Origin of the sequence: Rhizobium sp. G187, from assembly GCF_051549525.1 — a bacterium.
GTDB lineage: Bacteria > Pseudomonadota > Alphaproteobacteria > Rhizobiales > Rhizobiaceae > Allorhizobium.
Genome location: NZ_JBPUGM010000001.1, coordinates 228,239 through 285,909, shown reverse-complemented (window position 1 = coordinate 285,909; position 57,671 = coordinate 228,239). Strand labels below are relative to the sequence as shown.

General features: G+C 60.0%; 47 protein-coding genes and 1 other RNA gene (2 of these 48 running past the window's edge). 10 read left to right on the top strand and 38 right to left on the bottom strand.

What is annotated here, in order from left to right; translation table 11 throughout:
* The 28 genes from ligA to ACSV9I_RS01170 all read right to left on the bottom strand — a co-directional run.
* Nucleotides 1–1,897, bottom strand: partial view of an NAD-dependent DNA ligase LigA gene (gene ligA / locus ACSV9I_RS01305; RefSeq protein ID WP_438326649.1) — the 5' portion only. The gene continues 260 nt to the left of window position 1, outside the view; 1,897 of the gene's 2,157 nt are visible here — the first part of the coding sequence; the start codon lies at nucleotides 1,895–1,897; the stop codon falls past the left edge of the window.
* Nucleotides 1,898–1,963: 66 nt separating this feature from the next.
* Nucleotides 1,964–2,776, bottom strand: coding sequence for an endonuclease/exonuclease/phosphatase family protein (locus ACSV9I_RS01300; RefSeq protein WP_438326648.1), 813 nt, complete (start codon nucleotides 2,774–2,776; stop codon nucleotides 1,964–1,966).
* 72 nt (nucleotides 2,777–2,848) lie between these two features.
* Complete coding sequence (locus ACSV9I_RS01295; protein WP_438326647.1) at nucleotides 2,849–4,297, bottom strand: phospholipase D-like domain-containing protein; 1,449 nt, start codon at nucleotides 4,295–4,297, stop codon at nucleotides 2,849–2,851.
* A gap of 57 nt (nucleotides 4,298–4,354) precedes the next feature.
* Nucleotides 4,355–6,028 (bottom strand): DNA repair protein RecN, encoded by a 1,674-nt coding sequence (gene recN / locus ACSV9I_RS01290; protein WP_438326646.1) that lies wholly within the window; start codon nucleotides 6,026–6,028, stop codon nucleotides 4,355–4,357.
* A gap of 27 nt (nucleotides 6,029–6,055) precedes the next feature.
* Nucleotides 6,056–6,922, bottom strand: coding sequence for an outer membrane protein assembly factor BamD (locus ACSV9I_RS01285; RefSeq protein ID WP_438326645.1), 867 nt, complete (start codon nucleotides 6,920–6,922; stop codon nucleotides 6,056–6,058).
* Between the two features lie 212 nt (nucleotides 6,923–7,134).
* A complete protein-coding gene (lpxC, locus tag ACSV9I_RS01280; RefSeq protein ID WP_438326644.1) occupies nucleotides 7,135–8,091 on the bottom strand; it encodes a UDP-3-O-acyl-N-acetylglucosamine deacetylase in 957 nt (318 codons plus the stop codon).
* Nucleotides 8,092–8,355: 264 nt separating this feature from the next.
* Nucleotides 8,356–10,110, bottom strand: coding sequence for a cell division protein FtsZ (ftsZ, locus tag ACSV9I_RS01275; RefSeq protein ID WP_438326643.1), 1,755 nt, complete (start codon nucleotides 10,108–10,110; stop codon nucleotides 8,356–8,358).
* Nucleotides 10,111–10,205: 95 nt separating this feature from the next.
* Complete coding sequence (ftsA, locus tag ACSV9I_RS01270) at nucleotides 10,206–11,537, bottom strand: cell division protein FtsA (protein WP_054159496.1); 1,332 nt, start codon at nucleotides 11,535–11,537, stop codon at nucleotides 10,206–10,208.
* Nucleotides 11,534–12,436, bottom strand: a complete 903-nt coding sequence (locus tag ACSV9I_RS01265) for a cell division protein FtsQ/DivIB (protein WP_438327652.1) — start codon at nucleotides 12,434–12,436, stop codon at nucleotides 11,534–11,536. The genes ftsA and ACSV9I_RS01265 overlap by 4 nt, the downstream gene beginning before the upstream one ends.
* 14 nt (nucleotides 12,437–12,450) lie before the next feature.
* Entirely contained in the window at nucleotides 12,451–13,377 is a 927-nt protein-coding gene (locus ACSV9I_RS01260) for a D-alanine--D-alanine ligase (RefSeq protein ID WP_438326642.1), read from the bottom strand.
* A gap of 211 nt (nucleotides 13,378–13,588) precedes the next feature.
* Entirely contained in the window at nucleotides 13,589–14,344 is a 756-nt protein-coding gene (locus tag ACSV9I_RS01255) for a GGDEF domain-containing protein (protein WP_438326641.1), read from the bottom strand.
* 161 nt (nucleotides 14,345–14,505) lie between these two features.
* A complete protein-coding gene (gene murB, locus ACSV9I_RS01250; RefSeq protein ID WP_438326640.1) occupies nucleotides 14,506–15,480 on the bottom strand; it encodes a UDP-N-acetylmuramate dehydrogenase in 975 nt (324 codons plus the stop codon).
* Nucleotides 15,481–16,893: a UDP-N-acetylmuramate--L-alanine ligase gene (gene murC, locus ACSV9I_RS01245; protein WP_438326639.1), complete on the bottom strand. Its 1,413-nt coding sequence runs from the start codon at nucleotides 16,891–16,893 to the stop codon at nucleotides 15,481–15,483.
* Nucleotides 16,890–18,011: an undecaprenyldiphospho-muramoylpentapeptide beta-N-acetylglucosaminyltransferase gene (gene murG, locus ACSV9I_RS01240; RefSeq protein WP_438326638.1), complete on the bottom strand. Its 1,122-nt coding sequence runs from the start codon at nucleotides 18,009–18,011 to the stop codon at nucleotides 16,890–16,892. Before murG ends, murC begins: the two co-directional genes overlap by 4 nt.
* 4 nt (nucleotides 18,012–18,015) lie before the next feature.
* Nucleotides 18,016–19,170, bottom strand: coding sequence for a putative lipid II flippase FtsW (ftsW, locus tag ACSV9I_RS01235; RefSeq protein WP_054159503.1), 1,155 nt, complete (start codon nucleotides 19,168–19,170; stop codon nucleotides 18,016–18,018).
* A 1-nt stretch (nucleotide 19,171) separates the two neighbouring features.
* A complete protein-coding gene (murD, locus tag ACSV9I_RS01230; RefSeq protein ID WP_438326637.1) occupies nucleotides 19,172–20,581 on the bottom strand; it encodes a UDP-N-acetylmuramoyl-L-alanine--D-glutamate ligase in 1,410 nt (469 codons plus the stop codon).
* A gap of 7 nt (nucleotides 20,582–20,588) precedes the next feature.
* Nucleotides 20,589–21,689, bottom strand: coding sequence for a phospho-N-acetylmuramoyl-pentapeptide-transferase (mraY, locus tag ACSV9I_RS01225; protein WP_054159505.1), 1,101 nt, complete (start codon nucleotides 21,687–21,689; stop codon nucleotides 20,589–20,591).
* A gap of 24 nt (nucleotides 21,690–21,713) precedes the next feature.
* Nucleotides 21,714–23,147, bottom strand: coding sequence for a UDP-N-acetylmuramoylalanyl-D-glutamyl-2,6-diaminopimelate--D-alanyl-D-alanine ligase (locus tag ACSV9I_RS01220; protein ID WP_438326636.1), 1,434 nt, complete (start codon nucleotides 23,145–23,147; stop codon nucleotides 21,714–21,716).
* On the bottom strand, nucleotides 23,144–24,598 hold the full coding sequence (locus ACSV9I_RS01215; protein ID WP_438326635.1) for a UDP-N-acetylmuramoyl-L-alanyl-D-glutamate--2,6-diaminopimelate ligase: 1,455 nt from the start codon (nucleotides 24,596–24,598) through the stop codon (nucleotides 23,144–23,146). The genes ACSV9I_RS01220 and ACSV9I_RS01215 overlap by 4 nt, the downstream gene beginning before the upstream one ends.
* 56 nt (nucleotides 24,599–24,654) lie before the next feature.
* Entirely contained in the window at nucleotides 24,655–26,400 is a 1,746-nt protein-coding gene (locus ACSV9I_RS01210; RefSeq protein WP_438326634.1) for a peptidoglycan D,D-transpeptidase FtsI family protein, read from the bottom strand.
* Nucleotides 26,400–26,876 (bottom strand): cell division protein FtsL, encoded by a 477-nt coding sequence (ftsL, locus tag ACSV9I_RS01205; RefSeq protein ID WP_054159509.1) that lies wholly within the window; start codon nucleotides 26,874–26,876, stop codon nucleotides 26,400–26,402. Before ftsL ends, ACSV9I_RS01210 begins: the two co-directional genes overlap by 1 nt.
* 1 nt (nucleotide 26,877) lies before the next feature.
* Complete coding sequence (gene rsmH, locus ACSV9I_RS01200; protein ID WP_438326633.1) at nucleotides 26,878–27,903, bottom strand: 16S rRNA (cytosine(1402)-N(4))-methyltransferase RsmH; 1,026 nt, start codon at nucleotides 27,901–27,903, stop codon at nucleotides 26,878–26,880.
* 17 nt (nucleotides 27,904–27,920) lie between these two features.
* Nucleotides 27,921–28,361, bottom strand: a complete 441-nt coding sequence (gene mraZ / locus ACSV9I_RS01195; RefSeq protein WP_245281493.1) for a division/cell wall cluster transcriptional repressor MraZ — start codon at nucleotides 28,359–28,361, stop codon at nucleotides 27,921–27,923.
* Between the two features lie 405 nt (nucleotides 28,362–28,766).
* Nucleotides 28,767–29,165, bottom strand: an RNA gene (rnpB, locus tag ACSV9I_RS01190) — RNase P RNA component class A.
* Between the two features lie 75 nt (nucleotides 29,166–29,240).
* Nucleotides 29,241–30,431 carry an NAD(P)/FAD-dependent oxidoreductase gene (locus tag ACSV9I_RS01185; protein ID WP_438326632.1) on the bottom strand — a complete coding sequence of 397 codons (1,191 nt, stop codon included), beginning with the start codon at nucleotides 30,429–30,431 and terminating at the stop codon, nucleotides 29,241–29,243.
* Between the two features lie 83 nt (nucleotides 30,432–30,514).
* Nucleotides 30,515–30,979, bottom strand: a complete 465-nt coding sequence (locus ACSV9I_RS01180) for a lytic transglycosylase domain-containing protein (protein WP_438327650.1) — start codon at nucleotides 30,977–30,979, stop codon at nucleotides 30,515–30,517.
* Nucleotides 30,980–31,272: 293 nt separating this feature from the next.
* Nucleotides 31,273–32,034, bottom strand: a complete 762-nt coding sequence (locus ACSV9I_RS01175; protein ID WP_438326631.1) for an N-acetylmuramoyl-L-alanine amidase — start codon at nucleotides 32,032–32,034, stop codon at nucleotides 31,273–31,275.
* Nucleotides 32,031–32,768, bottom strand: coding sequence for a J domain-containing protein (locus ACSV9I_RS01170; protein ID WP_054159515.1), 738 nt, complete (start codon nucleotides 32,766–32,768; stop codon nucleotides 32,031–32,033). Before ACSV9I_RS01170 ends, ACSV9I_RS01175 begins: the two co-directional genes overlap by 4 nt.
* 351 nt (nucleotides 32,769–33,119) lie before the next feature.
* Between ACSV9I_RS01170 and ACSV9I_RS01165 the strand changes: the two genes are divergently transcribed.
* From ACSV9I_RS01165 to ACSV9I_RS01155, 3 genes are all read left to right on the top strand, one after another.
* Entirely contained in the window at nucleotides 33,120–34,334 is a 1,215-nt protein-coding gene (locus ACSV9I_RS01165) for a pyrophosphate--fructose-6-phosphate 1-phosphotransferase (protein ID WP_438326630.1), read from the top strand.
* Nucleotides 34,335–34,380: 46 nt separating this feature from the next.
* Nucleotides 34,381–35,016 (top strand): LysE family translocator, encoded by a 636-nt coding sequence (locus ACSV9I_RS01160; protein WP_438326629.1) that lies wholly within the window; start codon nucleotides 34,381–34,383, stop codon nucleotides 35,014–35,016.
* Between the two features lie 133 nt (nucleotides 35,017–35,149).
* Nucleotides 35,150–36,067, top strand: coding sequence for a lytic transglycosylase domain-containing protein (locus ACSV9I_RS01155; RefSeq protein WP_438326628.1), 918 nt, complete (start codon nucleotides 35,150–35,152; stop codon nucleotides 36,065–36,067).
* 23 nt (nucleotides 36,068–36,090) lie between these two features.
* On the opposite strand, the gene ACSV9I_RS01150 is transcribed toward ACSV9I_RS01155, so the two are convergent.
* On the bottom strand, nucleotides 36,091–37,452 hold the full coding sequence (locus tag ACSV9I_RS01150; RefSeq protein WP_438326627.1) for a serine hydrolase domain-containing protein: 1,362 nt from the start codon (nucleotides 37,450–37,452) through the stop codon (nucleotides 36,091–36,093).
* Between the two features lie 212 nt (nucleotides 37,453–37,664).
* On the opposite strand from ACSV9I_RS01150, the gene ACSV9I_RS01145 reads away from it, so the two are divergent.
* The 4 genes from ACSV9I_RS01145 (at nucleotide 37,665) to ACSV9I_RS01130 (ending at nucleotide 41,790) form a co-directional block, all read left to right on the top strand.
* The gene (locus ACSV9I_RS01145; RefSeq protein WP_438326626.1) at nucleotides 37,665–38,915 is read left to right on the top strand and encodes a DUF3419 family protein; all 1,251 of its coding nucleotides are present in this window, start codon (nucleotides 37,665–37,667) and stop codon (nucleotides 38,913–38,915) included.
* Nucleotides 38,916–38,923: 8 nt separating this feature from the next.
* Complete coding sequence (locus ACSV9I_RS01140; protein ID WP_438326625.1) at nucleotides 38,924–39,577, top strand: class I SAM-dependent methyltransferase; 654 nt, start codon at nucleotides 38,924–38,926, stop codon at nucleotides 39,575–39,577.
* 131 nt (nucleotides 39,578–39,708) lie between these two features.
* Nucleotides 39,709–40,488 carry a glycoside hydrolase family 25 protein gene (locus ACSV9I_RS01135; RefSeq protein ID WP_438326624.1) on the top strand — a complete coding sequence of 260 codons (780 nt, stop codon included), beginning with the start codon at nucleotides 39,709–39,711 and terminating at the stop codon, nucleotides 40,486–40,488.
* A gap of 114 nt (nucleotides 40,489–40,602) precedes the next feature.
* Entirely contained in the window at nucleotides 40,603–41,790 is a 1,188-nt protein-coding gene (locus ACSV9I_RS01130; RefSeq protein WP_438326623.1) for a lytic murein transglycosylase, read from the top strand.
* Between the two features lie 437 nt (nucleotides 41,791–42,227).
* Here ACSV9I_RS01130 and metF read toward each other — a convergent pair whose 3' ends face one another.
* The 5 genes from metF to ACSV9I_RS01105 form a co-directional block, all read right to left on the bottom strand.
* Nucleotides 42,228–43,133 (bottom strand): methylenetetrahydrofolate reductase [NAD(P)H], encoded by a 906-nt coding sequence (gene metF / locus ACSV9I_RS01125; protein WP_438327648.1) that lies wholly within the window; start codon nucleotides 43,131–43,133, stop codon nucleotides 42,228–42,230.
* Nucleotides 43,133–44,140, bottom strand: a complete 1,008-nt coding sequence (locus tag ACSV9I_RS01120) for an ArsR/SmtB family transcription factor (protein ID WP_054159525.1) — start codon at nucleotides 44,138–44,140, stop codon at nucleotides 43,133–43,135. The genes metF and ACSV9I_RS01120 overlap by 1 nt, the downstream gene beginning before the upstream one ends.
* A gap of 144 nt (nucleotides 44,141–44,284) precedes the next feature.
* A complete protein-coding gene (locus ACSV9I_RS01115; protein WP_438326622.1) occupies nucleotides 44,285–46,636 on the bottom strand; it encodes a methyl-accepting chemotaxis protein in 2,352 nt (783 codons plus the stop codon).
* Nucleotides 46,637–47,035: 399 nt separating this feature from the next.
* Nucleotides 47,036–48,685 (bottom strand): energy-dependent translational throttle protein EttA, encoded by a 1,650-nt coding sequence (gene ettA / locus ACSV9I_RS01110; RefSeq protein ID WP_438326621.1) that lies wholly within the window; start codon nucleotides 48,683–48,685, stop codon nucleotides 47,036–47,038.
* Between the two features lie 112 nt (nucleotides 48,686–48,797).
* Entirely contained in the window at nucleotides 48,798–50,597 is a 1,800-nt protein-coding gene (locus tag ACSV9I_RS01105; RefSeq protein ID WP_438326620.1) for a hypothetical protein, read from the bottom strand.
* 180 nt (nucleotides 50,598–50,777) lie between these two features.
* Here ACSV9I_RS01105 and ACSV9I_RS01100 point away from each other — a divergent pair, with 180 nt between their 5' ends.
* The 3 genes from ACSV9I_RS01100 (at nucleotide 50,778) to ACSV9I_RS01090 (ending at nucleotide 54,721) form a co-directional block, all read left to right on the top strand.
* Nucleotides 50,778–51,716, top strand: a complete 939-nt coding sequence (locus tag ACSV9I_RS01100; RefSeq protein ID WP_438326619.1) for an alpha/beta fold hydrolase — start codon at nucleotides 50,778–50,780, stop codon at nucleotides 51,714–51,716.
* A 156-nt stretch (nucleotides 51,717–51,872) separates the two neighbouring features.
* A complete protein-coding gene (locus ACSV9I_RS01095) occupies nucleotides 51,873–53,072 on the top strand; it encodes a CaiB/BaiF CoA transferase family protein (RefSeq protein WP_438326618.1) in 1,200 nt (399 codons plus the stop codon).
* Nucleotides 53,069–54,721, top strand: a complete 1,653-nt coding sequence (locus ACSV9I_RS01090; RefSeq protein ID WP_438326617.1) for a thiamine pyrophosphate-binding protein — start codon at nucleotides 53,069–53,071, stop codon at nucleotides 54,719–54,721. The genes ACSV9I_RS01095 and ACSV9I_RS01090 overlap by 4 nt, the downstream gene beginning before the upstream one ends.
* A gap of 73 nt (nucleotides 54,722–54,794) precedes the next feature.
* On the opposite strand, the gene ACSV9I_RS01085 is transcribed toward ACSV9I_RS01090, so the two are convergent.
* The 4 genes from ACSV9I_RS01085 to ACSV9I_RS01070 form a co-directional block, all read right to left on the bottom strand.
* Entirely contained in the window at nucleotides 54,795–55,121 is a 327-nt protein-coding gene (locus ACSV9I_RS01085; protein WP_438326616.1) for a hypothetical protein, read from the bottom strand.
* 47 nt (nucleotides 55,122–55,168) lie between these two features.
* Nucleotides 55,169–56,815, bottom strand: a complete 1,647-nt coding sequence (locus tag ACSV9I_RS01080; protein WP_438326615.1) for a methyl-accepting chemotaxis protein — start codon at nucleotides 56,813–56,815, stop codon at nucleotides 55,169–55,171.
* Between the two features lie 224 nt (nucleotides 56,816–57,039).
* Nucleotides 57,040–57,381: a RidA family protein gene (locus tag ACSV9I_RS01075; RefSeq protein WP_438326614.1), complete on the bottom strand. Its 342-nt coding sequence runs from the start codon at nucleotides 57,379–57,381 to the stop codon at nucleotides 57,040–57,042.
* Nucleotides 57,382–57,464: 83 nt separating this feature from the next.
* A protein-coding gene (locus ACSV9I_RS01070) for a TIGR01244 family sulfur transferase (protein ID WP_054159535.1) crosses the window boundary here: on the bottom strand, nucleotides 57,465–57,671 show its 3' portion. Its footprint extends 132 nt past the window's final position; only the last 207 of its 339 coding nucleotides appear in the window; its start codon lies off the right edge, out of view; the stop codon is at nucleotides 57,465–57,467.

Genomic DNA, 57,671 nt, shown 5'->3' with positions numbered 1-57,671 from the left:
GCGGCGACACCTGTTCGACAAGCCTGTCGATCACCTCGACATTGCGTGGTTCCTTGAAGAATTCGACAATCGACGCCGCAACGACTTCGCCGATGCCCTCGATGGCGTTGAGTTCGTTCCATGCCTCGCCATGCTTAGGCGCGGCCGCCGCCATGGCCTCGGCAAAGGCCCCGTAGCTGCCATAGGAACGTGCCAGCAACTTAGCGGTCGTTTCCCCCACATGGCGGATGCCGAGAGCAAAGATGAAGCGATTGAGCGCGATCTCGCGTCTGGCGTCGATCGCCTCGAACAACTTGCGAACACTTACCCGACCAAAGCCCTCGATGTTTTCAAGCTTGGTCAGGGAATTCTCCTGCCGTGATTTCAGGGTGAATATGTCGGGTGCAGTCCGGACCATTAGAGCCGGATCGTCGCTCTCGAAGAAGAAGTCGACCTGTTTCGTTCCGAGGCCTTCGATGTCGAAGGCATTTCGGGAGACGAAATGCTTCAGATGCTCCATGGCCTGCGCGCGGCAAACGAAACCACCTGTGCAACGCGTCACCGAATCGAGCTTGCCGGTCTTTTCGTTCCGCTCCCGCACGGCATGGCTGCCGCAAACCGGGCATTTGCCTGGAAAGGCATATTTGACCGCATCGCTCGGCCGCTTCTCCAGCACCACATCCAGCACCTGCGGAATGACATCGCCTGCGCGCTGCACGATCACCGTGTCGCCGATGCGGATGTCGTGCTCCTCCTCACGGATGCGCGCACCCGAATTGCCGATACCCTCGATATAGTCAGCATTGTGGAGGGTCGCATTGGTGACAACCACTCCCCCGACGGTGACCGGCGTCAGCCGCGCAACCGGCGTCAGCGCCCCGGTGCGCCCGACCTGAATGTCGATCGCCTCGACCGTGGTGAAGGCCTGTTCAGCCGGAAACTTGTGGGCCGTCGCCCAGCGTGGCGAGCGCGAACGGAAACCGAGCCGTCCCTGGAGGTCGAGGCGGTCGACCTTGTAGACGACACCGTCGATGTCATAGTCGAGGTCAGCACGCTGCAATCCGATATCCCGATAGTGATCGAGGATCTCCTGTACTGATGTCAGACGGCGCGTCAGCGGATTGACCGGAAAGCCCCAGCGCTTGAACACATCGACCATGCCCGATTGCGTGTCCGCCGGCATGGTCCTGATCTCACCCCAGGCATAGGCGAAAAAGCGCAGATTGCGGCTGGCAGTGACCTTCGGATCGAGTTGACGCAGCGAACCTGATGCGGTGTTGCGCGGGTTGACGTAGGTCTGTTTGCCCTCCGCTTCCATCTGCGCATTGAGCGCGAGGAAGTCAGACTTCGCCATGTAGACTTCGCCACGCACCTCGACCACATCCGGAGCGTCGGACGGCAAGGTCTGTGGAATATCCTTAATCGTCAGAATATTGGCCGTTACGTTTTCACCGGTCGTCCCGTCGCCGCGGGTCGCAGCCGTCACCAGCTTGCGGTTCTCGTAACGCAGCGACATCGACAGCCCGTCGATCTTCGGCTCTGCCGTGAACGCGATGGAATTGTCCGGCAACTGGCCTAAAAAACGATAGACCGAGGCGACGAAATCCTGAACGTCGTCATCCGAAAACGTATTGTCGAGCGATAGCATCGGCCGGGCATGCACCACCTGGGCAAAGATCCCGGCGGGCGCCGCGCCGACCCGTTGCGATGGACTGTCGGTCCGTACCAGCTGCGGGAAGCGCGCTTCGATGGCGTCGTTCCGCCGCTTCAGCGCGTCGTAATCCGCGTCCGAAAGTGCAGGATTGTCCTTGCCATGATAGAGGGCGTCATGATGCGCGATCTCGGCTGCGAGGCGTTCGAGTTCTGCACGCGCCTCATCCTCGCTCATGTCGTCGACTGCAGGGATCTGTGCAAGCATGGCGCCCTCCGAAACTGTGCGTGCCGGTCATACCCGAAAACGGGCGAATGAAAAGATGGCGGATCTTCAATCCGAAAGCTTGTCCATGTCCAGTCGTGCCGTCAGCGGCAGATGGTCGGACGCAACCCGCGCAAGCGCACTGTCATGCACCGTCAGATCGGTAATCATGTCGGCCCGATTGCCCATGATGCGATCAAGCGACAAGACGGGCAGCCGCGCGGGAAAACTGGGGATTGCCGGCGGCAGGGGCCCAAAAATCGGTTCGAGCCGGGTCAGTGCAGAACCGGGTCCCAGACGCCACTCGTTGAAGTCCCCCATCAGGATGGTGGGTCGCTGGTCCCGCGCCTTCAAGATATCAAGGATCACATCTGCCTGTTGCCGACGCGCCCAGCGCAACAGCCCGAGATGCGCGGCAACGATCCGGAGCCCGGCGCGCCCGTGAAAATCGATCTCCGCCACAAGCGCACCGCGTGGCTCAAGCCCGGGCAGCGCCACCTGATGCACGTCGCGAATCGCCCCCTGCCGGAAGAGCAGGAGATTGCCGCGCCAGCCATGCGACTTCGTCGACGTCACCACAGGCACAGGAACCAGGCCGGTTTCCAGCCGAAGCCGGTTGAGATCGAGCAGGCCCGACCGCTCGCCAAACCGCTGATCAGCCTCCTGCAACGCGATCACATCCGGCTTGATCTCCCTGATGACGTCGATGATCCGGCCAGGATCGAAACGCCCGTCTGTACCGACGCATTTGTGTACATTGTAGGATGCGACCGTGATCGCGCCGTCGAGGTCGGCGCGCTCGCGCATCGTGTCAGGACGTTGACGCCGATTGCGGAACGAATTCATCATCGTCTTTGCGAGGCTCGGGGCAGCTTTTTTCATCGCGCTGATCAACGTCCCATCATTTCATTTCCTCACAAGACCCGCATGGACGCAAGCTAGATCGGCCTGACATCACAAATAGGGCGAACCGAGCCAAAACAAGCGGTCGAGCAATCGGAGCGGCAAGGAACGCGCCTTCAGCGCATCCAGTGTCAGTTCCTCGGCATCCGCCATCAGCCCATCGATCCGTCTGCCGATCTGCTCGGCCAGCGCATGATCGAAAACTTCCAGATCGATTTCGAAATTCAGCCGCAGTGACCGCGCATCGAGATTGGAGGAGCCGATGAAGCACCATTTACCGTCGACGATCATCAGTTTGGAATGATCAAAAGGGGCAGCAGCAAGATAAACGCGGCATCCCTCTTTCAGGACCTCGCTCATCTGCGCCAGCATGGCCCGCGCCACGATGGCAAGATTGTTCTCAGCCGGGACCACGATCTCCACACGCACACCCCGGCGAGCCGCCGTGTTCAACGCGGCGAGAAAGGTAGTGTCCGGGAGGAAATAAGGGGAGACGATCCGAATGGATTCCTCGGCGACTGAAAACGCGCCGAGCAGCATCTTGAGGTTGGTTTCGAGATGCGAATCGGGGCCGGAGACAATCGTCCGGACATAGGCGCCCTCACCCGGCACGGCATCGGGCAGCCGCACCCGCCATTCGGGTGACACCAGCAACTCATTGGTCTCGAAATACCAGTCTTCTGCAGCAACCGCGAGAATGTCGGCGACCACAGGCCCGGTCACCCGGAAATGCGTATCACGTGCCGCACCTTCGCCGGTAAAGCCTTCACGCAGGTTCATGCCCCCGACAAAGGCCACCTGCCCGTCTGCGACCAGGATCTTTCGGTGTGTCCGCAGATTCGCATAAGGCAGACGCAGTCCGACGATAACCTGTCCGTTGAAGGACACCACGGGAACGCCTGCATCCTCGAGATAACCGATGATACTGGGAACGCTGTAGCGGGCGCCCACAGCGTCAACCACGACCCTGACGCTAACACCCCGCCTATGGGCTCGAATCAGGCTGTCGGCAATGCTGAGGCCGATCGCATCCCGGTCGAAGATATAGGTTTCGAGAATGACGCTTGCCTCGGCAGCATCGATCGCCTCTCGCATCGCGGCGAACGTCTCTTCGCCCGTGGCAAGCAGATCCACATGATTACCCGATGACAGAGGATGACGCGCCACCCGGTCACCAAGCCCCTTCATCTGGTCGAAGCGCCCGCCAAAGTGGTCGGCGACAACGTCACGGCTGATCGCATAGAGGGACAGATCCCGCCAGATATCGTCGAGTGCCAGACTGCGGCGATGCACGACCCCTGCCCGCCGCATCCGGTTGATGCCGGCCACGCCATAGATGAGCGCTCCAACCAGTGGCGACAGGATGATGATGCCGACCCAGCCCAGGGCCGAGCGCACCTCGCGCTTGGTCATTGCCGCATGCACGGCGGCAAGCGATCCGAGCACGATCGACAGGAGCGCAAGAGTTTCAGCCCAATAGGTCTGGATGACGTCGATCATGGCATGCCGGCTAAGAGAAGTGTCTACCGCTACATAAAGGGCGCAGGCGGTGCCGGTTCAAGCCTCACCGGCAAGAAGCTTGGCCGCTGCCGCGCGCGCTTCGTCAGTCACCGAGGCACCGGCCAGCATACGGGCGATTTCTTCGCGACGATGCTCAGGCGTCATGATCGCAACGCGGGTTGCAATCTTGTCGCCGGCATCGCCGGTCGGGCCCTTGGCAATCAGGAAATGCGTCGTCGCACGAGCCGCAACCTGCGGCGCATGGGTTACCGACAGAACCTGAACCGTATCCGACAAGCGCTTCAGCCGCTGCCCGATCGCGTCAGCGACGGCACCGCCGACACCGGTATCAATTTCGTCAAAGACCAACGTCGGCGCAGAACCGCGATCGGCAAGCGCTACCTTCAGGGCAAGCAGGAAGCGCGAAAGTTCACCGCCCGATGCGACCTTAAGAATAGGGCCGGGGCGCGTGCCAGGGTTGGTCTGAACATGGAACTCGACGGTGTCGATACCCTCAGGACCACCATTCTCGGGATCGGTGGCGATCTCCACCATGAAGCGGGCCCGTTCCAGCTTGAGGGCTGGAAGCTCCTGCATGACGGCATCGGCAAGCGCCGAGGCTGCATTCCGGCGCTTCTCGGAAAGCTGTTGCGCGAGATGATCGTAATGCGCCCTGGCCTCCCGCGCTGAGGCTTCAAGCTGGCCGAGCCTCTCTTCGCCGGCATCGAGGTCAGCGAGATCTGCGACCATCTTTTCCGCAAGTGCGGGCAGGTCGGTCACCGCAACGGAATATTTGCGGCCAGCGGCACGAAGCGCGAAAAGCCGCTCCTCGACACGCTCCAGCTCGCGCGGATCGAACTCGGTACGGCGCAGGGCAGCCTCGACCTCCATCTGCGCTGCAGACAAAGTATCAAGCGCACTGCCTAAAAGCTGCACGGTTTCCTCAAGAAGACCCGGTGCCTCGTGGCTCTTGCGTTCGAGACGCCGCATCATCGAGGCAATGAGTGGGACGGGAGATGCATGGCCATTGAGAAAATCGGATGCCTCGGAGATGTCGCCGGCGATCCGCTCCGACTTCTGCATGCGCGAACGCTTCTCGGCGAGCTCGTCCTCCTCGCCATCCTGCGGTGACAGGCCTTCGAGCTCTTCGACCGAAGCACGAAGATAGTCTGCCTCGCGAGCAGCCGCTTCAACCTTGGCCTTGTGCGCCTTGAAGCTGCGCTCGGCATCGCGCCAGCGCCGAAAGCTTTCACCCAGCCCAACCGCTTCATCGGTCAGACCGGCAAAGGCATCGAGCAAGGTCCGATGGGTGTCGATTTCCGTCAGCGCTCGGTCGTCATGCTGCCCGTGGATCTCGACCATCAACTGGCCGACCTGGCGCATCAGCTGAACGGAAACCGGCTGGTCGTTGATATAGGCGCGTGTCCGTCCATCCGCTGATTGCACGCGGCGGAAGATAAGATCGCCGTCGTCGTCGACGCCATTTCCCTTGAGAAGCGTGCGGGCCGCATGGCTAGCTGAAACGTCGAAGACAGCCGTTACCTGTCCCTTGTCTTCGCCATGACGCACAAGCGACCCATCACCGCGCCCACCAAGAGCCAGGGACAGACTGTCGAGCAAAATAGACTTGCCGGCCCCGGTTTCGCCGGTCAGCACGGACAGACCCGACTCGAACGACAGGTCCAACCGCTCGATCAGAACGATATCGCGGATCGAAAGCTGGACCAGCATGAGTTCAACGTCTCGCTTGCGATGGCCTCAGGAACCGACGAGCAGGTTGCGACCAGCACGTGCGATCCAGGAGCCGGAGTTTTCCCGTGGCTCAAGCCCGCCGCGCTGCAGAAGCTTGTAGCTGTCGGCATACCACTGGCTGTCCGGGTAATTGTGACCGAGAACGGCGGCTGCCGTCTGGGCTTCCTGAACCACACCCATGGCGAAATAGGCTTCGACCAGACGGGCGAGTGCTTCTTCGATCTGGTTGGTATTCGGATACTTTTCGACGACCATCCGGAAACGCGAAATGGCAGCAAGATATTCCTTGCGCTCGAGGTAGTAACGACCGACCTGCATTTCCTTGCCGGCGAGCTGGTCGCGGGCAAAGCGGATCTTGGCCTGCGCATCGTCAACATATTCCGAATCCGGATAGTTATCGACCACGCGCTGCATAGCATCGATCGTCTTGACCGAATTGCGTTGATCCTGCGTGACGCTCGAGATCTGCTTCCAGTAGGACAGACCGACAAGATACTGCACGTAAGCCGAATCATCGGACTCTGGATAAAGCTTCATGTAGCGGTCGCCGGTCGAGATCGAATCGGCATAGCGGCCCAGGCGATACTTGGTGAAGGTACTCATCACCAGCGACTTGCGCGACCACTCGGAGAACGGATGCTGGGCATCGACCGCATCAAACTTGCGGGCTGCCTCGGACATCTTCCCGGCCTTGATGTTGGCGAGACCCTGATTGTAGAGCACTTCCGGCGGGTCGGTTTCCGCCGCCAGCTTAGTGATGTCGAGATCGGGGTCGCTCTGGCATCCAGCGAGCGCGCCCGCGACTGACACCATGACACAGAGGCTTGCAATACGTGCGGCTTTCTTCACAACGACCGATCCTACTTGATTCATTCCAAAGATCCCGATTGCAGCGCCGTGTGGTCCCGTCGCGTCAGACCGAGTTTCTAGCCACAAATGCGGCATCAGGGCAACGCAGTGATGGCCATTTAACGCAATTTTATGGCATGGGCCCAGAAAGTTTCGGCTCCGCCCACTTGCCACCGAAACAAAAACGCCGGCCTTCTGCAAGCCGGCGTTTGGTGAATTCACATGTCAGCAGCAGATCAAGCCGACCAAGGCGCAAACTCGGCTATCTGGACCGGCACGAATTCGCGGGCCCGAACACGCATGTCGCGGCTCGGCGCCTCGACGACTTCATAAGCCGTGGGATCGCTGAGCAGCGCCTTCAGCGCATTGGCATTGAGCTTGTGGCCACCGCGATAAGAGCGATAGCAGCCGATGAACTGGGCACCAGCAAGCGCCAAGTCACCCACGGCATCCAGCGTCTTGTGCCGGACGAATTCGTCCTTCTCGTAGCGGAGGCCTTCGACATTGATCACCGTGTCGTCATCCGAGATCACAACGGAATTTTCCAGCGAGGAGCCGAGTGCGAAACCGGCTGCCCAAAGGCGCTCGACATCCCGCATGAACCCGAAGGTTCGCGCCCGCGACAGCTCATCCTTGAAAGACTGTGCGGAGAGATCACCAGCCCAGGTCTGGCGGCCGATCAGCTTGCTGTCGAAATCGATCTCGACCTCGAATCGCGTGCCGTCATAAGGACGGAACTCGGCCCAGGACGAACCCGATTCGATTCGCACCGGCTTCGTCACGCGGATGTAGCGACGCTTGACGCCAAGATTGGTCATGCCGACCTGCTCGATCGAATCAATGAAGACTTCCGAGCTGCCATCCATGATCGGCATTTCGGCGCCATCGACTTCGATCACGACATTGTCGAGGCCAAGCGCGTAGAGTGCTGCCATCACATGTTCGATCGTCGCAATCGAATGGGCCGGAGACGTGCCAAGCACGGTGCAGAGATCGGTGTTCCCGACATGCGCCGACACCGCACGATATTCGCTCGTCGTGCCATCATCGAGTTGGCGGACAAAGACAATGCCGGTTCCAGCCTCGGCCGGCTGAAAGGTGATCGTCACGCTCTTGCCGGAATGAACTCCAATACCAGTCAGCGAAAGCGGTGCCGCGATGGTTGTTTGAAATCCGAGCAGAGCGATTGCCATTCCATAAAGCCTTGTCTTGTGCGACGCGTGAGCCGGGATGATGGTTGCCCTAGCCTGCCGTCAAGTCATGTCCCGGTGCGGATCATGCACCTTGTTCATCGTCATACATACGGACTGAAGGCCATAGATCAAATCACTGTTTCTTTCGCTTTGTAACGAAGCCAAGCCGCTGAAAGATATAGGGATATTACCGCGCAAAAGCCCGTTCCAGAACGCAAGAAACCCGGGCTATCGGCCCGGGTCTCGAAGGTGGTGAAGAATCGCTCAGTTCGTCTGGCGGCGCAGGAATGCTGGGATTTCCAGCTCGTCCCCTTCGCTTGCCGAGCGGGCAGGCGTTGCGCGACCGTGATCGTCAAGCTGACCGCGGCGCGGCGCATAGAGGCTGGCCTCTGCCGAGAGCGGGCGGCGCTGCTGCGACGGAGCCTGCGGAGCCGAACCCGTCATGTCGCCCATGACTTCCTCGTCCTGATGGCGGCCGAGAGAGTTGGTGATGCGCTTCAGGAGACCCATCGGGCCACGCTCATCCTGGGCGGCAGGGGCTGCCGTAGCCGCGTTACGATGATCCATCTCTGCCCGGACGACCGGCGAGAAGTCCTCGACCTTCGGCATGCGAACCGGCTCAGGCGCCATACGCTGCATGTTGGCGACCGGATCCATCATCATCGGCGCCGGAGCGACCGGCGCCTGCATGACAGGTTGAGCCGGAGCGACAGGAGCCGGCGCATAGGTCGGAGCCTGCGGCTGGATCATCTGCGGGGCAGGAGCGACCTCCGGTGCGGGGCTTGCAAACAGCTTGCTGGCCGGGCGGAAATCGTTCTGTACCGGCTGAGCCTGCTGGAGTGCTGCCATCGACTGACGGGCAACGGCGATTTCGAGTTCACGCTCCATTTCAGCTTCAGCCGAACGGATGGTCTCGGCGACCGGGTCCATTCCGGTCTTGGGAGCCTGCGTCATTGCAGGCTGATATGCGGCCGCTGCCGGAGCAACGGCCGCGGAGGGACGCATAACGGGCTTTGCGACCGGAGCAGCGTCGTAACCGCGGGCAGCCATGGCAGCCCGATCAATACCCGTTGCCACGACGGACACGCGGATGATGCCTTCCAGCGCTTCGTCGAAGGTCGCACCGAGAATGATGTTGGCGTCCGGATCGACTTCTTCGCGGATACGGGTCGCGGCTTCGTCGACTTCAAACAGTGTGAGGTCACGACCACCGGTGATGGAGATCAGGAGGCCCTGAGCGCCCTTCATCGAGGTTTCGTCGAGCAGCGGGTTTGCAATGGCAGCTTCTGCAGCCTGCATGGCACGGCCTTCGCCGGACGCTTCGCCGGTGCCCATCATGGCGCGGCCCATCTCGCGCATCACGGAGCGAACGTCCGCGAAGTCGAGGTTGATCAGGCCTTCCTTGACCATCAGGTCGGTGATGCAGGCAACGCCCGAATACAGCACCTGGTCGGCCATTGCGAAGGCGTCGGCGAAGGTGGTGCGGTCGTTGGCGATGCGGAAGAGGTTCTGGTTCGGGATGACGATCAGCGTGTCGACCGACTTCTGCAGTTCCTCGATACCCATCTCGGCCAGACGCATGCGGCGACCGCCTTCGAAGTGGAAGGGCTTCGTGACGACGCCGACTGTCAGGATGCCCTTGTTGCGGGCGGCCTGAGCGACAACAGGAGCAGCACCGGTACCGGTACCGCCACCCATGCCGGCGGTGACGAAGCACATGTGCGTACCGTTGAGATGGTCGATGATCTCGTCGATGCACTCTTCAGCGGCGGCGCGGCCGACTTCCGGCTGCGAACCCGCACCGAGGCCTTCCGTGACGTTGACGCCGAGCTGGATGATGCGCTCGGCCTTGGTCATGGTCAGCGCCTGGGCATCCGTGTTGGCGACGACGAAATCGACGCCCTGCAGGCCAGCGGTGATCATGTTGTTGACGGCATTGCCGCCACCGCCACCCACACCGAACACGGTGATGCGTGGCTTCAGCTCAGTGATATCTGGCTTCTGCAGCTTGATGGTCATGGTACCCGTTCCTTCTTTTTCCGGCCGCATCGCCAAGCCGGCCATGGTATTTCAACAGATTTTCCTTGGCCGAACCTTATGATCCGGCCGCTAACTCAAAAACTCTCTTTCAGCCATTGCCCCATACGAGCGAAGCGGCTGTTTCCGTTGCCAAAGGGCGAGAAGAGCCCGCCCTGCCCGGCATGTGTCTCCTGGTCCGCCATCTGCGGATAGATCGTCAGTCCGACGGCTGTCGAAAACGCCGGTCCCTTGGCAGCCGCTGGCAGACCCGACACGCCCATCGGGCGACCGATCCGCACATTGCGCGCCAGGATCTTCCGTGCCGCCTCAGACATGCCCGTCAGCTGGCTTGCGCCGCCGGTCAGCACGACCCGCTTGCCAACGATCGGCGAAAAACCTGACGCCTGGATCCGGTCGCGCAGCAATTCGAGGGTCTCCTCGATGCGCGCGCTGATGATCCGGGTGAGCAGAGCCTTGGGCACCTGAATCGGTTGGTCGCGGTCGTCTTCGCCGATCGGCGGGACAGACACGACTTCGCGATCATCGGCGCCATTGGCGACAGCCGAACCGTGAACGACTTTCAGACGTTCTGCATCCTCGATACGGGTGGAAAGCCCGCGCGCCAGATCTGTGGTCACATGATGACCGCCGATCCCGATGGCGTCCGTATGGATCAACTTGCCTTCCGCGAAGACCGAGATGGTGGTCATGCCACCGCCAAGATCAATCGCTGCGCAACCAAGCTCCACTTCGTCGTCAACCAGGGCAGCAAGCCCGCTGGCATAAGGCGTGGCAACCACACCTTCGACGGTCAGATGAGCACGGTTGATGCAGAGCTCGAGATTGCGGAGCGCTGCACGTTCGGCCGTGACCACATGCATGTCGACGCCGAGGACGTCGCCATACATTCCAAGTGGATCACGGATTCCCCGCTCGCCGTCAAGCGAAAAGCCTGTCGGCAGCGAATGCAGCACGGCCCGGTCGTTGCCCTGCGACTGCTGGCCAGCCGCGATCAACACCTTGCGGAGGTCGGAGCCTTCCACTTCCTGGCCACCGAGATCGATGGTTGCCGTGTAGACGTCAGACCCGATTCGGCCCGCTGAAACGTTGACGATCAGACTTTCGACCGTAAGCCCGGCCATGCGTTCCGCTGCGTCCACGGCCAGACGTACGACGTTCTCGACGGCATCGAGGTCGGCAATGACGCCCGACTTCACGCCGTAGGACCGCTGGTGACCGAGACCGATCACTTCGACATTATGGGTGCGGCCCGGCAGGACGGACGTTTCGCGCCGCGGCGTCAGGCGTGCAATCAGGCAGACAACCTTTGTCGAGCCGATGTCGAGCACCGAAACGACATGCGCCCGCTTCGAGGAAAGCGGCTTGGAACGCGGAAGACCGAAGGAGGAACCACCGAAGATGCTCATATCTTCTGCTCCAGCTTCTTGAGTGTTTTGCGACGCTCCTCGAGGGCAGCGGTACGTCGCCCCTGGGCTTCCGGCGTCAGACGCACCGTGACCCGATCGGGGAGACGAAGGTCGATTGCGGCGATATCGCGCGAGAGCACAGACTGCTCCTTTTCGAAACGGTTGAGGAGCGCCAGCGCGTCGGCAATCTTCCCCTCCGGCAGACGAACGATGATGCCATTGTCCATGTGGACGTCCCAACGGCGCCCGCCGACGCGAACAAAGGCCTTGACCCGCGATGCAATTGCCGGCCAGGCCGAGAATTCTTTCTCGACCGCCGCAGCAGCACTTTCCGCATCGCGACCGACGAACAACGGCAGCGACGCAAACTTGTTGTCGCGCAGCGGCGCAATCACGCTGCCCGAACGCTCGATCAAGGACAAATCGGTTCCATGCTGCCAGATGCCGTAGGCCTGGCGCTCACGCAGCAGAATTTCGACGGTTGCCGGATAAACCTTGCGGATCTCCACCGATTCGATCCAGGGAAGCTCGGCAATTGCGGTGCGCGCCGCGGCAATGTCGAGACCGAGAAGGCTCGTCGAGCCATCAAGACCAAGCAACTGAAGAATATCGATTTCGGACGTATGCTGATTGCCGGAGACCCTGACGTCCTCAACGGCGAACCCTACACCGGAAGTCGTAGCCTCCACGACAGCCGGCCAATGGCCACCAACGATCGTTCCGTGAAGCGCGACGGCAGAATAGAAGCTGATCAGCGACATCTTGCCGAGATGGCGCGGCAAAACGATGCGACCGGCGCAAAGGCTGAGGATAAACCGCACGACGCGACGTAAAGGACGCGGCAGCACGACACCCTCACCCGAAGCATGAGCAACCGCATTGGCGCCCCTGCCGTTCACCGATTTATTGCCGCTCAACGAGAACAAGAAGCGTCCTCCACCATCCAACGCAGGAATTCACCAAAGTCATAGCCGGCATGCGCCGCCATTTCCGGCAGCAGCGAGGTCGGGGTCATGCCGGGCTGGTTATTCAACTCCATCCAGATCAGATCGCCCTCTTCGGACATCCGGTCGTCGTAGCGAAAGTCTGAGCGACTCACTCCGCGACACCCGAGCGCCCGATGCGCCGTCAGCGCCAAGTCTTGTATTTTTTGGTAAATTTTCGGTGAAATTTGCGCAGGAAGGACATGCTCAGAGCCCCCGGCCGCATACTTCGCATCAAAATCGTAGAAGACATGACCGAGAGGAACGATCTCAGTGACCCCGAGAACCTTGTCGCCCATGACACCGCAGGTCAGCTCGTGACCAGCGACATAACGCTCGACCATAACCTCGTCGCCATACTTCCATTCGCTCGACGTCAGGATCTGCGGTGGATGCGTCATATCCTCACGAACGATGACCACACCAAAGCTTGACCCTTCGCGAACTGGCTTCACCACATAGGGAGGCGCCATCGGATGAACCGTACCGATATCGAAGCGATTGAGAACAATCGCTTCCGCAACAGGCACGCCTGCCTGTGCCGCAACGATCTTCGCCTGGCGCTTGTCCATGGCAAGCGCCGAAGCCAGCACCCCCGAATGCGTGTAAGGAATCTGGAGATATTCGAGCACACCCTGGATCGTGCCATCCTCGCCGTAAGGCCCATGCAGCGCATTGAAGGCGACATCCGGCCGCAACTCTTCGAGCACCCGGCCAATATCACGGCCGACATCCACGCGACTGACACGATAGCCGACGGATTCGAGGGCTGTGGCGCAGGCTGCCCCCGAAGACAAGCTCACCGGCCGCTCCGAAGAAAATCCACCCATCAAAACCGCAACATGCCTGCCAGTCATCAACGCCTCGCAAAATTCGATACCTGCCCCGCGACTCTCAGGTCGCACGGGCTTTCTGCAAGATCAGTTGAACAACATTAAGGTTAATGAACCGTTTACTTTCGTTAACCAGGACCACTTTCAGGCCACGAAAAATCCTCCGATAGAGAATTAAAATCGGAGGATATCAAGCTGAAAATATGAACGATTTAGGGGCTGCGCACAAAAAGTTTCAATGCAGCAAGGCAACCGCTGGAGCGCTCATGAAATCGCGTCGTAAACCTGTGTCACGATCCAGAAACTGATCGGCATGGACGATTCGGTTGCGCCCTGCAGCCTTGGCGACATACATCGCCTGATCAGCCCGACAGAACATTTCGCTAAACCCCGCCCCCGTGGCAGCCTCGGCAATTCCAGCAGAGACCGTCACCGGGATATGGCCGCCAGGGCCGAAGAAAGCCCTGCACTCAACCGCGAGACGCACATGTTCGGCAATATCCATCACCGAGGCATCACCGTCACTGCCAATGAGGATGGCGAACTCCTCCCCGCCCAGGCGTGCTGCCATCCCATCCGCTGGTACGATCCGGCGTAGAATCTCGCCCACTTCAGCGATGACCTCGTCGCCAGCCTTGTGGCCGAAGTTGTCATTGATTGCCTTGAACCGGTCGATATCAAACAGGACCATCGAGACCGGCCCCTTCATCCGCTCAAACTGCTCGACGAATGCACGCCGATTCATCAGTCCAGACAGCATGTCGGTTCGGCTGAGAAGTTCGAACTTCTGCCGGGAAATACGTAGATCATAAATGGCAAGGCCGACGACGGCATATGCAACGAGCGCCACCAAAAACGAAACGGGTGGCGTAAGCACGGTCGCGATCGCCAGTGCCGGACCCAGCGGATAGGGCAGGAGGTTGAAGGCGACCAGCAACAAATGGGCGAGCAGATTAAGCCCATAAGCAACAAAGGCGATTTTGGCCGCCATCCAGGTCGCCTTGCTCCATACGGCAGCACGGGACGAAAACTCGCCCAGCGTTAGCTGCCGTATCACCCAATGCCGCGCAAATCTGACCATAAACCACCCCTGGACTGGAGGGAGCTTACGTTACGCGAGTTAAAAAACCGTCGTAGAGCGACTCGCGGCAGTCAGACAGCCGCGCTTCCCATGAACGGCTTGACCTCACGACCAGGCATAAAGATGCCAAGCCGCTTGATTTCCCATTCAAGTTTGACGCCGGTTTTCTCGAAGACCTGCTGGCGAACACTCTCGCCAAGATATTCGAGATCGTAGCCAGTGGCATGGCCGACATTGATCATGAAGTTGCAATGCAGGGATGACATTTGCGCACCGCCGATCATCAGTCCCCTGCATCCGGCCTCGTCGATCAATTCCCAGGCTGAATGGCCTTCCGGATTTTTGAAGGTCGACCCGCCCGTTTTCTCCTTCACCGGCTGCACCGTCTCGCGGTGGTGACGCACGGCATCCATGTCGGCGCGGATCTTGGCCTTATCCTCGGGATAGCCCTCGAACAGCGCGCTGGTGAAGATCAAGCCCTCAGGGGCTGCAGAATGACGGTAGCTGTAGCCCATATCCGCGTTCGACAGCACGTGAATATTGCCCTTGCGATCGACCGCCTCGACTTCGACCAGCCGACCCGCCGTATCGCCGCCATTGGCACCCGCATTCATGCGGATCGCCCCACCGATGGAGCCCGGAATGCCATAGTAGAAGTGGAAGCCGCCGATATTATTGTCCATCGCCATGGCGGCGATGTGCTTGTCCGGGCAAATCGCGCCAGCGCGAATTCGGTTCTCACCAGCAAGCTCGACCTGACCAAAACCCTTGGCCGACAGCCGGATCACCACACCGGGGATGCCGCCGTCACGCACCAGAAGGTTGGAGCCAACACCGACCACCGTCAGCGGAACGTCTTCCGGCAAAAGTTTCAGGAACGTCACCAGGTCATTGGTGTCATGGGGTTGAAACATGAGCTCGGCGAGGCCACCCGCCTGGAACCACGTTACACGGTCCATCGGCGCGTCTGGCGTCAGCCGGCCCTTCAGTTCACTGACCCCCGGTCCGAGCGAGGCCAGAAGCTTTTCCCCATCCACCTGTTTCATTCAAGACTTTCCCGCAATTGCATCCAGTTCAGCCGGCAGGGCGGCTGCCCACTGGGTAATGTTACCGGCCCCCAACAGGACCACAAAATCGCCCGGTTGCGCAATGGTCGCAACGAGAGAGGCAAGGTCTTCTGACTTCGGCAGGTAACGTGCGTCACGATGCCCGCCCGACTTGATCCGCGAGACCAGCGTTTCCGAATCGACGCCTGTGATCGGATCTTCGCCCGCCGCATAGACTGGCGACAGGAAAATCGTGTCGGCATCGTTGAAGCAGTTGGCGAAATCCTCGAAGAGACTTGCAAGCCGCGAGAAACGATGCGGCTGATGCACGGCGATAATCCGGCCCTTGCACGATTCACGCGCAGCCTTCAGAACTGCTTTGATTTCCACTGGGTGGTGCCCGTAGTCATCGAAGACCTGCACATTGTTCCAGCTTCCGGTCAAGGTGAAGCGACGCTTCACGCCGCCGAACCCCTCAAGCCCCCGCCGGATCGCCTCTTCCGGAATATCGAGGCGATTGGCAACCGCGATTGCGGCGCAGGCATTCGAGATATTGTGTCGCCCTGGCATGGGCAAGACGAGGTCATTGAAGTTGAACACACGACCGGTCCGACGACGGCGGATCTCCACGTCGAAGATCGAGCGCGTGCCGTCGAGGCGGACGTTGGAAAAGCGCACATCAGCCTGCGGATTTTCCCCATAGGTGATGACCTTGCGATCCTCGATCTTGCCGACCAGCGCCTGCACTTCCGGATGGTCAAGGCACATCACGCCAAAGCCGTAGAACGGAACGTTCTCGACGAACTGGCGGAAGGCGGCACGCGCATTGTCAAAGGTGCCGTAGTGGTCCAGATGCTCCGGATCGATATTGGTGACGATCGCCACTTCAGCCGGCAATTTGAGGAAGGTGCCGTCGGACTCATCCGCTTCGACCACCATCCACTCGCCCTCACCCATGCGCGCATTGGTACCATAGGCATTGATGATGCCGCCATTGATGACGGTTGGATCCATTGCGCCAGCTTCGAGGAGGGCGGCGACCATCGACGTCGTGGTCGTCTTGCCATGCGTTCCGCCAACGGCAATTGCATTGCGGAACCGCATCAGCTCCGCCAGCATTTCCGCGCGCCGAACGACGGGCAGCAGCTTTTCACGCGCCGCGACCAGCTCCGGATTTTCCTTCTTGATCGCTGTCGAAACAACGACGACTTCGGCCTCGCCGAGATTATCGGCGCTATGGCCCACGAAGACCTCGATCCCCTTGGCGCGCAACCGCTGCACATTCGCGCTTTCGGATTGGTCAGAACCTTGGACCTTGTGGCCGAGATTGTGCAGGACTTCTGCAATCCCGCTCATCCCGATGCCGCCAATCCCGATGAAATGGACCAGCCCGATGGTTTTCGGCATTTTCATTGTGTGGCTCCCTTCGACTGGGCGATGCCCTTGCCGGCGGCAATAGCCTCTACGAGATCGGCGAGCAAGCTGGCCGCATCCGGCTTGCCCGTGCTTTTTGCCGCCGCAGCTGTTTGAGCCAGCCTTTCCGGCGCATCCATTGCATCCTGCAGCAACTGCGCAATCCGTTCCGCCGACAGCTCTGATTGCGCAATAACCTCTGCTCCGCCTTCGGCTGCTAGCGCCTTGGCATTGGCGGCCTGGTCGTGATCAAGCGCATAGGGGTAAGGCACGAGGATGCTCGGGCGTCCGATCACTGCGAGCTCAGAGACGGTCGAGGCACCAGAGCGGCATATTACCAGGTGCGCTGACGCAATGCGCGCGGCCATGTCGGTAAAGAACGGCTCAACCTCAGCCGACACGCCGAGTGCCGCATAGGCGTCAACCACCTTCTGGCGATCATCCGGACGGGCCTGTTGGGTGACAACAAGCCTCTGTCGTGCGGCCTCCGGCAAAAGCTTGATAGCCGACGGAATGGCATCGGAAAAGAACTGCGCGCCCTGGCTGCCGCCAAAGACGACAAGCCGGAACGGTTCACCAGCGCCGGACGCCTGGTAGGCGACATTTGACGCTTCGATGACCGCTGGCCGGACCGGATTTCCAGTCAGCACCATCTTGTCACGATAATCGCCAGCCGGCGCCAGAAAGCCGCCGGCAATGGCTTTCACCCGCGAGGCAAGAAGACGGTTGGCACGTCCCATGACGGCATTCTGCTCATGCACAGCAGTCGGAACGCCAAGGCCCGCCGCAGCAAAAAGCGGGGGCACTGTCGGATATCCGCCGAAACCGATGACGGCCTTGGGCTTCAGTCTCGACACCAGCGCACGGCCCTGACGATACCCTTCCCACAACGACAGCAGCGCTTTGACAATGGCGACCGGGTTCTTCGAGCCAATCGTAGCGGAATTGACGGTATGCACAGTGTCAGCCGGAAAGCTTCCAGCATAACGCTCGGCCCGGCGGTCCGTGACGAGATCGACCCCGTAACCGCGACGCTTCAATTCATGCGCCAAGGCCTCAGCCGGGAAAAGATGGCCGCCGGTCCCCCCGGCGGCGAGCAAAATTGTGCCTTTGGACATGGGCTTACTCCGCTGGAACCCCGGCGACGGACCGGAACAGGCTCCGCTCCTGGGCTCGCTTTTCGGGGCGTCGACGGGTCAACGCCAGGATGAAGCCGGCCGTGACGCAGATCGCGGTCATCGACGAGCCGCCATAAGAGATCAACGGCAGGGTCATCCCCTTGGCCGGCAGAAGTTCGAGATTGACGCCGATATTGATCATCGACTGCACACCGAGCAGCAGAACCAATCCGGAAACGGCCAGCCGGTTGAAATCGTTGCGCTCGCGAAATGCATGACTGAGCCCCCGCAGCACGAGGAAGCCGAAGATCGCCACAAGCACCATGCAGAAGATGATGCCGAATTCTTCCGCCGCCACTGAAAAAATGAAGTCTGTATGACTGTCGGGAATGATCCGCTTGACGATCCCCTCGCCGGGACCCTGGCCAAACCAGTCGCCACGGATAATCGCCTCACGCGCTGTATCGACCTGGAAAGTGTCACCCTCCCCGGTCAGGAAGCGGTCGATACGACCTGCGACGTGTGGGAGCGTGTAGTAGGCACCGAACACGCCAAACACACCAAGCGATCCGAGAACCACGATCCAAAGCCATGGCATGCCGGCCATGAAGAACATGGCACCCCAGACGCTGCCGATCAGGATCGTCTGGCCAAGGTCAGGCTGGGCAATCAGCAAGGCGGCTGCAATGCCAAAAAGCAGGATGGCAAACAGATTGCCCGGAATTTCCGGCTGGCGTGCATGTTCGGCAAAGAGCCAAGCGCAGATCACGACAAAGGCAGGCTTCATGAACTCGGATGGCTGGATCGACATGCCGGCCAGCGACAGCCAGCGACGGCCTCCCTTGACCTCGATGCCGATGAACAGCACCAGCACCATCATGATAAGGGCAACGGCAAGAAGCACCATGGCCGTGCGCCGCACCTGCCGTGGCGAGAGGAATGACAGGCCGATCATCACAGTGAGCGCCGGCATCATGAAGAAGGCGTGGCGCTTGACGAAGTGAAAGCTGTCGAGCCCCAGCCGTTCCGCTACGGCAGGCGATGCCGCGAAGGACAGCATCAACCCGATACCCATCAGCAGCACGAAGGTGAACAGGAACAGACGATCAATCGTCCAGAACCAGTCCGCGACAGGACCTCGCTCAACGCGGCTCACCATATCATCTGCCTCCTGTTGGCACGTCGATCAGCATGGTTACCCCGTCGAGCTCCGCGACATGGGCAACGAAGGCCTCACCGCGAACCTCGAAATTCTTGTACTGGTCAAAGCTCGCACAGGCCGGCGACAACATGACGACCGACCCTTCGGTGTCTTCATCAGCATCCTGCGCCGCATGGGCGACGGCACGATCCAGCCGGTCGGAAATCTCAAAGGCCACGCGATCACCCAGTTGTGCAGCAAAGGCGGAGGCCGCCTCGCCGATGAGGTAGGCTTTCACGATGCGCGGGAAAAGTGGTGCGAGGCTTGCGATGCCACCCTCTTTCGGTAAACCGCCGGCAATCCAGTAGATCCGCTCATAGCTTGACAGGGCCGGCGCCGCCGCATCGGCATTGGTCGCCTTGCTGTCATTGACGAACAGCACCTGGCGGCGACGGCCAACCGGCTGCATGCGGTGATTGAGGCCGGGGAAACTCTCAAGTCCTGCGCGGATCTCGGCCACCGAGACACCAACGGCAAGGCAAGCCCCGATCGCAGCGGCAGCATTCTGCGCGTTATGGCTGCCCTTGAGCGTCTGGATCCCGCCCAGCTCCGCGAGCATCGACGTCTTGCCTTGCTCGGCAAGCATGATCGTAGAGCCTTCCGCATAAAGCCCATCGGCCAATGGCTGGCGCTTCGAGATCCGGATGACCTTGTGACCGCCCCGTTCGATGCGATCACCGATCAATTCGCAGTAACTGTCGTCGATCCCAACGATCGCGGTGCCTGCCCCGGCCACCAAGCGCTCCTTCACCTCGGCATAGTGCTGCATCGTCCCATGCCGGTCGAGATGATCCGGTGTGAGGTTGAGCAGGATGCCAGCCGTTGGATTGAGCGTCGGCGCGAGATCGATCTGGTAGGACGAACACTCAACGACGAAGTACCGCCCGTCCTTTGGTGGATCGAGCGTCAGCACGGCACGGCCGATATTGCCGCCGAGTTGCGTGTCCCGCCCCGAAGACGAAAGAATATGGGCAATCAGCGCTGTCGTCGTCGACTTGCCATTGGTGCCGGTGATCGCGATGAATGGGCAACTGGGCGCATGCGCACGACGTTCGCGCACAAAAATCTCGACGTCACCGATGATTTCGACACCCGAGGCCCTGGCCAGCGCAACCGTCCAGTGGGGCTTGGGATGCGTTAGCGGAACGCCCGGCGACAGCACGAAGGACGAAACCTGGCTCCAATCGATCTGCCTGAGATCACCTGTCGAAATCCCGACGGAGGCCGCACGGGTGACGCTATCGGGATTGTCATCCCAGGCAATGACATCTGCGCCACCAGCCAACAGTGCTTGTGCTGTGGCAAGCCCGGACCCTCCGAGACCGAACAGCGCGACCCTCTTGCCCTTGAACGTGGTTGCCGGGATCATCGCGCCCTCACCTGAGCTTCAGTGTCGACAGACCGAGCATGGCAAGCCCGACGGCAATGATCCAGAAGCGGATCACGACCTGGCTCTCTGTCCAGCCGAGCTTTTCAAAGTGGTGATGGATCGGAGCCATCAGGAACACCCGCTTTCCGGTCATTTTGAAATAGCCGACCTGGATGATCACCGAAAGCGTCTCCATGACGAAGAGACCGCCGATGATTGCCATGACAAGTTCGTGCTTCGTGGCGACCGCCACGGAACCGATCAGGCCACCCAGTGCCAGCGAGCCAGTATCACCCATGAAAATCGCCGCCGGCGGCGCATTGAACCAGAGGAAGCCAAGACCAGCGCCGATTACGGCTCCGAGCAGCACTGCGAGTTCCCCAGTCCCCGGCACGAAATGGATCTGCAGGTAGTTCGAGAAGACCGCGTTACCGGTCAGGTAGGCAATCACGCCGAACGAGGCTGCGGCAATCATCACCGGCACGATGGCAAGGCCATCGAGGCCATCGGTCAAGTTGACGGCATTGCCGGCGGCAACGATGACGAACCCACCAAAGATCACAAAGAACAGGCCGAGATCGAGAACGAAATCCTTGACGAAGGGGAAGGCTACCGACGAGCCGAAGGTCGAGGCTTCAGGTCCGGAGGCAAGCGCTGTCGACATCATGAAGTAAACGGCGACACCGGCAATCACGAACTCGATACCCAGACGGGCCTTGCCGGAAAAGCCCTTCTCCGTCTGCTTCGTCACCTTGAGGTAGTCGTCATAAAAGCCGATCGCGCCGAAGCCCAGCGTCACCAACAGGGTCGCGACCACATAAACATTCGAGAGATCTGCCCAAAGCAAGGAAGATACGACGATGCCCGCGAGGATCATCAAGCCGCCCATGGTCGGCGTACCGGCCTTCTTGAAATGCGTCTGAGGGCCATCCGCCCGGATCGGCTGTCCCTTGCCCTGGCGCACCCGAAGTGATGAGATCATCGCGGGGCCGAACAGAAAGACCACCAGGGCCGATGTAAACATGGCGGCGCCTGTTCTGAAGGTAATATACCGGAACAGATTGAAAAACTGAAAGTGGTTCGCCAGATCCACAAGCCAAATCAGCATGGGAGCCCTTTCCAAAAGCCCGGATTAAAACTGGCGCTCCGTGTCGGGGAACGACGGATACTTGTCAAGCAGAGCGGCAACGATCTTTCCGAAACCGATCCCGAGTGACGATTTCACCATGACAACATCGCCCGTCTGAATCTGAGAAACGACAAAGGCCACGAGGTCATCGGTGCGCTCGAAATGCACGACGTTGACCGTCTCTGGCAACGCCTCCCGAAGAGCTGCCATCTCCGGCCCGGCAAGCCAAACATGCTCGATACCGGCCGAAAGCAGCGGCCCCGAGAGTTCGGCATGCACGGTGGGGGCAAACGCGCCCATTTCCAGCATATCGCCAAGCACGGCAATCCGGCGGCCGCCAGCATCGGGCTGGGCCGCCGCAAGCACCGCGATCGCGGCACGCATCGAAGCGGGATTTGCGTTGTAGCTCTCATCGATCAAGGTGAAGCCGCCGCCGTTCAGCATCAACCGATGCCGGGCACCCCGTCCCTTGACGGCAGACAGGTGGCCAAGCGCTTCGATCGCGGCATCGATATCCGCCCCGACCAGAGCGACGGCTGCCAAGACAGCCATGGCGTTTTCCGCCAGATGCCGACCCGGCGCTCCAATCGTCACTTCATAGGTTTCAGCACCAAAGGATGCCCAAAGCGTCGACTGCTCGGCCGCACCATCGAATTCGGCAAGCCGGAAATCGGCCTTGGCATGCTGGCCGAAACTATGGACATTCTCGATGCCGGCCGCATATGCCGCGGCCTCAAGCTGTTCATAGTGCGGATTGTCTCGGTTGAGGATCACATCGCCCCCGGTGGCGAGCCCTTCGAAGATTTCTGCCTTGGCTTCGGCAATCTCTTCGACACTCGAGAAATTGCCGAGATGCGCTGGTGCAATTGTGGTGATGATTGCCACATCCGGGCGGACCATGCGCGACAGCGGGCCAATTTCACCCAGATGGTTCATGCCCAGCTCAAAGACGCCGTAGCGCGTATCGGCCGGCATACGCGCAAGCGTGAGCGGCACACCCCAGTGATTGTTCAAGGAGGCGACAGCAGCGTGCACCTTGCCAGATGGCTCGAGTGTCAAACGCAGCATTTCCTTGGTTGTTGTCTTGCCGACGGAGCCGGTCACCGCGATGACCGTTGCCGATGTACGTTCCCGTGCTGCAAGCCCGAGTTTTTGCAGCGCGGCAAAGACGTCATCAACGACGATCATCGGCGCCGTGAGCCGGCCGAGTGCAGGAAGCTTCGATTCGTTGACAACAAGGAGCGAAGCACCGTTGGCAATCGCAAAGGTCGCATAATCGTGACCGTCGACGCGATCTCCCTTGATCGCAAAGAAAGCTTCACCGGGCGAAACGCTCCGGCTGTCGATGGATATCCCGGTAATGCCGGAAGGCAAATTGCCGATCGGCCGTCCGCCCATGGCGGCAACCATCTCGCGTGAGGTCCAGAGCGTGCTCAACGGTCGAACTCCTCCAATGCCTTGCGGACTTCGATGTGGTCGGAAAAGGGTAAGGTCTCCGCCCCCACCGTCTGCCCTTCTTCGTGTCCCTTGCCCGCGACAATCAGCGTATCGCCCGCCGACAGCATGGCGACGGCCGCCCGGATCGCCTGAGCACGGTCACCGATCTCGATCCCCTTCGGGGCAGCAGCCATGATCTCGGATCTGATCGTCGCAGGCACTTCCGAACGCGGATTGTCGTCCGTCACGATGACGATGTCGGAGAGGCGCGTGGCGATTTCGCCCATGATCGGGCGCTTGCCCTTGTCGCGATCACCGCCGCAACCGAAGACCACGATGACACGTCCCGTGGTAAAGGGCCGGACGGATTGCAGCACATTGTCGAGCGCATCCGGCTTGTGGGCATAATCGACATAGGCCAGCGCGCCCTGTTTGGTCTGGCCAATCAATTCGAGCCGACCGGCAGCCCCCTTGAGGTGCTCCAGCGCCTTCAGCGCAACAGCAACCGGCGTACCCGTCGCGATGGCAAGCCCCGCAGAGACCAGCGCATTGGCAATCTGGAAATCACCGGCAAGCGGAATATGGACCTCATAAATGTCGTCGCCGTGATGGATCTCAGCCACTTGCTTGTGGCGGAAGTGTTCGACGCGCTTGAGCGCGAGGAAATTGCCGGCCCGTCCGACGGTCCGCACTTCATGGCCAGCTTCAGTCGCAACCCTCACAGCCTCGGCCGACCACGGATCATCAGAGAAGATTACAGCGGGCGAGCCCTTTGGCAGAAGATCGGTGAACAGCCGCATCTTGGCCGCCATGTAGTCTTCGACGGTCGGATGATAGTCCATATGATCGCGGCCGAGATTGGTGAAGCCGGCCGCCGCCAGCTGAACGCCATCGAGGCGGCACTGATCGAGCCCGTGGCTGGACGCTTCCATCGCCGCGTGGGTTACACCTTCGGCAGCGAGTTCGCCAAGCAGGCCATGCAACGAGATCGGATCCGGCGTGGTCAACGATCCGTAATCGTTGCGCGTTGGCGAAATCACACCTGTTGTTCCGATCTGCGCAGCCGCAAGACCGGCCTCCGCCCAGATCTGTCGGGTGAAGGATGCGACCGACGTCTTGCCGGCAGTACCGGTAACCGCAACCATGACTTCCGGCTGACGGCCCACGAAACGCGCTGCAGCCAATGCGAGGAAGCGTCTCGGATCCTCGACAACAATCACGGGAACGGCTGCCTCGATGGACTGCGCCGCCACGATGGCAACAGCGCCCTTCTCAACGGCCTGGACGACATAGGCTAAGCCATCCGTCTTGCTGCCACTCAGGGCAAAGAACAGCGTTCCGGGCTGGACATGACGACTGTCGGCCGACAGCGCCTTGATCTCCAATGCCTCTGCGCCACTTCGCGCGACCTGATCTTTGAAATCTCCACCCGCGAGAGCACCGAGCAACATGGCAGTCCATCCTTCCGGGCAAACGGGGCGAATCGCCCCGTCCACCTGCATCCTGATCAATATGAGACGAGCAAAGCTGAGCCGTCTTCCCCGAATTTGGGTTCTACACCGAGAATTGCGGCGCTTCTGCGGATGATGTCGCCGACCATGGGAGCAGCGGAGTTGCCAGCCAGTGCCGCGCCATTACCCTTGTCGGTTTTCGGTTCGTCGATGAAGGTAAGGACGACATAACGCGGGTTGTCGATCGGGAATGCGGCCAGGAAGGCGTTGAAGTTCTTGTCGCCGACATAGCGCCCGTTCACGACCTTGTCGGCCGTTCCGGTCTTGCCGCCCACGTCGAAACCTTCGACGCGCGCGTTCTTGCCGGAACCCTTGATGCCGTTCCACTCGAACAGGAAGCGCATGTCATCGCTGGTCGACGGCTTGAGAACCTGCGTTGCAAGCAGATCGGCCTGTTCGCGTGTCCGAGGAAGGAATGTCGGCGGAATCAACTTGCCGCCATTGACCAAGGCCACACCGGCCACCGCCGTCTGCAGGGGCGTGGTCGATACACCGTGACCGAAAGAGATGGTGATCGAGTTGATCTTCTTCCATTCCCGCGGCTGCGACGGCATCGCAACTTCAGGCAATTCGGTCTGCATCTTCGTCAACAAACCAAGTCGCGTCAGAAACTCCTTGTGTGCTTCGGTCCCGACGAGGTCGGCAACCTTAGCCGTACCAATATTGGAAGAATACTGGAAGATTTCAGGCACAGTCAGGATACGGTTCTTGCCGTGGAAGTCCTTGATGGTGAACCCACCAATGCGGATCGGATAGCGGGCGTCGAAACTGTCCTTGAGCGACACCTTGCCGGAATCGAGCCCCATGGCGATCGTGAAGGACTTGAATGTCGAGCCCATCTCGAAGGTGCCGTTTGCCATACGGCTCAGCCAACCGTCCTCGGATCCGACAGGATTGTTTGGATCAAAATCAGGCAGCGAGGCCATGGCAAGGATTTCACCGGTATGTGCATCGATGACGACACCGCCAGCACCGATCGACTTAAACTTCGCCATGGCGTCGACCAGCACGTCGCGGACGATGTTCTGCACACGCAGGTCGATCGACAGCTTTACCGGCTCCAGCGGTGCATCGCTGGTCATGCCAAGCGCCCGCAGATCCGCCATGCCCTGATTGTCGATATAGCGCTCCATCCCGACCATGCCGCGATTGTCGATGTTGACGTAACCGACAATATGCGAGGCCGTGGGACCACCCGGATAGAAGCGGCGCTTTTCCGGCCTGAAGCCGATTCCGGGAATACCGAGCGCCAGGATCTGGCTCTGTTGTTTCGGCGTCAGCTGGCGGCGCAGCCACTGGAAACGCGAATTGGACGACAGCTTGCGATAGGTGTCGCGAACATCCAGATCCTTGAGCACGGTTTGAAGCCGTTCGACAGCCTCGTCGGCATCGACGATCTTGTGGGGCTCGGCAAACAGCGAAACAGTCCGGATGTCGGTCGCCAGCACTTCGCCGTTGCGGTCGAGAATGTCGGGACGCGACGCCATCAGGCGGTCCGCCGGCAGAATGCTGGAGACGGTTTCCGGCTGCGCATAACCATACTGCACCAGACGGCCGCCGATAACCGTGTAAACAAGGCAGAAACCCGCGATCACCAGACCGACACGGTTCTTGGCCATCTGCGACTTGCGCTTGCCGGCACCTTTGATTGTCAGATTATTGGCCGAGACGCCACCGCGCTGACCGTCTGTTGAGAAGTGGGCACGGCTCTTCAGGACCATGATTCGGGAAAGAAAGGTCATCAGTTATCCACCGATCCTGTCGTGATGAGGTCCCGGACGGGGTCGGAATTAGCAGCATCGGCTGCCATTGCAGCCTCTGCCTCGGCGGCCTCGGCTTCCGCTTCGGCAGCAGCCACAGCGGCGGCTTCGGCTCTTGCTGCTTCCGCCTTGGCAAGTTCTTCGGCGGCAAGCTTCGACTCTGGCGTCTCGGATTTCGGCATGGGCAATTCGACCGGTCGCGCCAGCTGCGTCGGCGCAGTCGGTTCCAGTTGCAGTTCGGTTGCATAGGCATGCACGAGACGCTCAAGCCGGTTGGGCTGGGTCAGCAGCGCATGGTCGGCCTTGAGCAACTCGATCGTATCCTTCTCAAGCTTGATCTCGGCCTCAAGACGACGAACCTCAGCCGCCTTGTTATCGGTGTCATGTTTGATCTGGTAGGTGATTGTGGCAGCAGCCAGCATCGTTCCTATCAGAAGCAGATCGAAGGTTTTCAACATGTTAGCCTCCAATCTTATCGAGTGCGGTCAGATCCGGCAGGTCAAAGATAGACATGTCGGCGTTTTCTGCTGGTGCTTCGGTGCGAATGGCGGCCCGCAGCTTGGCCGAACGCGCCCGAGGATTGACCTCTGCCTCTTCGTCACTTGCGGCAACCATACCCTTGCCAACAGGCTCGAAGGTCGCTGGTCGCGCTTGGACCATTGGAAGATGGCGCGAACCTGACGCCTTGCCCGACCGTTCGGTCAAAAACTTCTTCACGATGCGGTCTTCGAGCGAATGGAATGTAACAACGACGAGGCGCCCACCGGGCTTCAAAGATTGCTCGGCTGCAAAAAGCGCACGGGCAAGCTCCCCCAATTCGTCATTGACGAAGATACGCAGCGCCTGAAAGACGCGCGTGGCCGGATGGATCTTGTCCTTCGCTTTGCGCGGATTGACGGTCTCAATCAGGTTGGCGAGATCGCGGGTCGTCGTAAACGGCTCTGACGCACGACGCTTTTCAATGGCACGCGCAATACGGCCCGGGTGCTTCTCTTCGCCGAGAAAACCGAAAATGCGGATCAGATCGGAAACTTTGGCGCGATTGACAACATCGGCGGCCGATACACCGCTCGCTGACATCCGCATGTCGAGCGGTCCGTTGCGCTGGAACGAGAAGCCACGATCGGCCTCGTCGATCTGCATGGAAGAAACGCCGATATCGAGAACAACGCCGTCAAGACCGGTCTCCGGCGCTTGAGCTGCCAGTTCGGAGAACCGGGAATGTCTGAGATCGAGACGGCCCATATGGGCCTTGACCATCGACTGCCCGCCAGCAATCGCCGTCGGATCGCGGTCAATCGCGATGACGGACGCACCTGCATCGAGGATTGCCGCACTGTAGCCGCCCGCACCAAAGGTTCCATCAAGGATGACCTTTCCACTGGCAGGCTCCAGCGCCGCAACCACCTCATGCAAGAGAACCGGAATGTGGCGAACCGGTCCGCCATTGGCATCGGGAGCACCTTCGCCAAGATTCGCCGCCATTCCGTATCCCCGTTTCTCTAGTTCTTCAAACCTCTCTGCCTGACCATTTCCCTGGCTTTCGCCTGCGCCTCGTGAAACGCCTGTGGCTGCCACAGCTGAAAATGGTCCGACCGCCCGACGAAGCAGACCTCCGAGGAAATCCCCGTGAAATCCCGGATGAACTCCGTCACCGGCAACCGCCCCTCGGCATCGAGGCGCATATAGACGCCGCCGCCATGGAGAAGCAGCGACATCTCGTTCGCCTCCAACGCGAATGGATCTTCTGCCGCCATTCTGCGCTCGTAGCGATCGAGCAGATCCGGACCGCCGATATTGATGGCCGGATAAACGAAATCCTGGAGACAATAAAGCTCCTGAATTCCCTGCTGCGAAAGCACGGCACGAAATGCCGCAGGGACGGAAACACGCCCCTTCGCATCGATCCTGTTTGTCGCATTGGACAGGAAGCGGCCCGCCACTGGAATCCGACCTCCCACTGGACGAAGGCCAGCTGATCGGCCTCCGGATACTCATTGATACGCCAACCGCACAACCGACCGGAAAGCAGCAGCCGAAAACTCGACTGATTGGGCCCGCTCTACGATCGGACGGAGCAACAAAGAACTCCGTAACGGCATGAAAATGGGATACCATGGGACACTATGGGCGTCAATGGGATTGGGACCTGCAGACCCCTTTCGGGATTCAAGAATGAATAGACGATTAAGCTTAACAAATCGTTAGAAATGCCTGTTTCCATTCGCGGATTAGCCACGGCATGCGGAAGCCCTCCGCAAGGACTGCCCTTGCGTTCCACCAATGAAACCAAAGCCTTGAGAAATTGTGCGGAGCCTCTGTCGCCGCAGTGACATGACAGAGGTAAAATTGCCAGTCGGCCTGTAAGCCGGGTTCTGTATGGCTCCGGTTTCCCGGAACGTGGCAGCCATTCATCTGGGACAGCGTTTACACGCTGCCTCACGCAACCCACCCGGATGACTGGCCCGGAAACAGGCTGTGGCCACACCGGAGTGCGGCCCGCGTCATCCCTATTCGGTCTTGCTCCCGGTGGGGTTTACCTTGCCATCCCTGTCACCAGCGACGCGGTGGGCTCTTACCCCACCCTTTCACCCTTACCCCGCAAGCGGGGCGGTTTGCTTTCTGCGGCACTTTCCCTGAGGTCGCCCTCGCCGGACGTTATCCGGCACCGTGTTTCCGTGGAGCCCGGACTTTCCTCCCCTTACCGCCTTTCGGCATTGGTAAAGCGCGGCTGCCCGGCCGACTGGCAGCCGGTCCATAGCCGACCCGCTCGACGAAAGCCACTGAAAACGCAAGGTCCGCCTACTGAGCCCCAGACAGGCTCAAGTCTTGAACACTGGGGTGAAGCAGTCCCCATAGGCCGGGTCATTGATCTGACCATGCATTACGAGCTCCGCCCCGAGTCGACCGATCTCGTCCGAACTTTTCGCCGCAGCACCGCAGCCGCCGGTCAGGACGGCGATTCGTTCGCTGGCAAAACCGATGGCCGGATAATTCGCGGGCGTGAAGGAGGTAACGCAGGCCGCCATGGAAAGGGGCGCATCCGCAAGACTGGGCACGAGCCCTCGGATGATTCGCTGCAGATGGTTTCGCGTTGACACCCGCCCACCGCTGCGGAACCAGGCCCTGATCTCGGGTTCCGTTCCAAGCAACAAGTCATCCGAGTCTCCGCCGATCTTTAGATAGGTCTTGCCATCGGGATAGCGCACAGGCGGCAGAAGGTAGATGTGATCCACCGGATCGTCGGGCTGGTGGATGAGCGATGGCATGCCCTGATAATCAGGGAGAATGTTGGCAGCGATTTCGAAGAAGGCAACGGTGCGACCATAGACCTTGAGATCCAGCGGCCGCGGCAGAAGACGCTCGGCAATCGAGAAACCACCAGCCGCCACGAGAATGCGGTCGGCGCTGTATTGGCGATCGTCATCCGTCGAGACGACAGCACGATGTCCTTCTTCACGGACAGAGAGCGCAGTCTGCCGAATGATCGCAGCCCCTGCCCGCTCGGCGAGCCGCGACTGCGCCTCGACCAGACGGCGCGGATTGATGTAGCCGGCGCTCCGGGATTCGTAGACACCTTCGCAATCAACGCCAAAGTCGAAGTAATTGAAGCGCTGTCGGAGATCCGCAGATCCGAGAGTCTCGACCGGGACATCAAGTCCGCGGGCCGCAGCCTCGATCTGCGCAATATAGGGATCGGCCCCGCCCCGCGCCGGCCCGACAATCAGGCATCCGACCTCTTGGTAGAAATCCACGCCACTCTCGCGGGCGAGATCGCCGTAGCGGGCGATGGAGCGATTGGCCATCAGCGCCCAGACCGGATCAGAATCGATCGTGCGGGTAATGCGGGCCTCGTCATAGTGGCTTGCAAAGACACCCGGATGAGAGCTCCAGTCCGACGGCTCGTCTGGCCCGATGACGGCAATACCCTCACCTTCCAGCGAAAGATAGCGGGCGGCCGCCGCTCCCATCATGCCTCGGCCGATGACGATGGTTTTGAAGTGGGTCACCATACTCTCACCCTTTTCGTTCCGAGCAGGTTGATAGCATGCTGCGCCGACAGATCCATGCGAAACCGGCCGAGATCACACAGTTCTCAACCGCCGATCAGAGCAATGACTTTCCCGCAATATCGCTTGGAGACCGGATTCATCCGCTTGGCGCCATGGCCTGCATTGTAACGCAGGATGGTCCCGCAGGTTTCGCCACCGCCAAGTTCATGAGCCATCGACAGATACTTCATTCCATAGCGAATATTGGTCTCCGGATCATACAGACCCTTGACCTTGCCGCGATAACCCATGGCGCGCGCAGTTGCCGGCTTGATCTGCATGAGACCGACCTCGCCCGCACTGCCCCGCGCCTTGGGATTGAAATTGCTTTCGATCCGGACCACCGCATGTGCGAGATCGACCGGAACACCGTAGGCCTTTGCATATTTGGAAATGATCGCCCCGTAAGGGCTACGCGCAGCAGCGGGCTTCATTGAGAATCCCGCATCACGTTCAATCGACTTCAAGGGTTTCTTGAAGCGTTTTTCACCCGTATCTGCCAGCGCCATCTGAGCATGAGTCAATAGAAATGCAGTGCATGCCGCAGCAGCAACAAGTCGTTTCATCATGGGAAAGGTTAGTCTCCGGAACAAAGAGCGGATCGACGCATGCCTATACGCACGCAATAGCCTTCGCCCTTCTCGTAGAGGGCGGCCGATTGGCTCTTTATGTTGATATTGGCGCTCCGCCCTTCATGGGCGGCGGTCGCTGTTCAGCGACATACTTAAAGCTGCTTAATAAGGAATTCGTGTGGCACCGCAGCAAATGAGCTGTCGGGACACGTAAGTCGGCCGGTCAAGCCTCACGAAAAACGAGGAAGCTTCGACAGAAGTCGATGCAGCGTCTCGATCGTCGAACTGTCTGCCACACCATCAACGCGGGCCGGACGGAAATGGCGCTGGAACGCTGCGACCACACCCTCAGTTTTCTCGCAGTAATGCCCTGATATCTCAATGCCGTACCCATAGATGGACAACATCGATTGTAGCGCCTCGACCGGCTGCCCTTCATCGCCACGCTGGAAGTACCGGCCACCGCCGATCGGGGTTGGATCGACCCAGTGTCCGACGCCCCCGCGATACAGGGTCCCCCAGGGGAAGTTTTCACCCGGATCAACCTTCCGAACAGGGGCCACATCAGAATGCGCGAGCACCCGTTCTGCCGGGATCCCATGCCGCCCGACACAATCGAGACACAATTCGATCAGCGCTGATATCTGCGCTTCGGGATACGGTGGCAGGCCACCGGGATGGCCGGTATTGGCAATTTCAATGCCAATCGAGCGGGAATTGATGTCGCTCTCACCACCCCAGTTACTCTTGCCTGCATGCCAGGCCCGGTGGCTCTCTGCAACCATCTGGACGATCCGGCCATCCTCATGCACCAGGTAGTGGCTCGACACCTGGCTTTCCGGATTGCACAGCCAAGCCTGCGCGCCATCAGCCGATGGCATTCCCGTATAGTGCAGGAGGAGAATGTCGGCGGTCGAAACGCCAATCCGCTCGCCAAAATTCGGCGAGGCGCAGATCTCCGCTCCGCTGAAATCGGCCGAAAAACCCGTCATGCCGCGCGGCGCGCCTTCTCGATCGCGGAGAAGGCCGCATTCAGCCGCGCCATGCGGTGATGGGCCACGGCATGAAACTCGGACGGCACGCCGCGAGCATAAAGGCGGTCAGGATGATGCTCGGCCGCAAGCGCCCTGTAACGGCGGCGGATCGTGGCAAAGTCGTCGGAAGGGGTAACGCCGAGCACGCCATAAGGGTCCCCGTCGAGGCGGATATGCCGCTCGGTGATCTGCTCGAACCGCTCCTCCGAAAGACCGAAGATCTCTGCGATCCGCGCCAGGAAGTCCAGTTCCTTCTCGTGCACAAGCCCATCAGCCTTGGCGATGTGGAACAGCGCGTCAATGATGTCCTCAAGCACAGGGCAATACTGATCGCAGGTCCGGCACATATTGGCGAGGTTGCGCGCATAGGTCTCGAAACCAGCCACGTCCTGCCGGGCCAGATTGTACAGGCGGGCAACGTTGCGCGCCTCCTCCGGCGGAAAATCGAAAACTTTGCGGAAGGCCTGGACTTCGGCATCGGACACGATGCCGTCGGCTTTCGCCATCTTGGCGGACAGCGCAATGATGGCCACCGAAAAGGACACCCGACGACGTGTCTCAGGGTCGCCTTCGAACATGGTCCGAACGGCTTCGACAATATTGGAGATGGCGTTACCGGCAGCATCCCCGACGGCGCCCAGCAAGCGTTCGAAGAATGAGGAAATCTGCTCGCAGGCGAAATCAAAAATCATGGTCGAGAATGATCAAAAATCTCGCCTAAAAGCAAGCGAAACGGGAACAAACGGAGATTAAACTTTCTTCATCTCCGGTCAGTTTTGATGAAAGAGCGACCGATATCGGCCGATCCCTTGTGGTTGCGTCTCGGTCATTAAATGCCGTCGAGGCTGTCGTTTCGCTTTTCCACAATTCCATCCCACAGCTGCGCATGGATTGAATCGATTAGATTGGCCGGAACCTCGAACCGATCGATAAAAGACGGATTTAAAAGCGTTTTTCGACTTTACAGCCAGCCGCCGGTATCGCATCCATGGACCGCCGGAACAAAGGCACGCACACCGCACGCACATTCCCGAGGAGGTCCGATGGCCAAGCAGAAAGTTGCACTATTGACCGCAGGCGGCCTCGCTCCCTGCCTCTCGTCCGCAGTTGCCGGACTGATCGAGCGCTATACGGATATTTCGCCTGAAACCGAGATCATTGCCTACAAGTCCGGCTTCCGCGGCCTTTTGATGGACTACAAGATCGAGATCACCAAGGAGATGCGCGAAAAGGCGCATGTCCTGCATCGCTATGGTGGCTCACCGATCGGCAACAGCCGCGTCAAGCTCACCAATGTCGCCGACTGCATCAAGCGCGGCCTGGTCAAGGAAGGCGAAACTCCGCTTCAAGTTGCGGCCGAACGTCTGGCGGCTGATGGCGTAACCATCCTGCACACGATTGGCGGCGACGACACCAACACGACGGCGGCAGATCTTGCAGCTTATCTCGGCGCAAATGGCTACGATCTGACGGTGGTCGGTCTGCCAAAGACCGTCGACAACGACGTTTACCCGATTCGCCAGACCCTTGGCGCCTGGACGGCCGCTGAAGTCGGCGCACGCTTCTTTGACCACGTCTCGAACGAACAGAGTGCCGCACCGCGCACACTCGTCATCCACGAGGTCATGGGGCGCCATTGCGGCTGGCTTACCGCAGCCACGGCCCGCGCCTACATCCAGCGCACCAGGGGCAATGAGTATATTGACGGCTTCATGATGAACGCCGAACTCAAGAACATTGACGGTCTCTACCTGCCGGAAACGCATTTTGACCTGGATGCCGAAGCGACCCGCCTGAAGGACATCATGGACCGCACGGGCTATGTCACCCTCTTCGTCTCCGAAGGCGCTTGCATGGATGAGATCGTCAAGGAGCGCGAAGCTGCAGGTGACGTCGTCAGCCGCGACGCCTTCGGCCACGTGAAGCTCGATACGATCAATGTGGGCAGCTGGTTCCAAAAGCATTTTGCCAAGCTACTCGATGCCGAGCGTTCCATGGTTCAGAAGTCGGGCTACTATGCGCGCTCGGCGCCAGCCAACTACGAGGATCTACGCCTGATCCAGAGCATGGTGGACCTTGCGGTCGAAAGTGGATTGGGCGGCGTTTCAGGCGTAACCGGCCATGACGAGGATCACGGCGGACGACTGCGCACGATCGAGTTTCCGCGCATTCGTGGCGGCAAGCCATTCGACCTCTCTACGCCGTGGTTCGCAGAAGTGATGGATTATCTCGGCCAGAACTATCGCCCGATCAATTGACCTGGGCCGAGAAAACTGGCTTCCTCTTTGAGGAGGAGTGCTGACAATGAGCATGGAATTCTGGACAGGGTTCACCGCCGCCTCGATCGTATTGCTGGCGATCCCGGAGCGGGGCATGATCGAGGTCGCGGCCTATGCCTTGGGGCATGGGCGGCGATCGGCCTTTGCCACGGTCACAGGCGTTGCACTGGGCTACATGGCAGCAGCGGGCATTCTGCTTGCGGGACTGATCGCCCTTTCATTGGTCTCCCCCCTCCTGTTTTCAGTGGTGAAGGGTGCAGGTCTGGGTTTCCTCGTGATATCGGCCTTGCGTCTGTGGCGCGCGCCGGGCGGAAACCGTCCGATCGCCGACAATGACAACCTGCCGGTTGAAAAGCCGCTGAATGTCATGATGCATTGTTTCGCCGCAACGGGCCTGAACCTGCGAACGATTGCCCTTCTTGCCGCATTCCTGCCGCAATTCCTGACGCTCTCCGCTCCCCTGGCTCAGGAGGCCCTGACCATGGTGGCGATCTTGGGCGGCCTGTCCATGCTCATCGCCACTGCCTACGCGATGGGCGCAGACGAAGTGCGGAATTTCCTTAGAAAACATCGTGCTCGGCGTGTCGTCGACCGCTCGCGCGGAACGGTGCTGATCGCTGCACGATCTGTGACGGCCGGCTATCGCAAGATCGCAGCTTGAACCATAAAACCTGCGCCGCAGCCAGATTTGGCCCAACGCTTGCCGCATTGGCAGGCATAGACTAATAAATCCAAAGGAAACGATGGGTGATTTGCTCCGTCGGGGACGTCGAAGAAATAAAACGGATGATGGTATGATCCTCAAATTGGACCGCGGCGTCGCCTATGGTTGTGCAGCCTCCCTTCTGGTCGTACTGACCGGCTGCACCGGTATCGACGACAGCGTGAAGGCTGATCTTGCGGCCAAACCGATTTCCAATCCTAACTCTCTGGAAATGCAGGCAGCAAACGCTGCGGAAGCAGCGACAAGCGGCGCTGCCACCACAGCACAAACCGTCGCTGTCGCAGACACTCAGCCTGCCCCGATCATCCCGGGCACGGATACGGCAGCACCAGTCCCGATGCTGAAGGAATCAGCGCTTGCTGCGACGCCGCAGACCCCTGCATCGCAAGCGCTAGACATGGTCGCCTCGACACCAACGACCGACCAGCAGCAGATAGCCGCCGCGGCAGCGCCAGTTCAGGCAACCGTTGCCCCCGCAGCCCAGCCGCAGACGGCATCGGCAACGGCCGCAGCCCCGACAGTTCTCGCCTATGCCGCACCGCTGCGGGTAACAGCCCTGACCAGCTTCGGCGACCCCTTTGATACATCGGCCCCCTCCACCGAGGATAAGCTTGAGCCTCAGTCAAAGGCAGATACCATTGGCCCCACGCGCCTCAATGCGCTGATCAAGAAGTATTCGAAGGTCTACGAAGTCCCCGAGGAGCTCGTGCACCGAGTCGTCAAGCGCGAAAGCCGTTACAATCCGTCGGCATACAGCAAGGGCAATTACGGCCTCATGCAGATCCGGTACAACACTGCGAAAGCCATGGGATATAATGGCTCTGCAGACGGGCTTTTCGACGCCGAAACCAATATCAAATATGCCGTCAAGTACCTGAAGGGCGCCTGGCTCGTCGCCGATACCGACCATGATCAGGCCGTGCGCCTGTACTCGCGTGGTTACTATTACGACGCCAAGAAAAAGGGCATGCTTCACCTCACGCAGTGAAGCAGTCCGCACCCTCACAACGCCTACTGAAGCGCTGCGCTGAGCGCTTTTGCCAAGGGTTGCGGCTCATAGCCGAGAGCGCTGGGTGTCAGACCAAGACGCACGACAACGAGGCCCTGCGAGGCCATCACTGCAATCGACTGACCGTCATGACCTCGCATCCACACTGTAGCGGGGTCTAGCCCCGCCTGCTCGTTGCCGAGATCGCCCGCTCCCTGTCGCCAGGTCTGGGCACGGGAATAGGCGCCATCCGACGCCCCCGAAGCCGTATACATGCCGTCAACATATGATGCCGGCAGCAGTTGCACGCCTTTCCAGACGCCGCGCTGAGCGATCAGCAGACCGAAACGCGCCCAATCACGCGCGGTGGCGTAGAGATAGGAACTGCCGACAAACGTCCCGGCCGCATCTGCCTCCAAGATGGCGCTGGTCATGCCGAGAGGATTGAAAAGCGCCTGACGTGGAAAATCGAGGGCCGCCTGGGGCGTCTCGAAGCGTGACATCCAGTAGCGGCTGATAAGGACGCTTTCGCCGGAGGAATAATTGAACTGGCTGCCGGGCTCGGCCCTTGAAGGCAGACCTTCGACATAAGCGGCCATGTCAGGCTCAAGGTAGAGCATGCGCGTGACGTCTGCGAGGTCACCATACTCTTCGTTGAAATCGAGACCACTCTCCATTGCCAGGAGATCCGTCAGGGTAATGCGCGCCCGCACTTCGTCCGTCCAGGTTGCAAACATATTGCGGCTGGAGAGATCAATACGGCCCTGCCCCTGCAAGATACCGACTAGCGCAGCATTCACCGTCTTCGTCATCGACCACCCGAGCAATGGCGTTTCCGCATTGAACCCCGCGCCATAGGCTTCCCCAATGATCCGCCCGTCCTTGACGACGATGACTGCGCGGTAGCCCGGACCCAGTAATGTTTCATCCGACAGAACGTCGGCTACGCGTGGATCTGTGGTGTCCACGCGCTCACCATCCGGCCAGGGCAAGGTCGGATCAGCAGTTGGAACCCCTGCCGCCGGCGCGGAATAGGCTTTCGCGGCAGCCAGATCGCCATCTGGCACATTGGCGCATCCAAGTCCCTCGCGATGGACGGCGGGCGACCGCGCCCAGCCAAACGGCATGGAGGCTGTCACGAGACCCTCCTCGATATCGACATCGACGGAGACATAACCCAGCAACGGATGACCAGGCGCCTGCACGTCGACACGCAGCACATCATCCGCGTCGCGACCCGCGACGAAGACATTCGAGCAGACGATTTTTGCCGCATAACCTGTCCCGACCCGCAGAAGATCAGGCGGCATCACCCAAAGAGTACCGAGCCCGACAAGAACGAGGCCTGAGACCGTTGCAGCAAGAGCTTTAACCCAACGCTTCATGATTCGACCGCCTCCCACGTACGCTGGGGCCTATGCAAACAGCAAACTGTGACAAGCGAAAGAGCAGCCCTGATGTTTCCCGGGATTCTACCATCACATCAATCGCTTCGGTCCAACAGTAGTAACCGCGCTGAGGTCTAAAACCGCCGCGTCATCAAACTGTAGCAGCGAAAGGCTAAAGCCGCCGGACCCGAAACGGATGGCGCAGCACCATGACAGAGATCGTACCCGATGCCGGATATCACCGGAACACGAAACTGAAGGATGCGCTGCTGCAGCACGCGCCTCTGTCGGCGGAGGGCCTCTCCGAGCGCCTTTTTGGCCTCATGTTCTCAGGCCTCGTCTATGCCCAGATCTGGGAGGACCCGGAGGTAGACATGCGGGCCATGGACCTCACGGAGGGGCATCGTATCGTCACCATTGGCTCTGGCGGCTGCAACATGCTCGCCTATCTCAGCCGCAAGCCGGGCTCGATTGACGTCGTTGACCTCAATCCAAATCATATTGCCCTTAACAAGTTGAAGATCGCAGCATTTCGCCACTTGCCCGATCATGCCTCGGTCGTCCGGCTTTTGTCTGGCAGTGAAGATCGGAACAACATCCAGCTTTATGAGCGTCACATCCTACCCCATCTCGATGCATCAACCAGGGCTTACTGGCAGAAGCGGGGCCTGAATGGAAAGCGCCGCATCAGCGTCTTCAACCGCAACATCTATCGCACGGGCCTGCTCGGGCGCTTCATTGCGCTTGGCCACCTGATTGCGCGGCTGCACGGCATCCGGCTGGAAGATATGGCGGCCACAAGGTCCCTGCGCGACCAGCGTCAGTTTTTCGACACGCGCATCGCACCGCTCTTCGACAAGCCGCTGATCCGCTTTATCACCGCGCGCAAGAGCTCGCTCTTCGGACTTGGTATCCCGCCGCAGCAATATGATGAACTCGCAAGCCTTTCCGACAATGGCAGCATAGCGCCGATCCTGCGCCACAGATTGGAGAAGCTCGCCTGCCATTTCCCGCTCAGGGAAAACTACTTCGCCTGGCAGGCCTTCATGCGCCGCTATCCGCGCCCGGAAGAGGGCGTGCTGCCAACCTATCTCCAGCCGCAGAATTATGACGCAATCCGCACCTCCGCTGATCGCGTGAATGTTCACCATGAAAGCGTCACGGAACTTCTTGCGGCAAAGCCCGCAGGGTCGGTGGACCGTGTCGTCCTTCTCGACGCCCAGGATTGGATGACCGATCAGCAGCTGACTGCATTGTGGACGGAGATCACCCGCACCGCCGCTGCAGGCGCCCGCGTCATCTTCCGCACTGCGGCAGAATGCAGCGTTCTGGATGGCAGGCTCCCGGCATCGCTGCTCGACCGCTGGACCTATGACGGGGACCGCTCGGCAGCCCTCAACACCCAGGATCGCTCCGCGATCTATGGCGGTTTCCACATCTATGAAAAGCGCGAGGGATGAGCGCCCCGATGCAAAGTGTCGAAGCCGCCCTCCCCGATCACGCCGAACGCATGGACAGGATGTATCGCTATCAGCGGCACATCTACGATCTCACACGCAAATACTACCTGATTGGACGCGATCGCATGATCGCCGGGCTGGACGTCCCCCCAAGTGGCACCTTGCTGGAGATTGGTTGCGGGACAGGCCGCAACCTCGTGCTGGCCCGCCGCCACCACCCGACGGCCAGACTGTTCGGCCTGGACATTTCGACCGAAATGCTGAACTCGGCCCGCGCCAAGTTCACCGACGCAGCGACAGCGCCCGTTCTCGTCGTGGCCGACGCCACCGATTTCGACGCTTCGGCCTTCGGCGAGCAAGGCTTCGACCGGATCATGATTTCCTACGCGTTGTCGATGATCCCCGACTGGCAGGCAGCGCTTCGTACTGCCTTCGGCGCACTTGCGCCGGGAGGCTCCCTCCATATCGTCGATTTCGGCCAGCAGGAGAACCTCGCCCCGTGGTTCCGCCGCCTGCTGCATGCCTGGCTTCATCGCTTTCATGTGACCCCACGCCCAGACTTGCGCATCGAGGCCGAGCGACTGGCCGCAGAGGCGGGTTCGATCGTGACCTTCGAGCCGATCTTGCGCGGCTATGCCTGGCACCTCGTCATCCGTCGTTGATCCTGGCCTCCGACGATTGGCAAGCACGCCGAAATTGGCCATGATCGAGCCAATATGGGGTAACGACCGATTCACGCATTCAAGATGCGGCTGAACCAGTCGGTCAGGCGTGGCAAGGGGTCGATTGAAACATGCGGTGGCTCGATGCCCTGACGCTTTGCCTGTGCCTTGCCGCCGCCGGCTGCACATCGGGCGCATCCGACATGATGGATGGTGTCGGCCATCCACCTCGTTTCCAGGATACCGATCCCCAGGACTTTGCCGGACGCACCCCACACCGGCATGATGTCCACGGCATCGATCTGTCGAAGTGGAACGGCGATGTCGACTGGACATCCGTGCGCAAATCCGGCGTATCCTTCGCCTTTATGAAGGCAACAGAAGGTGGTGACAGGCTCGACGCCCGCTTCCACGAGTACTGGCGCGGCGCACGCGCTGCAGGCGTTCACTACGCGCCCTATCACTTCTTCTATTTCTGCACACCCGCCGACATCCAGGCAGATTGGTTTATCGCCAATGTACCGAAGGATGCGGTCATGCTTCCACCCGTCCTCGACGCAGAATGGAACCCGACATCCAAAACCTGTCGTTTCAGACCCGAACCGCCAGTCGTGCGCCAGGAGATGCAGCGTTTCATGGACAGGATCGAGGCCCATTACGGCAAGCGGCCTCTGATCTACACCACGGTCGACTTCCACCGGGAAAACCTCGAGGGCCATTTCCAGAACCATCTCTTCTGGGTTCGCGCCGTATCGCAGCATCCATCTGAAATCTACCCCGCCCGCAACTGGGCTTTCTGGCAATACACCTCGACCGGCGTGGTTCCAGGCATCGACGTGCCCACGGACATCAATGTCTTTTCTGGAACACAGAAAAACTGGAACGCCTGGGTGGCATCGGTCTCGAAATGACCGAAAACAAGCCCTAGTGACGCCCCATGGCAAGACGGATATCACCGACTGCCAACCAATCCTGTGATGACCGAGTGGTCACGCCCCTCCCGCCCCCGACCGAAGGAGACCATGATGAAAACGGCCCTGCGTTTTGCCCTCCCCTTTTGCTTACTCGCCTCGACCACGACGCTCGCCTCCGCACAGCAGCAATGTGGCGGCGATCTGGCGCCTTTCCTTGCAGGTGTGAAGGCTGAGGCCGTCGCCGCAGGCACGCAAGCAGAGGCCGTGGACAAGGCGCTGGCCGGAGCTGCGATTGACCAGAAGGTGCTGTCGAGAGATCGCGCCCAGGGCGTCTTCCGCCAGACATTTCTTGAGTTCTCGCAGCGCACCGTCAGCCAGGCTCGCCTCGACATTGGCAAGCAGAAAATCAAGGAATATGCCGACACCTTCAGACGAGCCGAAGAGGAATTTGGCGTGCCCGCGGGCGTGATTGCCGCCTTCTGGGCAATGGAAACCGATTTCGGCGCCGTCCAGGGCGATTTCAACACCCGCAACGCCCTCGTCACGCTCGCCCATGACTGCCGGCGTCCGGAACTCTTCCGCCCACAGCTGATCGCGCTGACCAAGATGGTCGAACACGGTGATCTTGATCCCGCGACCAATACCGGCGCCTGGGCAGGCGAAATTGGCCAAGTTCAGATGCTGCCCAAGGACATCATCGAATTCGGCGTCGATGGTGATGCCAACGGCCATATCGACGTCAAGAAGAGCAGCCCCGACGCCATCCTCACTGCCGCCAAATTCATTCAGCATTTGGGCTTCAAGCGCGGTGAGCCCTGGATCCAGGAAGTAACGATCCCGGACAACCTGCCCTTCGAGCGTTCAGGCCTCGGCGGCACAATGACGGCTGGTGAATGGTTCAAGCTGGGTGTTGCACCGCGTGACGGCAATACAGGTTTCCAGAACCTGCAGGTCTCGCTGGTCCTACCGCAGGGCCGCAAGGGCCCGGCCTTCATCACCTATCCGAACTTCAACATCTATCTCGAATGGAACCAGTCCTTCATCTACACGACGTCGGCAGCCTATTTCGCCACGCGACTGACGGGCGCTCCGCCCTATCAGAAGGGCAATCCGGAACCTGGTCTCGATACCGAGCAAATGAAGATGGTGCAGACCAAGCTCGAGGGGCTAGGCCATGACGTCGGCAAGATAGATGGCATTCTCGGTTCCGGCACGCGCGCTGCCATCCAGAAAGAGCAGCAGAGGCTGGGATTGGTCCCCGACGGCTGGCCGACGGCAGCGTTTTTGAATGCCCTCTGAGATATGCGAAGCCTCCGGTGCGGCGGAATCCGCACCGGAGGCGCTCCGTTCACGTTAAACTTCGTTAAATTCCGTGAACCCGCTAAACCATTGAATCAAAAATAACATTAGAGGTTCTTCACACCTTATCCACCGCCCTTAGTGGCAGTGCAGCATCGTTTCCCCCTTGCTTTGACACAAAACGAACATACTATCTAACGGTCAACGCAAGGAGGCACACATGGGACTGACCAATTCTCTTAACGTCCTTATCATCGGTGCGGCGTTTGTTTTCATAGCCTCGATGCTGTTCATCTGATCGTTTTGATCAGGCGAACCACAAGCCATGAGACGGCCGACCAAGGCCTCTCCAAAGCAGAGACTGGAACTTGAAAAGGCGTAGGGTTGGATAACCCTACGCCTTTTCCTTTGATTGGATCCCCTGTGACAAAGGGCACTCAGGCGGCAGCACCAGATAGGTCGCGGGCACCGTAAAGCCCAAGTCTTGAAAGTGTCGCGAGCGTCAATGGTGCACGGTTCATCGTGTAGATGTGGAATTCCTCGATTCCTCTTTGCGAGAGGTCGGCAATCTGTTCGGCTGCGATATCGGCGGCGACCGATGCCCGCGCCTCTGGGTTTGCCTCGGTTGACTGAAAGCGGAGATCGAAAGCCTCAGGAACGCTTGCGCCACACATGCCAGCAAAACGCTTCAACTGCGTCAGGTTCTGGATCGGCATGATACCAGGCACAATGGGAATGGTGATGCCGGCCGCCCGGACCTGCTCCAGATAACGTTCAAAGATATCGTTGTCGAAGAAGAACTGGGTCAGCGCCCGGGTCGCGCCCGCATCCACCTTGCGCTTCAACATATCGATATCCGCGCCAGCATCCGCACTTTCCGGGTGCTTTTCGGGATAAGCCGAAACGGAAACCTCGAAGTCGCCCATGTCGCGCAGCCCGCGCACCAGCGCTGCCGCATTTTCGAAGCCGCCCGGATGTGGCTCGTAGCGAGTGCCAACGCCGCCTTGTGGATCGCCGCGCAGCGCCACGAAATGGCGAACGCCAACCGCCTTGAATTCGTCGACGACCGCACGGACCTCGTCACGCGTCGCACCGACACAGGTCAGATGAGCCGCCGTCGCCATTGGGGTTTCGGCAATCAGCCGGCGCACGGTATCAAGCGTTGGCTCCCGCGTTGTGCCCCCGGCCCCATAGGTTACCGAAACGAAGTCGGGCGCGAGCGGCTGCAAGGCGTGAACGGTCTGCCAGAGCTGGTCAGCCATGTCAGGAGACTTCGGTGGAAAGAACTCGAACGAGATACGGGGCGGCTTGGTGCCGGTGATGGCGGGTGCGGTTTCAGTCATCATCTGCTTCCAGTCAGTGCAATTGCTTCTTGGGACGCGGCAGCCGTTACGTCAGAGCGGTTCCTAGCCAGCCAAATGGTCACCGTCACGCCCTTCCCCTGCCCGTCGGCGGGCGGAAGATCCACGACGTTTTCGACGGTGAGGCCGAAGCGAGCGAGCCAATCCTCCATCACCCCATGGGAAAACCCGAGACGAACATGGGCGTGCTCTTCGCGAAGATATTCGAGTTCATGCGGCGCGAGATCGATGATCGCCAGACGACCGCCCGGCCGCAGCATACGAACCGCCTCCGCGAGTGCGAGTTCCGGCTGTTCGAGAAAGTGCAGGACCTGGTGCACGGTAACGAGATCATAGTCACCGGCATCAAGCGGCAGGTTGAGAATGTCGCCATGGCGCACGGTTGCCGCCATGACGCCAGCCTTGTCCAGATTGGAGCGGGCAACGGCGAGCATGTCGCGACTGGCGTCGATACCGACGGCCCGCCGATAGTGCTCGGAGAAAAGCTGCAGGATCCGGCCTGTGCCCGTACCAAGGTCAAGCAACGCCTCGACCGGCTCTTCACCGATCAATGCGAGCAAGGCGGCCTCGACATCGGCGTCATTGACATGCAGGCGGCGAAGCTCGTCCCACTCGGACGCATTTCGGCTGAAGTAGGCCTGCGCCTTTTCGGCCCGGGCGCGTTTGACGGCAGCGAGGCGGTCTCGGTCACGTGTCAGCACCGGGTCTGCCTCTTCCGTCGTCAGAAGCAACTGCCGCACGAAGCCGGCGCCGTCCCCCTCCTGCTTGAGCCGGAAATAGGCCCAGGCACCCTCCTGGTAGCGGTCAACCAAATCAGCCTCGGCCAGGAGTTTCAGGTGGCGGGAAATGCGCGGCTGGGATTGGCCGAGAATTTCAGTAAGATCGGTGACAGTGAGATCTCCGGCCGCAAGCAGTTCCAGGAGCCGCAACCGGGTGGGCTCACCAGCAGCCTTCAAAAGATCCACAAGACGGTCTAGCCCGAAATTCATTGCGCGCCCAACTCCAATAATCACATAAAGATATCTTTATGTCGCTTTGCGCATCGAGGCAAGTCCGAAAGTGAGAATTGGCTGATGCAAATAAGAACGGCCGCCCGAGAGCGGCCGCTACATCGCGACTTCTAAAATGCGTGATCAGAATTCTTCCCAGGTCTGACTGGCCAGTGCGGTGTTGCCCGAAACCGCTGGCATGGCCCGTCGTGGCTGGGGTGTGGAGGCACTTGGCTGCGTTGGACGCGCAGGCGCTGACGGAGAGGCAACCGGGATCCTCTGCATGGGCTGGGCCGATGCCTGCCCGGTGCGGAACTGGCCGAGCAATTCGGTCAGCTTGCCGCTTTCCTGTGCCAGACCGGCGCCGGCTGCATTCATCTCCTCGACCATCGCCGCGTTTTGCTGCGTGGCCTGGTCCATATGATTGACCGCCGTATTCACCTCACCCAGTCCGACGGACTGTTCCTGCGCAGCCGTTGCAATCGCATCCATATGCTGATTGATCGATTGAACCAGGCTGGCAATCGCAGCCAGCCCTTCGCCCGTGTCATTCACCAGCTTGACACCCTCGCTGACCGCCACTTCGGAATTGCCAATCAGCGATTTGATTTCCTTTGCGGCATTGGCCGACCTTTGAGCCAGTTCACGGACTTCCTGGGCAACGACTGCAAACCCCTTGCCCGCTTCACCAGCGCGCGCGGCCTCGACGCCAGCGTTCAGCGCAAGAAGATTGGTCTGAAAGGCAATCTCGTCGATGACGCCGATAATCTGGCCAATCTGACGCGAGGAATGTTCGATACGCTCCATGGCCGTAACCGCATTGCTGACAACCACGCCCGAGTGTTCGGCGCGGCTTCTGGTATCACGCACAAGGTCTCGCGCCTCGCCAGTCCGCTTCGAGGTTGCGGTGACGTTGGCGGTGATCTCCTCCAGCGCGGCAGCCGTCTGCTCAAGCGATGCAGCCTGTTGCTCGGTGCGTTTGGCGAGATTGTCGGACGCATGCGATATTTCGCTGCTGCCGCTTGAAACCACAGAAGCGGATCCGCCCACCGCGAGCAAGGTTGCACGCAACTGCCTCACGGACGTGTTGAAATCATGCCGCAAGGCCTCGAACTGCGGCGCAAACTGCTCTTCGATTTCGCAAAGAAGATCACCGGATGCCAGGCGCTGCAGACCGCCTGCGAGCGAACCGGTTGCACGGGTCAGCCGTTCCTCTGCATCCGCCTCTGCACGACGCTGTGTCTCGATCCGGTCGCGTTCGGCGGCCAAACGATTTTCCTCGGCGCTGGCCTCAAGTTGCTTGTTGCGCACGGCCGCGATCTGAAAGACTTCGACAGAGCGCGCCATTTCACCCATCTCATCCTTGCGCTTGGAGCCAGGAACGACCACGGACAGATCACCATCAGCCAGTGATCCCATGCAGCGGGTCAAGGCGCCGATCGGACGGATCACCTTGCGCACGATCACTGCCATCCCGATGATTGCAAGACCGAGGACAATGAGGAAGAGAGTGAGGAAAGTCAGCGCTTGCGTGAAAGCGCCGGACTTGGCCGCCAAAGCCTGCTCATGCAAGGTGTCCATAGCCAGCGAGGCAATATCAGCGATACTGCCCAGAGCAGCGGTTGTCGGACCACGCCACTCGTCGATCGTCAGCGGCGCCTTCTCGCCTGTGCTGAGCTTGGCAATGACATCAGCACGCAAGCTGGCGTATGCGCCGGTGAAGTAGGCAGCATCAGCGGCCTTGAAACCATCCTTGATGGTTTGCGGCGTTTGCGGGTGATCCACCAGCACCCGGACGGCTTTCCACGCATAGGCAACATTGGCATCGGCAACCGCAAGCTTAGCCTGATTCTCGGCACTCAACGGCTCGCCGGACGTCACGGCGCTATTGAGGATCAGGGCACCACCACCGCCAAGCGCACGGGTCGACCATGCATAGGCGCGCATCTGAATCATCGGCATCATGGCTGCGTCGAGGCTGCGCATGCGGCCCTCGGCTGCTTCTGAGGCCTTTTCGAGATCAGCCAGGAATGTCTGGCCGAGATCCATCGAAGCCTTCGTCACCGCCCCATCGCGAGCACCAAGTGCCTTGGCAAGCTCAGCATCGATTGTCTTTCTATAGGCAGCAACCTTTTCATAGGTGGCCATAACCGTCGAGATCGACTGTGATAGCTCCGCGGCATGGATCCCCGCAGCAAGGGCCTTGGCATCCGCCATACCCGCATCGACAATCGCACGATTCTTCGTCACAGACGCAATGGACCCAGCGGCCTTCTCGCCCTCCAGCGAAAGAGCCGAAGCACTGTCACCACGCTCACTGCGAAATGCCAGCAGCGCCTTGAACAAGGCCTTGTCGAACCCCGTCAATTCCGAGACTTCGGCATAGACCTGATAGTTCCGGTAGGAAGACAGCATCGAGTTTCCGACGAGCACGCTGAGCATCAGACTGAGCAAGGCAAAAACACTGAAGAGTACATTGCGAATAGAGAAAACCATGACACGCCCCAAGATTGGTCAATCTAACGGCATTTGATGATATTTCGAATAATCCAGGGTTAATCGTGGCAGCCCGCAGCCAAGCGTTCGGGGATGAAAACACGAGAGGCGCCCATCGCAAGGTCGCGATTATTTGGGAACAGCCATCGAATGACCTTTTTTCGGTCTTCGATCATGCCGCCACAACTTATGATGGGCAATAAATCACATGTCTTTTGGAGAGGTCGAGCATCCCCGGCGCGAAAAGCGAATACGCAAGGGAATCGCCCCCCGACGATTGCCTCAGCTCTTTGCGGCTGGAGTGCGTGGCTCCCTATCTACGAAAAAAGCTCCGGCGTGTGTGACCGGAGCTTCTTCTGAAACCACTTGCAGCATCGGGTGATGCCACCAGGGGATGGGTCAGCGCGTCAGGCGCTTGTAGGACTGGCTGCCGGGGTTCAGCGCGTCAGGGCCGAGGCGGCGGATCTTGTCCTGCTCGTAGTCTTCAAAGTTGCCCTCGAACCATTCGACATGGCCGTCGCCTTCGAAAGCAAGGATATGCGTCGCCAGACGGTCGAGGAACATGCGATCGTGAGAGATGATGATCGCGCAACCGGCGAAGGCTTCAAGCGCGCTCTCAAGCGCACCGAGCGTTTCGGTATCGAGGTCGTTGGTCGGTTCGTCGAGAAGCAGAACATTGCCGCCGGCCTTCAGCATCTTGGCGAGGTGCACGCGGTTGCGCTGGCCGCCTGAGAGATTGCCGACCTTCTGCTGCTGGTCGCCGCCCTTGAAGTTGAAAGCGCCGCAATAAGCACGCGAGTTCATGTCGAACTTGCCGAGCTTGATCACCTCAGCGCCACCGGAAATTTCTTCCCAGACGGTCTTGTTGGCATCGAGCGCATCGCGGCTCTGGTCGACATAGCCGAGATGCACGGTATCGCCGATGCGGATTGTGCCGGCATCCGGCTTTTCCTGGCCGGTGATCATCTTGAACAGCGTCGACTTGCCCGCACCGTTCGGACCGATGATCCCGACAATGCCGCCCGGCGGCAGCTTGATCGAGAGATCATTGATCAGCGTGCGGCCTTCAAATCCCTTCTTGATGCCTTCGAGTTCGATCACCACCTGGCCGAGACGTTCGGAAACCGGGATGATGATCTGTGCATCGCCGGGCCGGATGTTCTCGGCTGCATCCACCAGCTGTTCATAGGCCTTGATACGGGCCTTCGACTTGGCCTGACGGGCCTTCGGACTGGATGCGATCCATTCCTGTTCGCGCGAGAGCGCCTTCTGGCGGCCGGCCTCATCGCGAGCTTCCTGCTGCATGCGCTTGGCCTTGGCCGTCAGGTAGGCCGAATAGTTGCCTTCGTAGGGGATGCCGCGGCCACGGTCGAGTTCGAGAATCCAGCCGGTGACGTTATCAAGGAAGTAGCGATCGTGGGTGATCATCATCACGGCGCCGGGATAGTCGCGCAGGTGCTTTTCGAGCCAGGCGATCGTCTCGGCATCCAAATGGTTGGTCGGTTCGTCGAGCAGCAGAAGGTCCGGCTGCGACAGCAGCAGGCGGCAAAGCGCGATGCGGCGACGTTCACCACCCGAAAGCACGGTAACGTCCGCATCCTTTGGCGGGCAACGCAGGGCTTCCATCGCCATTTCGACCTGCTGCTCGAGATCCCAAAGGTTCTGGCTATCGATGATGTCCTGAAGCTTGGAGCCCTCTTCAGCCGTCTCGTCTGAATAGTTCATCATCAGTTCGTTGTATCGGTCGAGCACGGCCTGCTTGTCAGCCACACCTTCCATAACGTTCTCGAAAGCTGTCTTGGCCGGGTCGAGATGCGGCTCCTGCTCCAGATAGCCGACAGTCGCACCTTCGGCGAGCCAGGCTTCACCGGTGAATTCCTTGTCCTGGCCGGCGATGATGCGCAGAACCGTCGACTTACCGGCGCCGTTCGGGCCGAGAATACCGATCTTGGCATCCGGGTAGAAGGACAGGTTGACGTTCTCGAGGATCTTCTTGGCGCCGTAAGACTTGTTCAGTCCCGACATGTGATAGATGAACTGGCGTGCCATCGTTGAATTGCTCCGGGCAGAATGGGAAGTTGCCGCTATGTAAGCGAAACCGGCCTGCGGAGCAATGCATGGCACGGCCATGCCTGCGGAAAATGCCGCGTTCAGCTACGGATTAGTGCAGGACGCGTGGATCGATGCGGAAGAGCTTGAGCGGATTTCCGGCTCCCGTATCGATCGGCTCAAGTCCCGGCCAGATACCGCCCGTCGCCAGCGCCGCATAAAGCCCGCCGTTGTTGAGTGTCATGTCAGGCGGCAGCTTGCAGACCGCAACATAGTTGAAACCGCGCATGGCATGACGGCGATCCGCAGCGTCTGTCGAGAGGAAGGCCTTGAAGCCGAGACTCATGCCGGCTGCTGCACGATGAAAGGGGATCGCATTCACCGCATGACGCCCTTCGCCACCAAGAAGAAGTGGCACACCAAGCCCCTGCGGCGCCAGAATGCGTCCAGGCGCGAGGCTTCGGACAACAGAGAAGTCTGCGCCGTCGCAGGCATTGCCCATGGTGCTAGCAGCGTCTGTTTCTACGTGCGCTCGCGGCGTGACGAGAAAGGCGATGCCGAGGCTCGCGATCAACAGGGCTGTCGCCGATACAGCTCGTCGCAACATGGTCGGCACCGGCGAGCCAAGAGCCCAGCCAATCGCCATAGGCAGAAAGAGGGGCATGAGCCCAGCCGACAAACGGATATAGCGCATCTGGAGAAGCGTCAGCACGAGAGCCGTGAGCGCAAAGCCAAAGGCAATCAACAGACCCGGCTCTGCGCGACAGCGCGAAACGAGTGCTGGAAGGGTCCAGATCGCCACGAGCGCGGACAGCAGAATAACTGGGAAAAGGCGCGTATCGCCTGTCTGCAAGTGGAAAAGGAGCCCATGCTCCTGCGGGATCCGCTGAAGCCAAAACTGGCGCGCCACGTCATCCACCATACTGTAGGGCCCGTTGAGACAATCGGGAAACAGCACGATGACCATTGCCACCAGGGCGACAGACGGAAGCAGGAGAGCAGCCCAGCGCGCACGGCTCGATCGATGCTTGAACCAGACCGGAACGACGGACAGAACAGTGCCCGAGGCCACGGCCAGATAGGCATAAGGGGCGGAAAAACTGTCACAGGCGACGGCGACCAGGCCGGCCGGACTGATGAACAGGAGGCCGAGTAGAAGAGAGAAGAACGCAAGCGCACCGCCAGCAACCGACAGCACACGGCCGGAATCCGGCGCATTGAACAGCCAGGCAAAGGCCAGGCCGCCATAGGCCACCATGATCAGTGGCAGGCATTCCAACCCGACAAGCAGGGAGACTGCTGAAGCAAGACCGATAAAAAACGCGCCCCGCTCATCAAAGGTCTGCAAGCCGACCGCGATTGCCGTTGCCGCGAGTATCTGCAGATTATGATGATCAATGCGGCCGGGTGAAAACTCCGAAAGCGCCACCATCATCACCGCGGCAGTGATGGCGGATACCAGCAGGATCCGAAGACCGGACCAGTGTGCACCGGTGAAATGCGGCCGAATGAACAGAGCGATCAGCCAGGCCTGAGCGACAAGCATCACGAGCGGCCAGATACGGAACGCCATCGGCAGCGCATGTTCTTCCCCCACCAACGGTGCCAAAATCCCGAACAGCACAACATAGGGAAGGTCGACCAAGCGCGACCAGGGTGACACATAGAGTTCAGGCGTGCGGATCTGCGGCATGCCGAGATCAAACCAACCGGCACCACCGAACAGGAACTGCCTGATCTGCAGCTCGCGCAGCCCGTCATCGACGTCACGGATCCACGACTGGCCATCGGCAAGATCCGCCGCAATCAGCAGGACACCGACGGCAAATATGGTCAAGGTCAGGAGCCCGGTGAAGCTTGCGCCCCTCCGCTCCCTCGGCTGCTCGCCGCTCACCCCGTCCACAATGCTCATGTCCCCCGACCCCTCGGTGATTTCGGCCACTTTGGCGGGCGCGGCTTAATCTCAGGTTATCGTCAACCGGCTTCTTCTGGGTGAGACGGGACAACCTGAACGACGCGCGACCAAAGCTTGGGAGACCTGCCATTGCGCCGGACGGAGAAATATCCTTCTATCACGGTCGCGGAGGACACGATGTATACCAACCAGAATTTCCACCTGTCTCCGACGGGTGCCACGCTTGCCTATCACCATGAAGAGGCAAATGGCCTCCCGCGGGCTGTTGTGCTGATCTGCCATGGACTGGCAGAACATTCCCGCCGCTATGCACGCTTTGCCAAGGCCATGGCGGCTGCCGGCTGTCACGTCTATGCCCATGACCACCGCGGCCACGGCGCAACAAAATCAGCCGATTCGGCCCTTGGCCGGTTTGCCGCTCATGATGGCGTTGCCAAGGTCATCGGAGACGTCATGGCCATGCGCGATCTGGCCCTATCCAGACATGCCGGCTTGCCCATCGTTCTCCTTGGTCATTCCATGGGCGGGCTGATCGCCCTCAATGTTGCCGAAGAACATCCGACAGCATTCCAGGCACTGTCTGTCTGGAATTCGAATTTTCACCCCGGTCCCGCCGGTCGGATCGCGCAAGCGGTCTTGAAGCTCGAGCAGGCCTTCAAGGGCTCGGACGTTCCCTCGCTCATTCTCCCGATGGCAACCTTCGGCGCCTGGGGCCGGTCGATAGAAGGCCATCGCACGCCATTCGACTGGCTCTCGCATGATCCGGTCGAGGTCGACGCCTACATTGCCGACCCGCTCTGTGGTTTCGATGCCAGCGTCTCGCTCTGGCGCGCGATCTTCGAGTTGACCTTTCGGGGTGCCAAACCCGACAGCATCGACAAACTGCCTAAATCACTCCCGATCTATCTGGTTGGCGGCGGACAGGACCCGGCGACCGACAAGGGCCGGGCGATCGCCTGGCTCGGCGAGACAATGAAGCGCCATGGTCTCTCCAACGTAACAGTCACCCTTTATCCCGGTATGCGCCACGAGACGCTGAACGAGATCGGATATGCAGTCGCGACAGCCGGTTTCGCTGCCTGGCTGGATCGCATCCTGCCTCAGGCACCCTCGTAGCCATGGCGGGGTCTTGCGTTTAGGGAATGATGCTATGAGAGAATATCGCGTGCGCCGGCTCTGAGCCGCCGATATAGCTTCTTGGACCGCAGCAATTCTCATGGCCGACATCAATCTGGCACGGCCGGGCTCTAGACCATGCGCGACAGGAAGCCGATGACAACGACCTCTCCCGCCTCTCCGCCGCTATCCGGCATCCGCGTGATCGAGCTTGCCCGCGTACTCGCGGGCCCCTGGGCTGGCCAGATGCTCGCTGACCTCGGCGCAGATGTCATCAAGGTGGAAAACCCCGAAGGTGGAGACGACACGCGCGCCTGGGGGCCGCCCTTTGTCGAAGCCCCCGACGGCGAAAACCTCTCCGCCGCCTATTACCACTCGACCAACCGCAACAAGCGCTCTATTGCGGTCGACCTCAAGACGCCGGAAGGCCAGGAAACAGTTCGCCGCCTCTGCGCCACGGCCGATGTGGTCATCGAGAACTTCAAGCGCGGCGGCCTTGAGAAATACGGCCTCGACTATGAGAGCCTGAAGGCGATCAATCCGAAGCTCGTCTACTGCTCGATCACCGGTTTCGGCCAGAACGGCCCCTATGCCGATTTTGCCGGCTACGACTACATCGTCCAGGGCATGTCCGGCTTCATGTCGATCACCGGCGAGAAGGACGGCGAGCCGATGAAGGCGGGTGTCGCGATCGCCGACATCTTCACCGGCATCTATGCGGTGACCGCCATCCAGGCTGCCCTCATCCATGTCTTAAAGACGGGAACTGGCCAATTCATCGACATGGCCTTGCTCGACGTCATGTCGGCGGTGCTCGCCAACCAGAACATGAACTACCTGATCTCCGGCAAGGCGCCTGTTCGCCTCGGCAATGCCCATCCCAATATCAGCCCCTATGAAGTCGTGCCCACCGCTGACGGCCATCTGATCCTCGCCGTCGGGAATGATGGCCAGTTCAGGCGCCTCTGCACCATCCTCGGCATCCCCACTGTTGCTGACGACGAACGCTTCTCCACCAACAAGGCCCGCGTCGCCCACAAGGCCGAGGTTCGCCGCATCGTCACGGCAGAGACGGTGAAGTGGTCAAAGCGCGATCTGCTGTCCGCCTGCGAGGCGAATGCCGTTCCCGCCGGCCCCATCAACTCGATCGAGGAGATGTTCGCCGACCCGCAGATAAAGGCCCGCGGCCTGAAGATCGAACTGACCGATGACAAGGGCACGGTGATCCCGAGCGTTCGCACGCCGATCATTCTGTCCGAAACACCCCTTCGTTATGAGCGTCCAAGCCCCCGCATCGGCGAACATGACAATGAGATATTGGCCGAACTGGACGATCTTGAAAGGAAGTCCCGATGAAAAGAAGCGGTGGAGCCTTGATTGTCGAGGCATTGAAGGCAAACGGTGTCGAGCGCGTCTCCTGCGTTCCCGGTGAAAGCTATCTGGCCGTGCTCGACGCGCTGAAGGACAGCGGTATTGAGACGCTGGTCTGCCGCCAGGAAGGCGGCGCCGCAATGATGGCCGACACCTGGGGCCGCCTGACGGGCAAACCCGGCATCTGCATGGTGACGCGCGGGCCGGGCGCAACGAATGCCTCCGCCGGTCTGCATGTCGCAAAGCAGGATTCGATCCCGATGATCCTGTTCATCGGCCAGATCGGCCGTGACATGAAGGAGCGCGAAGCCTTTCAAGAGGTCGAATACCGCCGCGCCTTCACCGAGTTTGCCAAATGGGTCGGCGAGATCGATGATGCCCGCCGCATCCCGGAATTCGTTACCCGCGCCTTCGCCGTCGCCACCTCCGGCCGCCCCGGCCCGGTCGTGCTGACGCTGCCGGAAGACATGCTGCTCGACGAAGTTGAAGCCCCGGAAGCCAGGCCCTACACGCCGGTAGAGGCTCATCCCGGCTCAAGCCAGATCGCCGAACTCGGCGAGATGCTGAAGACTGCGAAGCGCCCGATGGTCGTTCTCGGCGGCACCCGCTGGAGCGAAACCTCGGTCGCCGGCATCCAGGCCTTTGCCGAAAATTTCAAGCTGCCGGTCGGCTGCTCCTTCCGCCGCCAGATGCTCTTCGATCACCTGCATCCGTCCTACGCCGGCGATGTCGGCATCGGCATCAATCCGGCGCTCGCCAAGGAAGTGAAGGACGCCGATCTGCTGATCCTGCTCGGCGGACGTTTCTCAGAAATGCCGTCCTCTTCCTATACGCTGATGGACATCCCCTACCCGGCGCAGAAGCTCGTCCACATCCACCCGGACCCGTCCGAACTCGGCCGCGTCTACCGCGCTGATCTGGCGATCTGTGCAGCACCGGATGAATTCGTTTCCGCGCTAGCATCGCTCGAGGCACCCGCCGCCCCCACATGGGCCGAGCGCACTGAGACCATGCACGCCGCTTATCTCGCCTGGTCGACACCGCCAAAGGCAGGCCCCGGCGCCGTGCAGATGGGCCCGATCATGGACTGGATCGAGGCGAACACGCCGAAGGATGCGATCTTCACCAATGGCGCCGGCAACTACGCCACCTGGCTGCATCGCTTCCACCGCTTCCGGGCCTTCAACACCCAGGCAGCCCCGACCTCCGGCTCCATGGGCTACGGTCTGCCGGCAGCCGTTGCTGCCAAGCAGCTGTTCCCTGAGCGTGAAGTGATCTGCTTTGCCGGCGACGGCTGCTTCATGATGCATGGCCAGGAATTCGCGACCGCCATGCGCTACAACCTGCCGATCATCACGCTCGTCATCAACAACGGCATCTATGGCACGATCCGCATGCATCAGGAGCGCGAATATCCGGGCCGCGTCAGCGCCACAGACCTGACCAACCCCGATTTCGCAGCGCTGGCCAAGGCCTATGGCGGCCATGGAGAAACCGTCGAGAAGACGGAAGACTTCGCCCCCGCCTTCCTGCGCGCCCGCGCCTCCGGCAAGCCTGCGATCATCGAGAGCAAGCTCGATCCGGAGGCGATCACGCCAATGCGAACCTTGACTCAGATCCGCGATCGGCTCTGACGGGCCAACCTTCAAGCGCTCGCCAACGCGCGCACGACACAGGGGCGTTGGCGGTTTCCGACTGAAATCGAGCTTACTTCGCCTCCTGCAGTCCATGGCAGCCGGCGGCAACTGCATCGAAGGCATGTAACAAACCGGGAATGGCGAAGACCGCATCGGCGGAAGTGCTGTCGAGCTGAACGAAAATCACCCTGCCACCATACTGGCTGTCGATCAGTCGTACATCGGCGGCAAGCGATAAGGTCTGGCGGAGATTGACCTCCTCCGTCGACCATGGACCGAATACGAGGCCGATGGGTCTCTCAGTCACCGGTGGCGAAAAATATGGCGAAAGCGCCGTCACGCCGATGCCCAGGATGGAGAGAACGCCAGCCAGCCCATAGGCTGGCCAGGCTGGCATCGCTCCTGATTCAGGTTCCCCAGCCGTCGAAACGCCTGTGACGGCCATCAGCTTGCAATCCGCATTGGTCCGCTCTGGGCGTCCCCCGCCAGCTTGAACCGGGCAATCAATGCCTGAAGGCTCTCACTTTCGCCCGCAAGTTGGTCGGCTACTCGGCTGTTCCCCTCCACCAGGGATGTATTCTGCTGGTTGGCCTGATCGATGAGGTTGATCGAATTGTTGATCGATCCGAGCGCAAGCGATTGTTCCTGCGATGCCCCCGCAATTCCTTCGATCTGCCGATTAATAGTGACAACATCGTCGCGTATGGCCGTGAGGGTCTGGCCAGTCTGATTGACAAGGGAGACACCGTTCGTCACCTCATTTGAGGCCGTTTGAATGAGCGCCTTGATTTCCTTGGCAGCAATCGCGGATCTTTGCGCAAGTTCCCGGACTTCCTGAGCAACGACGGCGAATCCCTTGCCGCTCTCGCCAGCACGAGCCGCCTCAACACCAGCGTTCAGCGCCAAAAGGTTGGTCTGGAAAGCAATTTCGTCGATAACGAAGATCGTGTTCGAGATCTGCTTCGACGATTCCTCGATCCGTCCCATGGCATTGACAGTTTCCGCGACGACCACGCCGGAATGGACGGCATTGTCGCGCGCCTTGTCAGCCGCCAGCCGGGCCTCGCTCGTTCTTTGCGTGGCCTGATGAACATTCTGGGTGACCTCGTCCAGCGCCGCTGCCGTTTCCTCCAGAGAAACCGCCTGCTGGCTCGTGCGGCCGACAAGTTCGCTGTAGCCCTCCCGAATTTCCTGACTGCCTCTGTTCATCCGCTGGATTCGGTCAGATATCGTTCGGAGTGTCTCACGCAACTGTTGGACAGATGTATTGAAATCCTGACGCAGCCCTTCGAATTCGGTCGGGAAACCATGCCTGATCTCCCTGGTGAGATCCCCTTGTGCGAGGGCGCGCAATGCATCAGCCAGGCTGTCTACGACCGTCTTACGGTCCTGCTCAACCTTTGCCTTCAGCGCATCATTCTTGTTGCGCTCTTCCACGGTCATCCGGCGACTGTCCTCGGCGGCATTGGCCATTGCAACAGCTTTTTCAGTTGCAGCCTCGGCATTTGCAATCGCAGCGGCATTGGCAGCAATAGTCTGTTCCAGCTTTACCGCGGTCGCCATCAGTGGCCCGACCAGGATCGTGGCGATCGAAGCATGAATCAGCAGATGGTATATGGCATCCCCCCCAACAGAATCAGACCAGATGATCGAGGGAAGCACGAATGTCAGCACCGCATGGTGCATAACGATCAGCACATTGTAGACGAGCAGCGACCGCCAGCAGGCATAAGCAAGCAGATAGACGTTGAGCACAAAATAGATCATATGCGCTTCTTGCACATATTCAGGCGCGAGCCCTGTCGAAGCATAGGTCAAGAACATGACCTGGACAGCAAGACTCGTCGCAACAACAATCCGGCCAGGCAGATTGAAGCCATAAAGCCAGATGGCTCCATAACCGCAAAGGGTCGCGATCAGCGCACCTGAAGTGGCGACCATCATGCTCCGTCCGGAGAGCCAGGCAACGAAGGATATCAGGATCGCCATGACGACCAACGTCGGAACATAGAGTTTCGTGGCTATCGCCCGTAGAGCGTCGATCGTGATCAACTGGCCGTGTGAACCATTTGGAGCTGCTGAAACAGTCATTGTCGCCTCGATAGAATTGAAACGGTGCCAACGTTAATTACCGAAGGTTAATTTAGAATATCCAGCAACACCGCCACTCGCCGCTTGGTGATCCATAACGCACCCCGGCCCCAGCAGCCTTGGCAGCTCAACGAGGCCATTTGTCTCGCTGAGGCAGCCGACCAAAAACGACAAAGGCCGGGATCTCTCCCGGCCTTTTCGTATTGTTCTACGTTTCTGAAAAATCAGATCGCAGCCGTGACGATGAACTCGACCAGATAGTCCGGGGTCGCGAGCGGCGCGCCGCTGGTAGCGCGGGCCGGCGGGTTGGCAGGATCGATCCAGGCTTCCCAGACAGCGTTCATCTCGCCGAAGGTCGACATGTCGGAGAGGTAGATGATCGTCTGCAGGATCTTCGACTTGTCCGTACCGGCCGCCGCCAGCAGGCGGTCGACTTCAGCGAGCGCCGACTTCGACTGCTCGGTAACGGAGGCGCCTTCGCCAACCTGGCCGGCGAGATAGACGGTGTTGCCGTGGACGACGGCGCCGCTCATGCGCTTGCCGGGCTCGATACGCTTGATGGTCATGGGAAAACTCCTGCTTGAGGCTGGTTTAGAAAACAAACGGGCCGGACTGAAAGGTCCGGCCTCCGGGGGAATGGAAATCAGGTTCAGCCGCGCTGACGCAGCGCGTGTTCGTAAGTGGCGGTCGAGCGCGCACCCGAGCGGCAGTAGCCGAGCATCGGTCGCTCGAACTCTTCCAGAGCGTCGACCATATCAGCGACCGCATCCGGTGTTACACCCATGGGGCCAACTGGCACATGCTTGATCTTGAGGCCAAGTTCTTCCGCGCGCTTGGCAACAGCCGCAAATTCCGG

What these genes read in the sequence shown, in the direction of transcription:
- ACSV9I_RS01300 (WP_438326648.1), bottom strand. Translation starts at nt 2,776, where the DNA reads ATGAAAAAAGCTGCCCCGAGCCTCGCAAAGACGATGATGAATTCGTTC.
- ACSV9I_RS01295 (WP_438326647.1), bottom strand. Translation starts at nt 4,297, where the DNA reads ATGATCGACGTCATCCAGACCTATTGGGCTGAAACTCTTGCGCTCCTG.
- recN (WP_438326646.1), bottom strand. Translation starts at nt 6,028, where the DNA reads ATGCTGGTCCAGCTTTCGATCCGCGATATCGTTCTGATCGAGCGGTTG.
- ACSV9I_RS01285 (WP_438326645.1), bottom strand. Translation starts at nt 6,922, where the DNA reads ATGAATCAAGTAGGATCGGTCGTTGTGAAGAAAGCCGCACGTATTGCA.
- lpxC (WP_438326644.1), bottom strand. Translation starts at nt 8,091, where the DNA reads ATGGCAATCGCTCTGCTCGGATTTCAAACAACCATCGCGGCACCGCTT.
- ftsZ (WP_438326643.1), bottom strand. Translation starts at nt 10,110, where the DNA reads ATGACCATCAAGCTGCAGAAGCCAGATATCACTGAGCTGAAGCCACGC.
- ftsA (WP_054159496.1), bottom strand. Translation starts at nt 11,537, where the DNA reads ATGAGCATCTTCGGTGGTTCCTCCTTCGGTCTTCCGCGTTCCAAGCCG.
- ACSV9I_RS01260 (WP_438326642.1), bottom strand. Translation starts at nt 13,377, where the DNA reads ATGACTGGCAGGCATGTTGCGGTTTTGATGGGTGGATTTTCTTCGGAG.
- ACSV9I_RS01255 (WP_438326641.1), bottom strand. Translation starts at nt 14,344, where the DNA reads ATGGCGGCCAAAATCGCCTTTGTTGCTTATGGGCTTAATCTGCTCGCC.
- murB (WP_438326640.1), bottom strand. Translation starts at nt 15,480, where the DNA reads ATGAAACAGGTGGATGGGGAAAAGCTTCTGGCCTCGCTCGGACCGGGG.
- murC (WP_438326639.1), bottom strand. Translation starts at nt 16,893, where the DNA reads ATGAAAATGCCGAAAACCATCGGGCTGGTCCATTTCATCGGGATTGGC.
- murG (WP_438326638.1), bottom strand. Translation starts at nt 18,011, where the DNA reads ATGTCCAAAGGCACAATTTTGCTCGCCGCCGGGGGGACCGGCGGCCAT.
- ftsW (WP_054159503.1), bottom strand. Translation starts at nt 19,170, where the DNA reads ATGGTGAGCCGCGTTGAGCGAGGTCCTGTCGCGGACTGGTTCTGGACG.
- murD (WP_438326637.1), bottom strand. Translation starts at nt 20,581, where the DNA reads ATGATCCCGGCAACCACGTTCAAGGGCAAGAGGGTCGCGCTGTTCGGT.
- mraY (WP_054159505.1), bottom strand. Translation starts at nt 21,689, where the DNA reads ATGCTGATTTGGCTTGTGGATCTGGCGAACCACTTTCAGTTTTTCAAT.
- ACSV9I_RS01215 (WP_438326635.1), bottom strand. Translation starts at nt 24,598, where the DNA reads ATGTTGCTCGGTGCTCTCGCGGGTGGAGATTTCAAAGATCAGGTCGCG.
- ACSV9I_RS01210 (WP_438326634.1), bottom strand. Translation starts at nt 26,400, where the DNA reads ATGACCTTTCTTTCCCGAATCATGGTCCTGAAGAGCCGTGCCCACTTC.
- ftsL (WP_054159509.1), bottom strand. Translation starts at nt 26,876, where the DNA reads ATGTTGAAAACCTTCGATCTGCTTCTGATAGGAACGATGCTGGCTGCT.
- rsmH (WP_438326633.1), bottom strand. Translation starts at nt 27,903, where the DNA reads ATGGCGGCGAATCTTGGCGAAGGTGCTCCCGATGCCAATGGCGGACCG.
- ACSV9I_RS01185 (WP_438326632.1), bottom strand. Translation starts at nt 30,431, where the DNA reads ATGGTGACCCACTTCAAAACCATCGTCATCGGCCGAGGCATGATGGGA.
- ACSV9I_RS01180 (WP_438327650.1), bottom strand. Translation starts at nt 30,979, where the DNA reads ATGGCGCTGGCAGATACGGGTGAAAAACGCTTCAAGAAACCCTTGAAG.
- ACSV9I_RS01175 (WP_438326631.1), bottom strand. Translation starts at nt 32,034, where the DNA reads ATGACGGGTTTTTCGGCCGATTTCAGCGGAGCGGAGATCTGCGCCTCG.
- ACSV9I_RS01170 (WP_054159515.1), bottom strand. Translation starts at nt 32,768, where the DNA reads ATGATTTTTGATTTCGCCTGCGAGCAGATTTCCTCATTCTTCGAACGC.
- ACSV9I_RS01165 (WP_438326630.1), top strand. Translation starts at nt 33,120, where the DNA reads ATGGCCAAGCAGAAAGTTGCACTATTGACCGCAGGCGGCCTCGCTCCC.
- ACSV9I_RS01160 (WP_438326629.1), top strand. Translation starts at nt 34,381, where the DNA reads ATGAGCATGGAATTCTGGACAGGGTTCACCGCCGCCTCGATCGTATTG.
- ACSV9I_RS01155 (WP_438326628.1), top strand. Translation starts at nt 35,150, where the DNA reads ATGATCCTCAAATTGGACCGCGGCGTCGCCTATGGTTGTGCAGCCTCC.
- ACSV9I_RS01150 (WP_438326627.1), bottom strand. Translation starts at nt 37,452, where the DNA reads ATGAAGCGTTGGGTTAAAGCTCTTGCTGCAACGGTCTCAGGCCTCGTT.
- ACSV9I_RS01145 (WP_438326626.1), top strand. Translation starts at nt 37,665, where the DNA reads ATGACAGAGATCGTACCCGATGCCGGATATCACCGGAACACGAAACTG.
- ACSV9I_RS01140 (WP_438326625.1), top strand. Translation starts at nt 38,924, where the DNA reads ATGCAAAGTGTCGAAGCCGCCCTCCCCGATCACGCCGAACGCATGGAC.
- ACSV9I_RS01135 (WP_438326624.1), top strand. Translation starts at nt 39,709, where the DNA reads ATGCGGTGGCTCGATGCCCTGACGCTTTGCCTGTGCCTTGCCGCCGCC.
- ACSV9I_RS01130 (WP_438326623.1), top strand. Translation starts at nt 40,603, where the DNA reads ATGAAAACGGCCCTGCGTTTTGCCCTCCCCTTTTGCTTACTCGCCTCG.
- metF (WP_438327648.1), bottom strand. Translation starts at nt 43,133, where the DNA reads ATGACTGAAACCGCACCCGCCATCACCGGCACCAAGCCGCCCCGTATC.
- ACSV9I_RS01120 (WP_054159525.1), bottom strand. Translation starts at nt 44,140, where the DNA reads ATGAATTTCGGGCTAGACCGTCTTGTGGATCTTTTGAAGGCTGCTGGT.
- ACSV9I_RS01115 (WP_438326622.1), bottom strand. Translation starts at nt 46,636, where the DNA reads ATGGTTTTCTCTATTCGCAATGTACTCTTCAGTGTTTTTGCCTTGCTC.
- ettA (WP_438326621.1), bottom strand. Translation starts at nt 48,685, where the DNA reads ATGGCACGCCAGTTCATCTATCACATGTCGGGACTGAACAAGTCTTAC.
- ACSV9I_RS01105 (WP_438326620.1), bottom strand. Translation starts at nt 50,597, where the DNA reads ATGAGCATTGTGGACGGGGTGAGCGGCGAGCAGCCGAGGGAGCGGAGG.
- ACSV9I_RS01100 (WP_438326619.1), top strand. Translation starts at nt 50,778, where the DNA reads ATGTATACCAACCAGAATTTCCACCTGTCTCCGACGGGTGCCACGCTT.
- ACSV9I_RS01095 (WP_438326618.1), top strand. Translation starts at nt 51,873, where the DNA reads ATGACAACGACCTCTCCCGCCTCTCCGCCGCTATCCGGCATCCGCGTG.
- ACSV9I_RS01090 (WP_438326617.1), top strand. Translation starts at nt 53,069, where the DNA reads ATGAAAAGAAGCGGTGGAGCCTTGATTGTCGAGGCATTGAAGGCAAAC.
- ACSV9I_RS01085 (WP_438326616.1), bottom strand. Translation starts at nt 55,121, where the DNA reads ATGCCAGCCTGGCCAGCCTATGGGCTGGCTGGCGTTCTCTCCATCCTG.
- ACSV9I_RS01080 (WP_438326615.1), bottom strand. Translation starts at nt 56,815, where the DNA reads ATGACTGTTTCAGCAGCTCCAAATGGTTCACACGGCCAGTTGATCACG.
- ACSV9I_RS01075 (WP_438326614.1), bottom strand. Translation starts at nt 57,381, where the DNA reads ATGACCATCAAGCGTATCGAGCCCGGCAAGCGCATGAGCGGCGCCGTC.